The following is a 42156-nucleotide window of genomic DNA, read 5'->3' on the forward strand; positions in this document are numbered from 1 at the left end:
AAGCACTCTAGAGATAAGACTTTAAAGAGACCACTGCGGAGTGGTAGTTCAGTTGGTTAGAATACCGGCCTGTCACGCCGGGGGTCGCGGGTTCGAGTCCCGTCCACTCCGCCACTTATTCAAAGACCTCGCTCTATGCGAGGTTTTTTTGAATCTAGCGTATACTAGATTCAGTACAATTTTAGGGGTGTAGCTCCAATTGGCAGAGCAGCGGATTCCAAATCCGCGTGTTGGGAGTTCGAATCTCTCCACCCCTGCCATCTCTCAAAGCCTCGATCGAAAGATCGGGGCTTTTTGCGTTTCCAGAGGCGAGATTACTTCGTTGCGAGAGACGAGAATCGAGGGGCGGGGTTCGAGGACGCTTACGCTTCGAGGAGCGAGTAGTTTGTGGGTGGAAAGAGTTTACCGTTCACATGCACTCTTATGACTGTCTCAGCTAGTCATTAGATATGAAAAAGCCCAGCATTAGACCAATGCTGGGCTTTTTACGCTGTATGTACCTGTAGTAAGTGCAGTAGGAGTATTGAACTAGCAACTATCCACTGTACCACTCGCTCCCCGCAGGGCGATAGCCCGTACTCGAACCTCGTACCTTAGAATAGCTTCTCGCAACGCAGTGATCTCGCCTCTACTCCCCGTATGCTTTGAGAACTTCTTCGGCTAAAACCGTTATGCCTTTTTGTAGTTTTTCGTCGTCTTGGACGTAGTTCATGCGTAGGCATTGGTGGCTGTGTTGCCATTGTGATTCTTGGCCGATAAAGAAGTATTCGCCTGGGACGATTAACACGCCGCGTGCTTTCAGGCGTTTGTACAGCTCCATGGTGGTGATCGGTAGTTGATCAAACCATAGCCAGAGGAAGATCGCGCCTTCGGGTTTGTGGATCTTGAAACGGGGATCTTTAATCGCTTGTTGGAGAAGATCTATCGCGCGTTTGGATTTTTGCTGATAAAACGGCTTAATGATCTTAGTGCTAAGATCGAGCAAATCGCCCTTATCAATCATATGCTTGACGATCGCTGGCCCAACACTACCAGGTGATAGACTGATGATGCCATTCATATTCGTCAGTGCTTGTGTGATGGCCTCACTGGCGATAATGATGCCGCAGCGTACACCTGGCAGACCAAGTTTAGATAGACTCATACATAAGATATTGTTGTCGTTCCAAAATGGCTGTACATCCTCAAAGATGATATTGGGGAAGGGCACACCATAGGCATTATCGATAATCAGCGGGATATTGTTGTCGCGTGCCAGTTGGTCAAGGTGGATTATCTCCTCTTCCGTTAGCACGTTACCGGTTGGATTGGTTGGTCGCGACGCACAGATAGCGGCCACACTGTCATCAACCTTTAATTGTTTAAAGTCGACATGGTATTTGAACAGACCATTATCCAATAGCTCGATCTCAGGCTTGTAAGACACAAAGATATCTTGATCGATCCCCGCATCACCATAGCCGATATACTCTGGCGCTAAAGGCAGCAAGATCTTTTTGTGCGAGCCATCCGGCTGCGTGCCAGCCAAAAGGTTAAACAGATAGAAAAAGCCACTCTGACTGCCGTTGGTGAGACTGATATTCTTGTCTGAGATATCCCAGCCATAGGTATCACGCAATAGCTTTGCCAAAGCTTGAATAAAACTATCTTTGCCTTGAGGGCCATCGTAATTGGCCATTGAGGCGACGAGATCACCGCTGTCGAGTAGCTCTTGGCAGCTGGCATGAAAGTAATCGAGCATGGCAGGTATTTGGGCTGGGTTACCGCCACCGAGCATAATTGCCCCTGGTGTGCGCAGACCATCATTAAGGTCATCCATTAGCTGTGTAATACCTGAATACTGATTAAACTTTTCACCAAACTTCGAGAACTGCATTGACCGCTACCTGCCGGTTGATTGAACAACAAGAGATTGAAAATAACTCAATGAGCGGTGGAGTAAAAGTGTTTATCCAAAATAAAAGCCAGCTAAGACCAGCTGGCTTTTAAATCGATTTATCGACAGCTAGTGGCCAGTGTACACAACGAGCACTCTGTCCTCTTCATACTGACGCTCAAAGGCATAATATTCACCCTGGTGACGAGTGATATGCGTGCCTTGAGCGACAGCGGGATGGCGCTTACGGAACTCACCAAGGGTTTGCCAGTGCTTGAGTAGGGTGGCTCTGTCATCCTCGATTTGATCCCATGGCATTGGTGAGCGGGTACCCTGATGTGAATCTGAGCCGGTTGGGCCAAAATCACGCGCGATTTCATCACCGTAATAGATTTGTACTGCGCCAGGGGCAAGCATCAGTGCATTAGCCGCTTTGTGCTGATCGGCGAAACTCTTGCTGCGTGAGGCCCAGAATAGCGCCGTATCGTGTGACGATAGGTAGCTCAGAACATTGAATTCTTCATCGCTATTGATAGCCTTGGCGTAGCGCTGATAGGAAGGATCGAGCTTGGCAAAGCAGTCGAGTGCTTTTGGCGCCACATCGGTTTGGAACTCGAAGTTGATGATCGAGTCGAAGCCGTTATCAAAGTAATCGCTTTTGATCACCGTATGGCCCCATACCTCGCCCGTCATCCAAAATGGCAAGTCGTCTAGGGCTTTGTCTGGGTTGTTGCGTTTCCACTCGACTAGTGCCTCACTACTGGCGTCTTTGAGTGCCTGCCACGCCTCCATCTCAACATGTTTTGCGGTATCGATTCTAAATCCATCGATGCCGTACTCACGCACCCAATCGGATAACCAGGTAATAAGATGTGCTCTTGGGGTTTTTAGATCATCGGTGGCCTTAGTGTCTTTATTTGCATAAAAGTTAGGCAGGCCAGTTTTAACTTGCGATTCTGTTTTTAGGTCGGGTAAGAAGTTGAGTGACATGGTTCGGTCGTTATATCCCGGAGCGTCGTAGTTGCCGATGTCTGTGCGCAACCAATCCGTTCCCCACCATTTATCCCATGCCTTAGCATCATTGTACTTGATGTAGTCATTAAAGCTGTGCCAACTCTGTCCTGGCCCTGGTTGCCAGTCAGTCCAGTTGTCCCCAAGTATATTTTTCGCCTCTTGGTCATCAAGGTAGAGCTGGCCAAAACCAAATTCCTGCATGTCCGCAAGCGTGGCGTAGCCGGTGTGATTCATCACCACGTCCCAGATCACGCGGATCCCCTTTGAGTGAGCAGTATCAATAAACTCTCTCAATTCGTCTTCTGTGCCCATATTGGCATCGAGCTTGGTCCAGTCTTGGTGGTAATAGCCGTGGTAGCCATAGTGCTTAAAGTCACCATTGTTCCCACCGCCGACCCAGCCATGAATCTGCTCAAGTGGCGAGGTTATCCAGAGTGCATTCACCCCGAGTGATTCGATATAGTCGAGCTTAGCAGTCAGTCCTGCTAGGTCACCACCATGGAAGGTGCCAATTTCCTGCTCCCCATCCTGGGTGCGGCCATAACTGTGGTCATTATCAGGATTACCATTGTAGAAGCGGTCGGTCATTACAAAGTAGACGTTGGCATTATCCCAGCTAAATGGAGCATCTTGATAGGTTTTCGCTTCTTCCAGCAACAATATACCTTGGCTCGTTGGCGCGGCCTGCATGGTCACTTGTCCTTGGCTTACGGTAGCCTCTTGTCCGGTCAGTGCATCCCTGACTAGAGTACCATCGGCGAAGGTTTGGCTGACCTCTATGGTAGTCGGTTGGTCACTAGCAACTGGGCAGGTCGCCATTAGGTTGGTTTGCTGTTTGGGCTTAACCTTGATGGTCAGCTGATTGGTTTGTGGATTGAGAGCAAATTGATAGGTGTTGGCCTTAAAGATGCGCAGTGGCAGCTCAGAGTTTGAGGCGCAGTTATCCACCGCCATTGGGGTATTGAATTTAGCTCGGCTTAGCTCCGTGAGAGCATAGCTACTGCCACAGCTCGCTTCCATGGTGCTGATGGCGAGATTGTACTGTCCCTTGTCAAAGTATTGCTCAGCGACCCATGTGCCATCTGAGCCTTGCTCAAAGGCGACCTGCTGATCAGCAACCGTAAGATAAAGCGTATCTTCAGAAGTCTGGCTGCATGCACTCAGTAGGGCGAACGAGCAAGCAATTATGGTTTTTCTCATTGTTTCTCTCCCTGTATAAACAGTTGGGTTATATCAACAATGAGCGGCTACAAACTGAGCTTTAAGACAAAAAAAGGGAAGCCGCCGCTTCCCTTTTTACTATTCTGAGTTTCGGATCTACTTCTGTAGTACCGATATATCAGCAATCTGTAGGAATAGGTTACGTAGGTTGTTAAGCAGCGTGAGACGGTTTTTCTTCAGCGCTTCATCGTCTGCCATTACCATCACGTTATCAAAGAACGCATCAACAGGCTCACGCAGGTCAGCTAGTTTGCTTAGGGCTTCTTGGTAGTTGCCGGTTGCAAATGCAGGTTCTAGCGCTTCAGTCATGACCTCAACGTTCTCTGCTAGCGTCTTCTCCGCATCCTCTTGCAATAGTGCAAGGTCGATGTCAGCTGCAAGCTCGCCGTCGAATTTCGCTAGGATGTTACCTACGCGCTTGTTTGCAGCCGCTAGAGCTTCAGCAGCCTCTAGCTCACGGAAGTGAGAGACGGCTTTTACGCGCTGGTCAAAGTCTGCCGGTTTGGTTGGGCGACGAGCCAGTACCGCTTGAATGATGTCGACGCTAAAGCCGGCATCTTGATACCAAGCGCGGAAACGACCCAGCATAAACTCAATCACATCCTCTTCCACGTTAGCGTTGGTTAGCTTGTCACCAAACAGAGACTTCGCCTTGGCAATAAGCGCCGTTAGGTCGAGGTTGTAGCCGTTTTCAACGATGATGCGCAGTACACCCAGAGAAGCACGACGCAGTGCAAATGGGTCAGAGCCCTTAGGTGCTTGGCCAATACCAAAGATACCCACGATGGTATCGAGCTTGTCGGCCATGGCTACCGCTGATGAGATACCTGTGCTTGGTAGGTCATCACCTGCAAAACGAGGCATGTATTGCTCGTAAAGCGCCAATGCCACTTGCTCGTCTTCGCCATCGTGCGTAGCGTAGTGCATGCCCATCACGCCTTGGGTATCGGTAAATTCGAATACCATCGAGGTCATTAGGTCACACTTGGCAAGTAGGCCTGCGCGCTTTGATTTCTCAACGTCAGCGTCGATTTGCTCGGCGATGTAGCCAGCCAGTTCAGTGATACGATCCGTCTTGTCTTTGATGGTGCCAAGCTGCTTTTGGAAGATCGCTTGCTCAAGCTCAGGTAGACGGTCGATAAGCGGGCGCTTACGGTCAGTGTTAAAGAAGAACTCAGCATCCGCTAGACGCGGGCGTACAACCTTCTCGTTGCCTTCAATAACATGGCGAGGCTCTTTCGACTCGATGTTAGAAACAAAGATGAAGTTTGGTAGTAGCTTCTTGTTCTCGTCGCCATTCTCATAAGAATAAACAGGGAAGTACTTCTGGTCACCCTTCATGGTGTAAACCAGAGCTTCAGAAGGAACTTTTAGGAACTCTTCTTCAAACTTCGCCGTCAGAACAACCGGCCATTCCACCAAAGACGTCACTTCTTCAACTAGGTCGTCTTCTAGGTCAGCTACGCCGCCAACCGCTGCAGCTGCTTTTTGAGAGTCTGCTAGGATGATAGCTTTACGCGCTTCGTAATCCGCCATCACTTTACCGCGCTCTTCTAGGATCGCTGGGTATTGCTCGGCTGAATCAATCGTGAACTCTTGCTCACCCATAAAGCGGTGACCACGGATAGTGCGGCTTGATGCAACACCTAGGATCTCTCCCTCGATAAGGTCAGCACCCATAAGCATGGTCAGAGTTTTTACTGGACGAATAAATTGCGTCGTCTTGTTACCCCAGCGCATTGGCTTAGCGATCGGCAGGTTAGCCAGTGCTTTAGCGGCAAGGTCTACCACGATGTCAGACGTCGCTTGACCCTTCACTTCTTGTTTGAACAGCAGCCACTCGCCCTTGTCTGTCACCAGGCGTTCAGCTTGCTCTACAGTAATACCGTTACCACGCGCCCAACCTTGTGCTGCTTTAGTCGCGTTACCGTCAGCATCGAATGCTACAGAAACCGCAGGACCACGCTTTTCAACCACTTTGTCAGCTTGGCCTTCAGCAAGACCAGCCACTTTAAGGGCTAGACGGCGAGGAGCTGCGTACCATTTCACACCCTCGTGTGCTAGGTCTGCGCCTTTTAGCTCAGCTTCGAAGTTTGCTGCGAACGCTTCTGCTAGAGTACGAAGCTGCGTTGGTGGTAGCTCTTCAGTACCTAGTTCAATTAGAAATTCTTTTGCCATGATTACTTTTCCTCGTCCTTTTTCAGCGCTTCTTTTTTCAGCATTGGGAAGCCTAGAGCTTCACGTGATGCGTAGTAGGCTTCTGCAACCGCTTTGGTTAGGTTGCGGATACGAAGGATGTAACGCTGGCGCTCGGTTACCGAGATCGCTTTGCGCGCATCAAGAATGTTGAATGCGTGCGCTGCTTTTAGGATGCGCTCGTAAGCTGGAAGAGGAAGAGGTTTTTCTAGCTCTAGTAGCTCTTTGGTTTCCTTTTCACACTGATCGAAGTAAGTGAATAGGAAATCGACGTCTGCGTGCTCAAAGTTGTACGTTGATTGCTCAACCTCATTTTGGTGGAAGATATCACCGTAAGTCACCTTGCTGCCATCTGGGGCGATGTTCCACACAAGATCGTAAACAGAGTCAACTTCTTGAATGTACATAGCCAGACGCTCGATACCGTAAGTGATCTCGCCTGTTACTGGTTTACACTCAAGGCCACCCACTTGCTGGAAGTAAGTAAACTGAGTCACTTCCATGCCGTTTAGCCATACTTCCCAACCAAGACCCCATGCGCCCAGCGTTGGGTTTTCCCAGTTGTCTTCAACGAAGCGAATATCGTGCACTAGCGGGTCGATACCAAGTACTTCTAGAGAGCCAAGGTACAACTCTTGAATGTTGTCTGGAGACGGTTTTAGAGCTACCTGGAACTGATAGTAGTGCTGCAGACGGTTCGGGTTTTCACCGTAGCGACCATCGGTCGGACGACGAGAAGGTTGAACGTATGCCGTAGACATTGGCTCTGGGCCAAGTGCACGTAGACATGTCATTGGGTGAGAGGTGCCAGCACCTACTTCCATATCTAGCGGTTGAACAATGGTACAACCATTTTGTGCCCAGTAATCCTGCAGCGCGAGGATCATTCCCTGGAAGGTTTTGATATCGAATTTTTGCATAGTCAGGTTCGCGCGATTGTTGTAAAAGTATAAAAATAACCTCCGATTATACCCAGATAATCCTTGTGCGAGTAGGGCTAATCTTGACTATTTCATCGCCAGTGGCAGTGGATAAGAAAAAAAGATGGCGAAAGCGATAAGGTTTTTCCTAAAAGGGAATTTTACGCTTGTGATTTTGCTAAGAGGTGATTAAAATTCGTGCCATCTTTGGGGAGTAGCTTACCGCGCTCAGACGTCTGTCTAAACCGGTTCGTTCGTCAACATAATTGGTGCAAAATCACCATGGCGTTCGAGACTCATCATCCACCGATGAGTTTAGCAAGACCTTAGATAAATCATCATGAACCGGGGTGGGGCGTGAGGTTTGTCTATGGTTGTTATTTACCCTGCCCCTGTGAGCATTTCGTGAGCGTTCTAGCTATTTCAATTACCTCGGTTGCCCTTGCTGAAATTGGCGACAAAACCCAACTGTTATCGCTGCTTCTGGCGAGCCGTTACCGTAAACCTGTGCCGATCATTGCGGCGATTTTCTTAGCCACCATTGCCAATCATGCCCTAGCCGCTTGGCTGGGTGTAGTCGTGGCGGACTATTTGTCACCTGAGCTTCTCAAATGGGTGGTGGCAGCCAGTTTTCTTGCCATGGCAGGTTGGATTTTGATCCCAGATAAGCTTGATGATGATGAAACTATCTCAAACCGCGGTCCCTTTGTTGCCTCGTTTGTGGCGTTTTTTATCGCTGAGATTGGTGACAAGACTCAGATTGCGACCTCCATTCTCGGTGCGCAGTACTCAGACGCCCTGACTTGGGTCGTGCTCGGTACCACGATAGGTATGCTGCTCGCCAACGTGCCGGTGGTACTGATTGGCAAATTGTCGGCTGACAAACTGCCGCTTGACCTGATCCGTAAGATCACCGCACTGCTGTTTTTGGGCTTGGCCGTCGCTGCCGCCTTTTTCTAAACACTATTAGGCGTAGCTCCTGTTTATCGGTGTAAAAGGCGTGATGGTCGACATATTAGTTTCATCCATCTCATGCTAACTTTTAATCAGTGACAGACAGCCGGAGGGCAGGAGCATGCTTACTCGTTATATGGGGATGACCCCAAAAAGTCAGAGTTATCTCTTCACATTTGGGCTAGCGATTACCCTGTTAGGGATGGTCTTGACGGATATGTGGCTACCTATGGTCGCAGGCGCATTCATCCTGACTGCTTTGACCGTGGAATCATGGATTCGCGTGGCGCACATTATCCCGATGCATAAGGAGATGCGGTCGATGCAAAAGCAGCTTAATGCGCTGCAGTCACAAGTGAGAGGGATAGAGTTTGACGACTGAGTCGACAAAGGTTGGGGCTGCCTAGGGCAGCCTCATTTATTCTAGGCCCTTTTTAATCAGGTACTGATATGGCAGTTGTTCCGTTTGAGCGGCGATCAACTGGTGGTCCATAAAGCGACAAAAGCTTGGGATGTCGCGCGTGGTTGAAGGGTCATCCGCGCTCACCAGCAGTACCTCTCCATCTTGCATATTTCGAATTGTCTTCCTGACCATCATCACGGGCTCTGGGCAGCGCAAACCTTGCGCCTCTAGGGTTTGATTGGCCTTGTTGGGATCGAAAGTCATCTGTGTATTACACCTCTTCTGGCTTAAGCGCCCATCATACTCGCGATCAAAAAAGATTCAATATCACCTTGGCAAACCCAAGATTATAGCTTAACTTAAGTTAACAAGTTGATAACAAATGGAGCCTTGTTATGCTGTCGACGATGGAGCGATTATCCGTTTATTCGGTATTGTGTGTGATTTCAATCTGCAGCCTTTTGCTGCAAATGGATCAAAATGTGTCTTTGCTCCCGGTGAGCGCGTTTTTTGGCTCAGTTGCTGGTATATGGCTAGAGGCACAAGGGATGGATGCGAGCCAAGATAAGGCCAAAGATAACTGAACCACAGTACCGTAAATACGCTGATTTGTTTTGAAGTCAATAATCTCCGTTAATCTCCAGTTTTCTTGGGCTTCCCCGCTGAAAGGCGGGATTTTTTTTGCCTGAATACAGGTAAACTGTATCGATTTATTGGGTGGATGAGGAAGAGTAATGGAGCTCGAAGAAGTATATCGACGCGACCTGAACTTGCTGGTGGCGCTGCGGGTCTTGATTGAAGAGAGCAGTGTAAGCAAAGCCGCGACCCGGCTGAATATGAGCCAATCAGCGATGAGCCGAGTATTAGGGCGTTTGAGGGAGTTGCTCGATGATCCACTGTTTACGCGTCAAGGACAGCGATTAATCCCGACCCAAAAGGCACTCGAGCTTGATGCTTGCCTTGGCGAACCACTCGAGTCGCTGCGTCAGTTGCTCTCACCAAGTGATTTTTACCCGCGCGATTGCGATCAGACGTTTACCATTGCTACCACCGATTACGCGATGCAGACCATCTTGCCGTTTGCCTTGCCACGTATCTATCAAGAAGCCCCTTTGGTGTCGTTCAACTTTCTGCCTCTGCAGCATGACCGCCTGGTGGATCAGCTCACTTATGAGGGGGCTGATCTGGCCATCTGTCGTCCGACAGGACCGGTGGAGCCACTGCAAAGTGAGATCTTGGGCAAGGTCGGGGTATTGTGCTTACTGAGTAAGCAGCACCCTCTGGCGAATAAAGACATGACGCTTGCGGAGTACCTTGAATGCCCACACGCCATGATAGCCATCAGTGATGGGGTTAAGGCCTTGATCGACCAAGCGCACGTGGGGATGTCTCCACCGAAGATGGTGCTGCGTGCTTATCATCTAGAAGCAGCGCTAGCGATCGTCGATACTATGCCACTGATCATTACTGTACCGGCCGATTTGGCTTATTTGGTAGCCGAGCGCTATGACTTGGTGGTGAAGCCGCTGCCGTTTGCTTTCACGCCATTCGACTACTCGATGATCTGGCATCCTCGCTGCGAGCACTCACCAGCACAAAAATGGCTGCGTGATACCGTCAAGGAGGAGTGTGGCCGTTTGATTGCTAAACGTATTGAGGATATCGGCCTCAAATGAGAGAGGCGGGAGTCGAGAAGCGAGGAAATTATCGCGCGCGATGTGTGTTCGCACTTTTTTGAGGTTCGAGGTGCGGGGACGGGCGTTGCCCTGCGAGGAGCGAGGAGTTCCGAGCGTGTTGTGAGGCTGTCGTCTGCCGGAAGGTAAGATAGTGGGAAGAAGAAACTCATAGCGAACTATAAAGTCCTCGTCACTCGGAACGAAGTGAAACCCGCTCCTCGCACCTTTTTCTAAGGTTCGAGGTGCGGGGACGGGCTTTGCCCTACGAGGAGCGAGGAGTTCAGAGTGTGTTGTGAGGCTGTCGTCTGCCGGAAGGCAAGATAATGGGAGCAAGAAACCCATAGCGAACTATAAACCCCTCGTTACTCGGAACGCAGTGTAACCCGCCCCTCGCCCCTTAAAAAAAAGCCGAGCATTGTTGCTCGGCTTCGTTTTCAGTAAAAATCCCAGCTTATAGCTTGATCACAACGCGGCCCGTTACTTGGCCGTTGGTGATGTCTTCGGCGTATTTTGGTGCTTGCTCTAGTTCGACTTCGGTACAGGCTTGCTCGAAGAAGCTCTCAGGTAGTAGTTCAACCAGCTTTTCCCATGCCGCAATGCGTTTGTCGGTTGGGCACATGACTGAATCGACACCTTGTAGGCGCACGTTACGCAGGATAAATGGCATCACAGTGGTTGGCAGATCAAAACCGCCAGCAAGACCACAGGCGGCTACTGTGCTGTTGTAGTCCATTTGTGCTAGTACTTTGGCTAGTACCTTGCTACCAACAGTATCAACGGCGCCTGCCCAAATCTGCTTTTCTAGCGGGCGCGCTGGCTCTTCAAACTCGCTACGATCGATCACGCGCGCAGCGCCAAGTTTTTCTAGTAGTGGACCGTTTTGCTCAAGGCGACCAGTGACGGCTGCGACTTTGTAGCCTAGCTGGGCTAGCAGGGTTACCGCCACAGAGCCAACACCGCCACTTGCACCGGTCACAAGCACTTCACCGTCTTCTGGCTTCACACCACCATCAAGTAGCGCTTGTACACACAGCATGGCGGTAAAGCCTGCGGTACCCACCATCATGGCTTTTTTGCTGTCGAGACCGGTTGGTAGTGGAACCAGCCAATCGGCTTTTAGGCGTGCGCGCTGCGCCATGCCACCCCAATGGTTCTCACCGACACCCCAACCTGTAAGCACGACTTTATCACCGGCTGCGTAGCGGTTGTCGTCAGAGCTCACGACTGTACCGGCAAGGTCTATGCCAGGCACCATAGGGAAATTACGAATGATTTTTCCTTTGCCCGTGATAGCCAAACCATCTTTGTAGTTCAGCGATGAGTAATCGACATCGATCAGCACCTCACCCTCTGGCAGCTGACTCTCGTCGATTTGCTGGATAGAGGCGATAGTACGTTTTTCTTCTTGATTCAGGAGTAGGGCATTAAACATTGAGGTTCTCCAATTAAATTCGCTCAGGAAACGAGGTGAGTATAGTCACATCTCATCTATGAATAAAATGAAACCTTTACATTAAGTCTATGCGTATTAGTCATGATGGTGGCTAATATCAGGGTCAATAAAAAAGCCAGTCGATAGACTGGCTTTTGAGTTTAGGACAAAAAGAACTGATAGGATGGGTTATCGGTCTCATCTTTACACTGATAACCTAACTCTCTGAGGTGAGCAGAGAAACGCGACAGATCCGCCTCTTCCAGCTCAAAGCCACACAGCACCCGCCCATAGTCGGCGCCATGATTGCGGTAGTTAAATAGGCTGATGTTCCAGTGCGTGCCAAGGGTGCTGAGGAACTTAAGTAGCGCCCCCGGGTACTCTGGGAACTCAAAGCTGTATAAGCGCTCTTTTAGCGGCTTGGAAGGCTTGCCGCCTATCATGTAACGAATGTGCAGTTTAGCCATCTCGTCATCGGATAAGTCAACCACGGGGTAGCCGCCTTCTCGCAGGTCATGAATAATGCTCTCGAGCTCCTCTTGACCACCCTGCAGACGTACACCGACAAAGATATTGGCCAGATCGTCTTGGTTATAGCGGTAGTTAAACTCGGTCACCGCTCGGCCACCAATCAAGTTACAAAACTCGAAGAAGGCACCCTGACGCTCAGGGATGGTCACCGCGAGTAGGCCTTCGCGCTTCTCACCAAGCTCGCAGCGCTCTGATACGTAGCGCAGGCCGTGGAAATTGGTGTTTGCCCCAGACAGCACCGTACCGAGGTTTTTACCACGCAGCTGATGTTGCTCAGCGAATTTTTTCAGTCCTGCCAGTGCCAGCGCACCAGAAGGCTCGGCGATCGCGCGCGTGTCTTCGAAAATATCCTTCACGGCTGCGCAGATTTCATCGCTTGAGACCGCCACGTGGCCGTCGATGTATTCCTGACACAGGCGGAAGGTCTCTTCACCAATACGTTTAACCGCGACACCGTCAGCAAACATACTGACTTGATCGAGCACTACCGGCTCTCCGGCATCCAGTGCGGCTTTTAGGCATGAGGAGTCCTCAGGCTCAACCGCAATCACCTTGATCTCCGGCATCAGCTGTTTCACCAGTACTGCGACACCAGCGGCAAGACCGCCGCCACCGACAGGAACGAAGATATAATCCAGATGACCGTTTTGCTGCAGCATCTCCATACCAATCGTGCCCTGCCCTGCGATCACCAGTGGGTGATCAAACGGTGGCACAAAGGTATAGCCATGCAGCTCTGAGAGTCGCTCTGCTTCGGCCTTGGCTTCATCAAAGTTGCTGCCATGCAGTACCACCTCGCCACCAAAACTGCGTACCGCATCGACCTTGATGTCAGGCGTAGTTTTAGGCATGACAATGATGGTCTTTATACCGAGCTTGGTGCCTGATAGCGCCATGCCTTGGGCATGGTTGCCAGCAGATGCGGCGATCACGCCCGCACCTTTTTGCGCCTCAGACAAGCTCGCGACCATATTGTAGGCCCCGCGCAACTTAAACGAGTGCACTGGCTGGCGGTCTTCACGCTTGAGCTGCACCTGGTTATGGATCCGTGCAGCCAAGCGTGGCATGTCTTGCAGCGGCGTTACTGTCGCCACTTCATAGACAGGGGCTCTGAGGATCTGGCGCAGATAATCTGCGCCAGTAAACTGAGTGAGGGTCATTGGCTAGCCCTCTAGTTTAGAGCGATCTCGCACGGCACCTTTATCGGCACTGGTCGCCATGCTTGCGTAGGCTTTTAGAGCCAGTGATACCGTGCGCTCGCGATCGGCTGGTTGCCAGCCAAGCTGATCTTGTGTTGCTCGGCGCTCAGTCAGCTCTTGCTCAGCCACTTCGAGTGAGATGGTGCGATTAGGGATATCGATAGCGATAATGTCACCATCTTTCACCAAACCAATGGTGCCGCCATTTGCTGCCTCAGGTGAGGCGTGGCCAATTGATAGTCCAGACGTACCGCCAGAGAAGCGTCCATCGGTCAGCAGTGCACACTCTTTACCTAGTCCCATCGATTTTAGGTAGGTGGTTGGGTAGAGCATCTCTTGCATGCCAGGACCGCCTTTTGGACCCTCGTAGCGGATCACCACCACATCACCGGCTTTCACCTTGCCACCGAGAATGCCATCCACCGCATCCTCTTGGCTCTCAAATACCACTGCCGGGCCAGTAAACTTGAGAATGCTCTCATCAACACCAGCGGTTTTGACGATACAGCCATCAAGGGCAATATTACCTTTAAGCACCGCCAGACCACCGTCTTGGCTGTAGGCGTTTTCTTTGGTGCGGATACAGCCGTTCTCACGATCATCATCCAGGCTATCCCAGCGACAGTCTTGCGAGAAGGCTTCAGTGGTGCGAATGCCAGCAGGACCTGCGCGGTAGAACGACTTCACCTCTTCGGATTGAGTCAGCATGATGTCGTATTGCGCCAGCTGCTCTTCCCAAGTCAGGCCGAGCACGGTTTTCGATTGATTGTTCAGTAGGCCCGCGCGGTCCAGTTCACCCAAGATACCCACGACGCCGCCAGCGCGGTGGACATCTTCCATATGGTATTTCTGGGTTGAGGGCGCGACCTTACATAAGTTCGGCACGCGGCGAGACATCTGGTCGATATCCTGCATATCGAAGTTAACGCCACCCTCTTGCGCCGCCGCAAGTAGGTGCAGCACGGTATTGGTTGAACCGCCCATGGCGATATCGAGAGCCATCGCGTTCTCAAACGCCTCTTTGGTTGCGATATTGCGCGGCAGTGCGGTCACATCACCTTGCTCGTAGTAGCGCTTAGTCAGCTCAACGATACGCTTACCCGCGTTAACAAACAGCTCTTTACGATCAGCGTGGGTTGCTAGCATTGAGCCGTTACCTGGCTGAGATAAGCCCAGTGCTTCAGTGAGGCAGTTCATCGAGTTGGCGGTGAACATGCCTGAGCATGAGCCACAAGTCGGACACGCTGAGCGCTCAATCTGCTCGCTCTGCTCATCCGAGACCGTTGGGTCGGCACCCTGCATCATGGCATCAACCAGGTCGAGCTTGATGATCTGATCCGACAGCTTGGTCTTGCCCGCTTCCATCGGGCCGCCAGAGACAAAGATCACCGGAATATTCAGGCGCATTGACGCCATTAGCATTCCCGGGGTGATCTTGTCGCAGTTTGAGATACACACCATCGCATCGGCGCAGTGGGCATTGACCATGTACTCGACCGAGTCGGCGATCAGTTCACGCGAAGGCAGCGAGTAGAGCATGCCGCCGTGACCCATGGCGATGCCATCATCGACGGCAATGGTGTTAAATTCTTTGGCGATGCCGCCAGCGGCTTCAATCTCTTGCGCTACTAGTTGACCAAGGTCTTTTAGGTGAACGTGGCCAGGAACGAATTGTGTGAAGGAGTTGACCACGGCAATGATCGGCTTGCCAAAGTCTTCATCTTTAACCCCAGTCGCGCGCCACAGTGCTCGTGCCCCTGCCATGTTGCGGCCGTGGGTGGTGGTGGCTGATCTATATTTAGGCATGTCCTTATCCCTCTCTTATGCTTCTGGGTATACGTAATCAAGCCAGCCCCACTTGTCTTCAGTGGTGCCGTTGAATAGACCAAAGTAGGCCTCTTGCAGCTCTTTGGTGATTGGGCCGCGTTTGCCGCAACCGACTTCAATCTTATCGATGGTGGATACTGGAACCACCTCGGCGGCAGTACCGGTCATAAATACTTCATCGGCTAGGTATAGAGCTTCACGTGCAATATTAGCCTCGCGCACCTCATAGCCACGGTCACGAGCAATGGTCATGATTGAGTCGCGAGTAATGCCTGGCAAGATAGCACTGGTAGCTGGTGGTGTGGTGATCACGCCATCTTTAATCACAAAGATATTCTCACCAGCGCCCTCAGAAAGGTAGCCATCAACACTTAGAGCGATGCCTTCGTCGTAGCCATGACGACGCGCTTCACCGCCAACTAGAAGCGATGACAGGTAGTTACCACCAGCCTTAGCTGCAGTTGGGATAGTGTTTGGCGCGGCGCGGTTCCAGCTTGAGATCATCGCATCGACACCCTTTTCTAGTGCTTCTTCGCCTAGGTATGATCCCCAAGGGAAGGCAGCGATGATCAGGTCCATCTCGGTATCCACAGGTGGACACACCCCTAGACCTACATTGCCGACAAATCCCAGTGGACGGATATAAGCGCTCTCGAGCTTGTTTTGGCGCAAGGTTTCACGCGTTGCTTCCATGATCTCCTCGATAGTATACGGGATCGGGAAGCGGTAGATTTTAGCTGAATCTTTAAGGCGCTGTGCGTGTTCGCGATGGCGGAAGACAATCGGTCCCTTTGGTGTGTTGTAGCAGCGCACACCCTCAAAGACCGAGGTACCGTAGTGCATTGCGTGAGTCAAAACGTGAACATTGGCTTCTGCCCACGGAACCATTTCGCCATTAAACCAGATGTAATCAGCTGTTTTTGTCGCCATTGTTGCCTTCCTTATGCATTAACTCGTTGTTGTAGGTTGTTGTTCGGCAGTTCGTTATTATTGATTTTGATAACGTCGACGCTGATGACATCCCACAGTTTTTCAATTTGGTTGGTTAGAAATGAGATTGGTCGATCGCTATCGACGATAATCTCAACACTTGCAATCTTACTATCGTGGTTCTGGGTACCCGCAACCTGCTTAACCACAAAGCCACGGTGGCGCACGATGCGAAGAACACGCTCAAGCAGTACCGGTTTGTCGTCTGCCTTAATATCTAATAAATATCTTTCCATTAGGTGTTCTCCAACATATCGCTATTTGATGCGCCCGGTGGAACCAAGGGCCACACATTCTCTTCTTCGTCAATCAACACATGCAGCAGGTAAGGGGTCTTGCTCTCTAGCATCTCTTTGAGCGCCGGCTCTACCTCTTGTTTGCAGGTGATGGTTTTACCCGGAATATCGAAGGCCTTCGCTAGCATGACAAAATCTGGGTTGTCATCAAGGATGGTTTCGCTGTGGCGACCATCAAAGAAAAGCGATTGCCACTGACGAACCATGCCTAGGCGCTGGTTGTTGATCAGCACCATCTTGACTGGAATTTGGCGACGCTTTAGCGTGCCAAGCTCTTGTACGTTCATCATAAACGAGCCATCACCTGAGATAAGGATCGACTGATCATCTGGCCTTGCAACCGCCGCGCCCATCGCCGCAGGCAGACCAAAGCCCATGGTGCCAAGCCCTGCTGAGGTGATGAAGTTTTGTGGCTCACGCGGCTGAATGTGCTGCGCAGCCCACATTTGGTGCTGACCGACATCGGTCGAGACCATCGAGGTATCTGGCATCATATCGGACAATTGCTTTAGTAATAGCGGCGCGTAGATCGGCTCACCAGGGTGGTCATAGCGCCATTTGAAGCCGCTGCGCAGACTTTCGGTGTGATGCAGCCATGGGGCAATGTCGTGCTCAAGGTGTAACTGAGGCAAGATCTCGCGGATATCACCACGCAGCGCCGCATGGGCATGGCGTAGCTTATTGATTTCTGCTGCATCGATATCGATGTGGATCACGTGCGCGTTGGGCGCAAAGGTGTCGAGCTTGCCAGTCACGCGGTCATCAAAGCGCGCGCCGACGACAATTAGTAGGTCACACTCTTGCACCACCAGGTTGGCAGCTTTGGTGCCGTGCATACCCAGCATGCCCAGATAGTGAGGGTCGTGGCGCTCGATGGTGCCAAGCCCTTTGAGGGTACTCACCGATGGCATCGGGTTTTGCTCAAGGAACTGACGCACCGTGTCGGTTGCGTGCGCAAGCTGCACACCACCGCCAACGTACAGTACTGGGCGCTTGGCTTCGCGAATCAGGGCGTTGGCCAGGCGGTAGGTTTCTGGTGCTGGAACAGGGAACGGAAGGTGTTCGAACTCTGGGAGGATTTCGATAGGTGCTTCGGCAAGTTGCACATCTTTTGCGATATCAACAATTACAGGACCTGGTCTGCCGGTTTTGGCTACCTCGAACGCCTCTGAAAGTGTTGGCGCAAGGTCTTCAATGTCGGTCACTAGATAGCTGTGCTTGGTACAAGCGAGCGACATGCCGATCACATCCATCTCTTGGAAGGCGTCAGTACCGATGTGTGAGCTGGCGACTTGCCCTGTGATCGCGACCATCGGGATTGAGTCCAAAAACGCATCAGCAAGGCCGGTGACCAGGTTGGTCGCACCAGGACCTGAGGTGGCCATGCACACAGCGACATCTTGGCTGGCTCGTGCCATGCCGATGGCCGCCATTGCAGCGCCTTGCTCGTGGCGACACAAGATGTGTTCAACACCACCATCATACAAGGCATCGTAGATTGGCATGATGGCTCCACCTGGGTAACCAAACACAGTCTTGATACCTTGCTGTTTTAATGCGGATACAACTAACTCTGCTCCAGTCATTGTGATCCTCCGTTTATCGCTTCATTGCGATGAGCTTCTTGCATGCACATCATGTGCGCTCCCATTGTTCCATGTCACTCAAATAATTGAGTTTTTACGTCTTCATAGTGTAAAAAACCCCCGGACTTTTCAGTGCGGGGGTTTTTTTTAATCTGTGGCTATCTCTCGTCCACTCGACCCCGCGCGGTATCCATAATGACCACGATAATCAGGGCTAGCAGAGTGTTAACGGCGAAGATAGTTTTCATTACTTAATTTTGCTTAAGATTTTACGTCTGTACCTAGTGGTAACATACAAAACTGTTAAATGACAAGCAAAACCTCATTCTTTTTTCACATTCATTAACCAACTCCACATGCTATATAACAGAGTAATCATTTTAAACATATCCGATTTGTAGATAAAAAATCTAATTACTTGGGGATTTGTAATGAGTTTAGCCATTATTTACAGCCGAGCCAGTGTGGGAGTTGAGGCGCCATTGGTGACCGTTGAGGTGCACATCAGCAATGGGATGCCAGGATTTTCTCTGGTGGGGTTAGCCGAAACCACCGTCAAGGAGGCCAAAGATCGGGTGCGCAGCGCGATCATTAACTCCAACTTTACCTTTCCAGCCAAACGTATCACGGTCAACTTGGCACCCGCCGATCTGCCCAAAGAGGGCGGTCGGTTTGACCTGCCGATCGCACTAGGAATTTTGGCCGCATCCGAGCAGATCCCGATGAGTCTATTAGCGGAGCGGGAGTTTCTCGGTGAGCTAGCGCTGTCAGGCGAGTTACGCGCGATCAAAGGGGTGCTGCCTGCCGCACTGGCCGCAAGGCAGCTTAAACGTAGCTTGATTGTGCCGCATTTTAATGGCGATCAAGCGGCCTTGGTCGATAAGCATCAACACTACTCAGCACAAAGCCTGATTGAGGTCTGTGCTGAGCTTTGCGGACAGCAGAGCCTAGGATTACATCAAACCGCCAATGCCAAGCCATGCGAAAGCCATTCTCGAGACTTACGCGATATCATAGGTCAGCAGCAGGGAAAAAGAGCGCTAGAGATCGCAGCAGCGGGTGGTCACAACCTGCTTTTTCTCGGTCCTCCGGGCACAGGCAAGACCATGCTGGCCTCCCGGCTGTGCGATCTGTTGCCTGACATGAGTGTTCAAGAGGCGATGGCGACGGCCTCGATTGCCTCACTGACACAGCAAGAAATCAATCAGTACAACTGGCGCAAACGGCCATTTCGCGCACCTCATCACTCAAGCTCGATGGCGGCGCTTGTGGGGGGAGGGAGTATTCCTCGTCCTGGTGAGATTTCGCTGGCGCACAATGGACTTTTGTTCCTCGATGAAATGCCCGAGTTTGAGCGTAAAGTTCTGGACTCGCTGCGTGAGCCACTTGAGTCAGGTGAGATCGTTATCTCGCGTGCACAGGGGAAAACACGTTTCCCGGCGCGTTTTCAACTGATTGGTGCACTGAATCCAAGCCCGACGGGCTACTATGAGGGCAATCAAGCGAGGGCCAACCCACAGGTGATCCTGCGTTATTTGAATCGGCTCTCGGGCCCCTTGCTCGACCGATTTGATATGTCGCTTGAGATCCCCTCGCTGCCTAAAGGCATGTTGGCAGAGGGTGGGGAGCGAGGTGAGGCGACCGAGGTGGTTAGAGAACGGGTGAGTGAGGCTCGCCAATCGATGTATCGACGCGGTGGTAAAATTAACGCTTTGCTTGGTTCGCGTGAGATTGAGCATCACTGCCCCCTTGCGCGAGCGGATGCACAGTTTTTAGAGGCGGCGCTGCATCGCCTTGGTTTGTCTATTCGCGCCTATCATCGGATTATAAAAGTAGCACGAACCATCGCTGACCTTGCAGGCGAGGCCGAGATTACTCGCCCTCACTTGGCTGAAGCACTGGGTTATCGCGCCATGGACAGGCTACTGAAACAGTTGATTGAGCAAACAACTTAATTCAAGCGCAAGATATCAGACCATTAAAACAGAGGCTTACATCCAAGTGACGGATTTGTATAATTGAGCGGCATTTATTTCATCCGTCTTTGTCGAAGGTCGTTTTTCTCATGCTTGCCCACCTACTTCTGGTCCTCAATATCACTCTAGTGGTGATCAACAGTGCAGTTTGTTCGGTGCTGATCTGTATTATCGCCATCTTTAAGCTGCTGCTACCAACGGCGTCATTAAAGGCAAAGGGGACGGCGCTGGCGAATCGTGTGATGTGGCTATGGGCGAGCGTCAATGCGGCTATCCTCTCGTTATCGAATCGAGTTGAGTGGGATGTCGAGAGCGTTGAAGGATTGCATAAGGATGGTTGGTATCTGATGATCAGTAATCATCTGAGCTGGACTGATATCGTGGTGCTGTGTTGCGTATTTAAAGATCAGATCCCGATGCCCAAATTTTTCCTCAAGCAACAACTCCTCTATGTACCCTTCATTGGTATGGCGTGCTGGGCGTTGGACATGCCATTTATGCGTCGTTATTCGCGCGACTATCTGCTGCGTCATCCAGAAAAACGCGGTGAAGATTTAGCCACTACGCGCCGCTCGTGTGCCAAGTTCCAGCACACACCGACCACAGTGGTTAACTATGTTGAGGGGACGCGCTTTACCCAGGAGAAGCAGCGCTCTAGCCGTGGAGACTATCAGTACCTGCTGGCACCAAAGTCAGGTGGTATTGCCTACACGCTAGCGGCGATGGGGGAGCAGTTTGATAATATTATCGATGTGACGATCGCCTACCCCAAAAACCCTAACCAACCCTTTAAAGAGATGCTGATGGGTAAGATGCGCAAGATTGTCGTGCGGGTTGATGTGTTGCCCCTTGATGAGCAGGTGACGGGGGATTACTTCAATGATAAGCCATACAAGCGCCAGTTCCATCATTGGCTATCACAGCGTTGGGCGCGCAAGGATAAGTTGCTTGCAGAGATCCACCAAGCTGAGCACAAACAATAAAAAAGAGGGGGAGCCAATGCTCCCCCTCTTTTTTTATTTCTTTGATTACTTAGTCACTAGGTAGTTGACTAGCTCAATGTACTCATCAATCGATGATACGCTGCCTGATTCGACCATGTAGATGTTGCTGACGATCACTGCTGGCACGCCGCGTAGGCCGCTGTCTCTAAATTGCTTATCAAAGCGACGCGTCATTGAATCAACCGCAAAACCATTAAAGGTGGCGTCGAACTTTTTGCCATCAATACCCTCGTCAACGAAGATCTGACGCAGCTCGTCATCGTCACGTGGTGGCTGGTTGAGGTTATGGATGCGGTTGAACATCACCGGTGCCATCTGTTTTTCCACCTTAAGCGCTAGCATGGTAGCGTAAGCCTTGCTCATTGACGGGCCCATTGGACCGCCCATAAACGACACGTGGTTCTTGTTCAGTTTGACTCCCTCAGGAAGCTCAGATTTTAGCTGAGTGACCACCGGCTCAAACTGATAACAGTGTGGGCAGTAGAATGAGAAGAACTCGTTGACGACTGGCTTCGATGATTTCTCAAGTTCTAACACCGTGTAGTGGGTTCCTTCCTTGAAATTAGCGGCGTTTGCCGAGATGCTGACTAAAATTGTGGCAAACAGTGCCATTAGTTTTTTCATTATTTTCTCCATTTTTACCACTGAGGCATCAGAGACAATGGGGTTTCGTCTAATGCCGCGAGTTGCTCTTTAAAGGCTAATACTTGGTTTTCCCAATACTTTGGCTCATTGAACCATGGGAAGGCAAGCGGGAATGCCGGGTCGTGCCATCGCTTTGCAAGCCAAGCCATATAATGCACCATTCGTAGACCGCGCAATGGCTCAATTAGTTTCAGCTCCGCTTGATTAAAATCGTTAAATTCCTGATAGGCTTCCAGAATTGTATCCAGTTGCACTAACTTATCCGCTCGCTCACCGTTTAGCAACATCCACAAGTCCTGCACTGCGGGACCATTTCGGCAGTCATCGAGATCAACAAACATCGGCCCATCGCGCCAGAGAATATTGCCTGGGTGGCAGTCGCCATGCAGGCGGATCTGCGGCTCGATAGTATGCCACTGCTCGCTGACCGATTTGATTAAGATATCAAGATCATTGAAGAAAGCGTTCTCTAGATGGGATGGAATGAAGCTGCTGTTTTGCAGTAGTTCACGTGGTTGGTTGAGGTATTCATCAAGCCCTAGTGTTGGGCGGTGGCGAAACTGGGTACGACTGCCGACCTTGTGAATACGACCTAAATAACGCCCCACACCCTCTAGTTGGTCAAAGTTATCCACCTCAAATTGACGCCCGCCGACACTTGGGAAGACGGCGAAGAGATAGCCCTGATACTCGTGGAGGGTCTGGCCGTTCAGTTTTAATGGTGCCGCGACAGGGATTTCCGACTCGACGAGTTCATGAGTGAATTGATGCTCTTCTTCAATTTGTGCTCGGCTCCAACGCTGGGGGCGATAGAACTTCACCACGTAGCGCTGGCGCTCCTCGTCGGTAAACTGATAGACGCGGTTCTCGTAGCTATTGAGCGCCAGTAGCCCAGATTCGGCGCGAATGCCGGCACTTTCCAGTGCGTACCACATAAAATCTGGCGTAAGGGCATCAAAGTTAAATGATTGTTCAGACATAGTAAGAATAGAAAAGGCGCATTGCTGAGCCCTTTTCCTCAAGGTTGCAACTAGAGTTGGTTGATAAAACGACTCTCTACTTGGACGGTAAAGCTGCCACTGTCGGTTAGTATAAACTGAATCTTCGAGACCGCAGAGGATAATGTGTCAGGGTCAACACCGAGGGTCATCGGCACACTGAGCACCTCACCCGGAGCAACCTCAACGGATTGACGTCCGTACCAGGTGACACCTTGCAGACCAGAAACATCCAGTTGATATGTCTGTGGCTGCTGCGTTTTATTAATTATCTTAAGGGTATAGGTGTTCTCAACCTCCCCAGCATTATTGATTCGATACAGTTGGGTTCGATCGCGTAACACACTCAGTCCAGCGGGCTCCACGCGCGCTATCTGAGTAAAGAACAACCCCGTCATAACCAACAACACCACTCCATAGCCAATCAGTTTCGGCCGCAGCACCTTGGTTTGGTTCCCCTCAAGGCGATGTTCGGTGGTGTAGCTGATCAAGCCTTTGGGGTAATTCATTCGCTCCATGGTGCGGTCACAGGCGTCGATGCAGGCCCCGCAGTTGATGCATTCGTATTGCAGGCCGTCACGAATATCGATGCCGGTTGGGCACACCTGCACGCATAAGTCGCAGTCGATACAATCCCCAAGACCCAACTGATTTGGATCGGCTTTGCGCGAGCGAGGCCCGCGGGTTTCGCCGCGTTGCGTATCATAGCCAACGATAAAGGTATCCTTGTCGAACATCGCAGACTGGAAGCGTGCATAAGGGCACATGTGCAGGCAGACGATGGAGCGCATCCACCCGGCATTACCATAAGTGCACAAGGTAAAAAATATCACCCAGAAGGTGGGCCAAAAGGCAGCGTTAGCGGTGAAAAACTCGATGACTAACTGGCGAATAGGGACAAAGTAGCCGACAAAAGTCAGTCCAGTGAGCAGGGCAATCACCAACCATGCGCCGTGTTTGAGTGTTTTTCTTATCAGCAGGTTGCGTGTTAGGGGATTGCTATCTTGCTTACGCCGCTTGTTGACGTTGCCCTCGAGTTTTTCTTCAAACCAGATATACATGAAGGTCCACACGGTTTGCGGGCACAGATATCCGCACCAGACTCGGCCAAGAAAGGTGGTAATAAAAAACAAACCAAACGCGGCGAGCATAAATAATAGAGCCAACAACAACAGATCTTGTGGGTAGAGGGTCGTGCCGAAAAAGTGGAACTGCTGGTGAGCGATATCGAGCAGGATAGCCTGACGCTCACCGTAAGGGATCCAGGGAATAGCGGCAAAGAGTACCAGTAAGAACCACGCACCATAGCGCCTTAATCGCTGGAACTGACCCTTGCTCTCTCGCACATAAATGCGATTACTGGGATTGAATCGGTCTCGGTTGCCTTTGCGGCTTGGCGACGTCACGTCTTTTATCTTGATCTTATCCTGACTCATGGGGCTTCCTTACGACGAGTCGTCTCGGTTGGATATGACGGTAAGCAGCGATTATACCGCGCCCATTGGCAAAATGTAGCTAGTGGTATCACTTTTATAACTTTTTATTAACCACGCAATAAGGGGCGAGGTGCGGGGACGGGCTTTGCCCTACGAGGTGCGAGGAGTGAAGTGCAATGTGGAAGTTCTCGCCTCTGCCCTTGGGCATAGCAGGGGCGGGGTTCGGGGTTCAGGCTAAAGCCCTCCGAGGTGCGAGTGGCTCAACGCGCGTTGGGAGCTCCTCGAACCTCGGAACGAAGTGTAACTCGCGCCTCGAAACTCGGTGTTCTCGCCTCTGCCATTCGGTGTAGAAAAATGAAAAGGCGACCGATTGGGTCGCCTTGGGTGGGTTATTCGATGACGCCGCGCGCTTTTAGGATAGCGGTTTTGAAATCATCTTCTTGGTCTTTTTTCAGGCCTGGGATCATCTCGTCTTTGCCGCTGTTGCGCATCTTGAGGTGATAGATCAGCACATCATCGGTCAGATCTTCTAGTTTGCCATCATAGCCGGCCTCTTGGGCAAGCTTGGCAATAAATTGCATTAGGTTGAGTTCTTGGTCTTTTAGCCATTCTGGCTGCATTAGCTCGATGAGCTCTTCAATACGATGACACTGCATCACTTTCTCCGCTGTACTTTCATTATATGAGTAGTTATCTGTTTAAAGTACCAGATATTGACGGATAAGCTCAAGAGCTTAAGGGGCGAGGTTCGGGTTTCGGGCTAAAGCCCTCCGAGGTGCGAGTGGCTCAATACGCGTTGGTAGCTCCTCGAACCTCGGAACGAAGTGTAACTCGCGCCTCGAAACTCGGTGTTCTCGCCTCTGCCCTTGGGCATAGAAGGTGCGAGGTTCGGGTTTCGGGCTAAAGCCCTCCGAGGTGCGAGTGGCTTAATACGCGTTGGGGGCTCCTCGAACCTCGGAACGAAGTGTAACTCGCGCCTCGAACCTCGGTGTTTTCGCCTCTGCCCTTGGGCATAGAAGGTGCGAGGTTCGGGTTTCGGGCTAAAGCCTTCCGAGGTGCGAGTGGCTCAACACGCGTTGGGGGCTCCTCGAACCTCGGAACGAAGTGTAACCCGCACCTCGAAACTCGATGTTCTCGCCTCTCGAAACGAAGTGATCTCGTCTCTCGCCTCTGCTTTCAAAGAATAAAAAAGCGCAGACCACGCTGCGCTTTTCGTTATGCGGCTTTCACTTGTTTAGCTGAGGTTGGCGCTAGGCGCGCTTGTTGCTCGACTAAGCTCATTGATGGAGCCGTTTTTTTTGCCACTGGAGCAGAAGTAAATCCGCTACGGCGGCGAGCCGCACTGCGATATGAGTGCGAAGACCTGACGGTAGTTGGGCGCATTCGTTTACCTAACTGTCAGGCATATCCATTGCCGAAGTAATGGCCTTACTGATCTTGAGTACTGCCTTGCGCGAATGGGCAAAGTTTGCTCTATGGCTCACGCCTATCCAATCCACCAGTAAGGGTTAATGACACACAGGTGTCTTTTTAATAGTAACACTGCTGCAATAAACGATCGATAATTAATCAAACACGGTGCGGAAATGTGTCCATTGCTTAGTTTCGTTGACAGGGAAATGGTGTATAAATGAAACAGTGGCAAGCGCATACAGTGGTTGTGGCAATTTAGGCTCAAGGAGGTAGCAATGTCTTTTCTCAAGAGAACCTTAGCAAGTTTTGGTATTGGATCTGCCAAGGTCGATACGATATTGCAGCAAAATGTTTTGTATCCGGGGCAACCTGTGGCGCTGAAAATCTATGTTTATGGGGGGCGCAGCGAGCAGGAGATTGACAATATCGATGTCAATTTGTGTTGTCAGTACATGGTCGAGGAGCCAATCCAGCGTACCGGTGAAGGCGGTGATCCGTTGCGCACTCACCGCGTCAAGCGACCTTATGTCTTGGGTCATTGGCAGTTGCCCTATGCATTTACTATTCACCCAGGCGAGACGCGCGAATTTGATGTCAGCATTGATGTGCCATGGAACACCCCGATCACGGTTGGTGATTCCAAGGTGTGGCTGGAAACAGGGCTAGATATCTCGCACGCGATTGATCCTACTGACAAAGACATCTTAACCGTTCGACCCGATCCACTGACCGAAGGCGTGTTTGCAGCCCTAGAAGCACAGGGCATGAGAATACGCCAAGTGGAGTGTGAAGAGACCAAAGGATTTTCGCTGCCATTCGTTCAAGAGTTTGAGTTTGTCCCGACTACCGGTCCTTATCATGGCCGCTGGCGTGAGTTAGAAATAGTGGCTCACCGCAGCCATGATGAGCTCGAGCTGTGGCTTGAGGTGGATCGCAATAAAACCGGCGTGCAAGGCATGATGGCGAGTCTGCTCGGCGGCGGTAAGCTTCAGCGACATATGGTGCTCTCGAGTCAACTGACCTCAGAGCAAGCTGGTCAGCAAGTGATCGAGTATCTAGAGGCGCACTGCTAATTTAAGCTTACACTTGTACGCTTAATCTGCGATACTGACCACAGAGATGATAGACACTCGGTGGTCAGATGATGCAAAACAAACAACAATACACTGCGCGTGAGGAGTTACTCAATGCGTTAACCCATGGGCTTGGCATTGTGCTGGGGATTGTGGGTTTGGTATTGCTCCTGGATAAAGCCCTCGCGCAGCAAGCTGATGGTATGACTATCGCCAGCATGGCCATCTATGGGGCAAGCGTCATTTTACTGTTTCTTGCCTCAACCCTTTATCATGCTATTCCTTCACCACGCGCTAAGCGCCTGCTTAAGACCTTCGATCATTGTGCAATCTATTTGCTGATTGCCGGTAGTTACACCCCATTTATGCTGGTAAGCCTACGCACTCCACTGGCGATAGGGTTAATGGCGGTGATATGGCTGATTGCCTTGGTGGGGATTATCTTGAAGGTCGCCTTTATCTATCGCTTTAAACGCCTATCTCTAATGACGTATCTGGCGATGGGTTGGCTGTCATTGGTGGTGATCTATCAACTGGCACTGCGCCTGGATGTCGCCGGCCTTTCTCTGCTTGCTGCGGGTGGCATCACCTACTCACTGGGGGTGATCTTCTATGTGGCCAAGCGTATTCCGTTTAATCATGCGATTTGGCACGGTTTTGTCTTGGCGGGCTGTGCTTGCCACTTTCTTGCCATCTATTGGTTTGTCGTGCCGGTTTAGGGGGCTGGTGTTTTAAGGGGATTAGCGGCGCCAAAACGCGGGGAAGAACAACACCATCAAGGTAATTATCTCAAGGCGCCCCAAGAGCATTCCTAAGCTTAGTATCCATTTGGCGCCATCGGGTAGCGGCGCAAAATTGCCCGTCGGACCAATCACGCTGCCCATGCCTGGCCCAACATTCGCCACGGACGTGATTGCGCCTGAGATGCTGGTGACTGGGTCAAGTCCCATGGCACTGAGCATGCCTGCTATCACGATGACAGTGATAAAGAACATCAGGCCAAAGGCGACTATCGAACGCACAATATCGTCGTTGACCGGGCGCTGGTTGTAGCGCTGCACAAACACGCCGGATGGGTGGATAAGCTTCATCATCTGTTTGGTCAGCAGGGTGCGTGCGATTTGAAAGCGAAAGATCTTGATCCCTCCAGACGTTGAGCCAGAGCAGGCACCGGCCATCATCAGAAAGGCAAACAGGGTCGTCGGTAGTGCGCCCCAGGCGGTGAAGTCCTCTAGCCCAAAGCCGGTTGTGGTGACCACAGAGACGATATTAAACATCGCCACCCGCACGGCGTCAGCAATCGTATAGCCATCACGAATCACTAACCAAGCACTGATGATCGCGCTCGTCAGCAGAAACAGGTAGCTAAATCCTCTGACTTGCTCATCACGCGTCAGTAGTGAGAGCTGCTTCTTCTTCAGTGCCATCACAAAAAGTAAGAAGGGCAGCCCCCCTAGGAACATAAATAGCGTCGCGACCCAGTGTGCACTGTGTGAGAAGCGATTCATAGAACTGTCTGAGGTGGAGTAGCCACCGGTAGATAGGGTGGTAAACGCATGATTGGTCGCGTCGAGGACGCTCATCCCGGTAAGGGTGTAAGCCACCAAGCAGGCAAGGGTGAGAAGTACATACACCGCAACAATGTTCTTCGCGACGGTCTTGGCCTTTGGGCTGCTCTTATCCGACCAATCGGACGACTCGGTTTGGAATAAGCGCATCCCACCCACGTTGAGCATCGGCAGGATGGCGACGGCCATGACAATAAAGCCGATCCCGCCGAGCCATTGCAGCGTTGAGCGCCACAGCAAGATGCTTGGTGCCATCTCATCGAGACCACTCAGCACCGTTGAGCCGGTGGTGGTGATCCCTGACATGGTCTCAAAATAGGCATCGGTAAAGCTGATATGGTTGATTAAGACAAATGGCAGTGCTGCAAAGGCGCTGGCGATGGTCCACACCAGGCTTGTGATCAAAAACATATCGCGCACCCCGAGTCGAAAAGGGCGCGTTCTGCCAACAGTTAGGCACACCAGTGCGACTAAGTGGGTGATCAGTACCGACTGACCAAACTCAAGAAAGCCACTGGTGCCGGATTCGCTACGGGCAAAAAAGGCCAAGAGCGTCGGTAGGTACATAAACAGGGCGAGTTTGGATAACACGAGCCCTATAACAAACAGTACCGGACGGACATTGACCATAGCTTTGCCTTCTAGAGGAAGAATGGGCTGGGTTGGAACAGCGCCTCAACATCGGGCACATATTTCTTATCAACCAAGAACATCACCACGTGATCGTCTTGTTCGATAACGGTGCGGTCGTGCGCGATCAGCACCTCTTCACCACGCACAATAGCGCCGATAGTGGTGCCTGGCGGTAAGCGAATATCACCTATCGCGCGACCCACGACTTTCGAGGTGGTCTCATCCCCGTGGGCAATCGCTTCAATGGCCTCAGCCGCGCCACGCCGTAGCGAGGAGACGTTGACGATATCAGCGCGGCGGACGTGGGTCAGCAGCTCTGAAATAGTCGCCTGCTGGGGCGATATCGCCACATCAATCACACCGCCTTGTACAAGGTCGACGTATGCACCGCGCTGGATCAAGACCATGGCCTTTTTCGCACCCATCCGCTTGGCCAGCATCGCCGACATGATATTGGTTTCATCTTCATTGGTCAGGGCGATAAACACATCGACCTGATCGATATTTTCTTCGTTGAGTAGCTCTTGGTCCGCAGCATCACCACAGAAAACGATGGTGTTCTCGAGATCCTCAGATAGGCGCTCGGCGCGTTGGTAGTTGCGCTCAATCAGTTTCACGCTGTAGCTCTGCTCCAAGCGCTTGGCGAGTGCTGCACCGATGTTACCACCCCCAACGATCATCAGGCGACGATACGGTTTTTCAAGCCGCTGCAGTTCACTCATCACCGAACGGATATGGTTACTGGCGGCAACAAAGAACACCTCATCATCGGCCTCGATGATGGTGGTGCCTTGTGGGCGAATGGGACGCCCCTGACGGAAGATGGCGGCAACTCGAGTGTCGATGTGTGGCATATGCTCGCGCAGGGCAGAGAGGGCATTACCCACTAGTGGGCCGCCATAATAGGCTTTCACCGCCACAATGCTGACCTTTTCTTCAGCAAAGCTCACCACCTGAAGTGCGCCAGGGTATTGGATCAAGCGCTCGATGTAGCTGGTGACGAGTTCTTCTGGGGCGATTAGGTGATCAACAGGAACCGCGCCCGATTGAAACAGCGCCTCTTTTTCGTTGAGGTACTCACGAGAGCGTATCCGAGCAATACGGTTTGGGGTGTTAAATAGAGTAAACGCAACCTGACAAGCCGCCATATTGGTTTCATCGGTATTGGTGACCGCAACCAGCATATCCGCATCTTGCGCGCCGGCTTCACGCAGCACATCGGGGTGACTTGCATGACCGTTAACCACACGCAGGTCGTACTTGTCCTGAAGCTCGCGCAGACGGTCACTGTCTTTATCGACGATGGTGATATCGTTGTTTTCACCCACCAGATTCTCAGCCAGCGTGCCACCCACCTGGCCTGCACCAAGAATAATGATCTTCATTTTTTGCTCTCTTAAAATGCAGCCACCCATAACGGGTGGCTTGTCATCCTTGTGTGTTTACTGACTAGACGTGTTTTTTCAACACGGCGTAGTAGAAGCCATCCATATCTTCCTCGCCTGGGAGGATTTGTCGACCCGGCTCGGCTGGGTCACTATCGATCAGGTCGACATTGTCGGTGCGAGCCAAGAAGGCTTTGACCTGCTCAACATTTTCTTGCGGTGTGATTGAGCATGTTGCGTAGACCAGTGTGCCACCCGGTTTCAATTGTTGCCACATTGCGTCGAGAATTTCACTCTGGAGTGCAGCCAGTGCCGCAATATCATCGCCACGACGCAGCCACTTAATGTCTGGGTGACGACGGATGACGCCCAGTGCTGAACATGGGGCATCGAGTAGGATGCGATCAAACTGTTCGCCTTGCCACCACTCGTTTGGCTCTCGTGCGTCACCACAAATCACCTCAGCCTTTAGATTCAGGCGTTTGAGGTTATCGTGCACACGCTTAAGGCGTTGATCATCACAGTCAATCGCTACCACTTGAGCATCCTGAGTACGCTCTAGGATATGCGCGGTTTTGCCACCGGGCGCTGCGCAGCAATCTAAGATCAGCTCACCATCTTGCGGCTTGAGGTAGTCAACGGACAATTGCGCCGCCGCATCTTGCACTGAGACCCAGCCTTTCTCAAACCCAGGCAATTTATACACGTCACAAGGTGAGGCCAATTTTATGGCATCCTCAGCTTGGCTGTGCACGCTGCTATCAATGTTTTCATTTTTGAGCAGCTCAAGGTACTCATCACGGCTGTGGTGCTGGTGGTTTACGCGCAGCCACATCGGCGCCTTACTGTTGTTGGCCTCGATGATGCTCTCCCACTGCTGTGGGTAGCTCTCTTGCAGCAGCTTAAGTAGCCAGCCTGGATGGCCATACTTACCCGCGTTATGGCTAACCGCCTGGGCATCGAGTTGCTCTTGGTTGCGCTGGTAGTTGCGCAGCACCGCATTGATTAACCCACGCAGGCGAGGGCCCTTGAGTGTTTTGGTTGCCTCAACGGTTTCACCGACGGCCGCATGAGCTGGGATGCGCATAAAGCTCAGCTGGTAAATACCGACCAAAATCAGGTGATGGAAGACGCGCTGTTTGCCCTTAAGCGGCTTATCCATCAGCTCACCTGCGATCGACTCAAGGCGCGGTAAATAGCGCAGAGCGCCATAGCAGATTTCCTGTAGCAGGGCGTGATCGCGTGGCTTGATGGTTTGTTGGGCCGCAGGGAGTGCGGAAGAGAGAGAGTGGCCTTTGTCGACCACGTTAAATAGGACGTTGGCGGCTGCCGCACGAACATTCATAGTGAATACCTTATGCTAAGGGAGGGCATCTCTGCCCTCAAAATGTACTCTGACCCTATAGGGTCGTTTGGGCTAGATAAGCTGTGAGCCCACTTCGAACCAACTGGCACGAGAGTTAAGGATATCTTGTACCGACATGGCTTTTTTACCCGGCACCTGTAGCTGTTCAAGCACCAAAACACCATTACCCGTAGCGACATAGATGCCGGTTTTATCCGCTTGCAGGATAGTTCCCGCTGGCTTGTCCGACGTCTGGTCGGCAACTCGGCTCTGCCATACCTTGATGCTATTGTCTGCTGCGCTAAAGTGGCTCATCGGCCATGGGTTAAACGCACGTACGCAGCGCTCAATATGCTCAGCATCTTGGCTCCAGTCGATGCGCGCCTCTTCTTTGCTCAGCTTCTTAGCGTAGTTGGCTAGGGTATCGTCTTGCTTTTCAGCGATTGCGCTGCCGTTGGCGATCTCAGCCAGGCAGTCAACCAACGCCTCAGGACCAAGCTCAGCCAGCTTTTCGTACATGCTCGCACTGGTATCTGTTGGCTCAATCGGCAGAGTGGCAATCTTCAGCATATCACCGGTATCTAGGCCAATGTCCATCTGCATGATGGTTACGCCCGTCTCTTTATCGCCTGCCCAGATAGAGCGCTGGATTGGCGCGGCGCCACGCCAGCGAGGTAGGATAGAGCCGTGCACATTGATACAGCCCAATTTAGGCGTATCCAATACCGCTTGTGGTAGCAATAGACCGTAGGCGACCACGACCATGATATCGGCATCAAGCTCAACCAGCTGCTGCTTGGCTTCTTCGGACTTAAAATTCTCCGGTTGGTAAACCGGAATGTCGTGCTCTAGCGCAATGGTTTTGACCGGGCTTGCTGTGAGCTTTTTACCGCGTCCAGCAGGGCGGTCGGGTTGGGTGTACACCGCGATGACTTCATGCTCTGAAGACAATAACGCCGCCAAGTGACGGGCGGCGAAATCGGGAGTACCAGCAAAGACAATTCGTAATGGCTTGCTCAAGGTTGGCTCCTTTGTTGTTAGGCTCTAGCTTGCTTTTCGTTGAAGCGCTTGATCTTGGCAAGCTTGTCTTGGATACGCTTACGCTTGAGTGGCGATAGGTAATCGACAAACAGTTTGCCTTTTAGGTGGTCAAGTTCGTGCTGAACGCAGATCGCCAGTAGTTCATCTGCATCAAAGGTGATCTCCTCACCGTCACGGTTGAGCGCTTTTACGCTCACTTCAGCAGCGCGAGGCACTAGAGCACGCGCGCCAGGTACCGATAGACAACCTTCTTCAATGCCGTCTTCACCGCGCTTTTCAGTGATCTCAGGGTTGATTAGAACCATAGGCTCTTCGCGTGATTCAGAGATATCAATCACAACGATGCGCTGGTGGATGTCCACCTGGGTTGCAGCTAGGCCAATGCCTTCTTCTGCGTACATGGTCTCTAGCATATCGTCAACGATTTGCTGGATTTCAGGCGTCACGGCTTCAACGGGCTTTGCCACGGTACGAAGACGTTCGTCTGGGAAACTTAATACATTTAAAACAGCCATAAACACTCAAATATTGAACTGTGCCGAAAGAGCACGATGTTGATGGGACAATTCTAGACATTTTATAACCGAAATGACAGCATCAGGGCGTGCAATTTCAGGATCGTTATCGGTAAACAGAGCCAAGGAATAACGTCATGAAGCGAATAAAACTAGCCTCATCTATCTATGCTTTGGTCACACTGCTTTGCTTGGGCGTAAGTTTTGGGGTGTCTGCCATCCCTCGTGTTATTGAGTTGAGCCCCAAAATGAGGGTCGCGACGCCAAACATCCCCAAGCCCACGCAAATGACGGATGATTTGCAGGTACGGATGCTTGAGTGGCCACACTGGCAGAAGGCAAGCCGAGTGATTAGCGGTGAGGGGAACCGACATTACCTCGGAAGTACGGCGCGCCTCTATGTTGAGGGTGAACATCCAGGTGCTTCTTGGGGACTATATCGTCAAGTGCTGACTTTGGATGGTAGGTCTAAGGTCATCGTTGTCCAAAAAGTGGCTCGTGGTCGCTCGCAACTGGCAGAGCAGGGTATGACGCGAATCGCGCTGTTGGATCAGTCCGAGGAACTGCGTGGAGGCGAGATAGCGCTAATAGAGAGCCAGACTGATCGGCTGCCATCGTTTAGCGTGCAATCAGGGCCAAGGCAGGTAAAGCCAGCGATTGTGGCGTTTGTCTCTGGGCGTAAGTTTGTCGCCAAGGGAGCATGGTTAGTGCTGAACAAAGGCACCGAAGATGGATTGCAGCCCGGTAGCACGTTTGATCTGTTTACTGCCCAAGAGCGAGAGCAAAAGGCTCTCTCCAACCTTCCCACCTCAGACCAACGCGTCGGTCAACTGGTTGTGACCTACTCTCATCAAAGTCATAGCCTGGCCACCATCATTGAGGCCAACGAGCCGATTGATAGCCAAACCTTACTATTGCCTGCCACTGTTCGTCATTCGCAGATCAAATCCGGTGTGGATGACGATGACTGAGCGACAATTGATGGCTTGGCTAAGCCTGGCCTTTATTCCCAGACTCACCGGACAAGCTTTTGTGCGCTTGCTAGCCAAAGCTCCAGCTGAACATTGGCTGGATTTGCCTACTAAAGAGTTAATTGAGGCGGGCTTTAGTCAAGCGCAGGCAAGCTATCTTAAGCAAGAGTCTGAGTCGCGAGTCACCCCCATGCTTGAGTGGCAGCAAGGGAAGGGTAAAGCAATAATTACCCCGCTTGATCCTAGCTACCCGGCGCTTCTTGCTGAGGTGTCCGTCCCACCTCGGGTGCTGTTTGTCGAGGGGCAAGCAGACAGTTTGCACAGTACTCAATTGGCGATGGTTGGTAGTCGCCATGCCACGATTGATGGCCTCAATGATGCCAAGCGCTTTGCCGCTGAGTTGTCGCGTTCGGGAATCACCATCACCAGTGGTCTAGCTCTGGGGATTGATGGCAGTGCTCACCACGGTGCACTTGAGGCCAAAGGCGTCACGATTGCGGTGCTTGGCTCTGGGCACAACCGCCTCTATCCAGCCAAGCATCGCTCACTTGCCGAAAAGATCATTGAGTGTGGCGCTCTGGTGTCAGAATTTCCACCCGACACACCGCCTAAACGAGTTAACTTCCCCCGGCGTAACCGGATTATAAGCGGTTTGGCCACTGGTGTGCTGGTGGTTGAGGCTGCCGAAAGGAGCGGCTCTCTGATCACGGCGCGCTATGCCGCCGAGCAGGGGCGTGAAGTGTTTACTTTGCCTGGGTCGATTCATACCCCAACTTATCGCGGCAATCATCAATTGATTAAAAATGGCGCCTGCTTGGTGCAGACGGTTGATGATATCCTGGTTGAAATTGACACCTTGGTGCGTTGGAGCCAGCAAGCTCAGTCTCAACTTTGCTTCGAATCAGCGCATCAAATCAGCGCAAACGGTGATGAGCCGTTGCCATTTCCCCAACTGTTCGCTAACGTAGGACTGGAGCCGACGCCTATTGATATATTGGCGACTCGGACCCATATAAATATACAAGAAGCAATGAATCAAATTCTTGAGCTTGAATTACTCGGTGCGGTTAGGGCTGTTCCGGGTGGCTACGTTCGTTTAGGGGGAGGCAAACTATGATGATGGACATTTTGATGTACCTGTTCGAAACCTATGTCCATAGTGATGCAGAGTTACAAGTCGACCAGGACGAACTGGAAGATGAGCTACTCAGAGCGGGTTTCCAGGAAAAAGACATCTACAAGGCGCTGCATTGGCTTGAAGAGCTAGCAGCCCTGCAGCAGAGTGATGACCATGCGGCGATTGCTGCTGGCGGTATGACCTCAACTCGCATCTACACCAGCAAGGAAACGGATCGACTCAATGTTGAGTGCCGTGGCTTTTTGATGTTCCTTGAGCAGGTGGGCGTTTTGAAAGCCGACATTCGCGAGATGGTGATCGACCGCATCATGGGGCTTGAAACCAATGAATTTGAGCTCGAAGATCTGAAGTGGATTGTATTGATGGTGCTGTTTAATGTGCCAGGCAATGAGAATGCATACACCCTAATGGAAGAGCTGTTGTACTCAAAAGAACAAGGTGTTCTGCACTAAGTCGCGTTATGAGTAGTAAGATCGACAATCAACTGTTTTCCGCCCACGAGCATGCGCTTGACCAACAAGTCTGCCCGGTTTGCCAAGAGCAAGGGCGCACAGGTGAGCTTGAGATGCGTCATGGTAAGCACGGCGCCTTTCTTGGCTGTAATCAATACCCAAGTTGTGAATACATTCGCCCGCTGCAACAAAATGATGGCCATATCATCAAGCACCTTGGCGTGGCGTGTCCTGAGTGTCAGCATGAGCTTGTCTTGCGCCAGGGACGTTATGGCATGTTTATCGGCTGCAGCCACTTCCCTGAATGTCATCATATTGAGTCGCTCAATGTGCAAGAAGAACAAGCACCGGCTAGCATTACCTGCCCTGAGTGTCTCAAAGGCCACTTGGTCGAACGTAAAACTCGCCACGGCAAAACCTTTTATGCCTGCGACTCCTATCCCAAATGCCGCTTTGCAGTGAACCTGCCACCTATTGCCGGACAATGTAGCGCTTGTGGCTTTAATCTATTGGTTGAGAAGAAACGAGCGTCGGGCAAGGTACTTCTGTGCGCCGATAAAAAGTGCCAACACCAACAAGAGCTTTAGAAAAAGGGGCGAGGTGCGGGGACGGGCAGAGCCCTACGGGGAGCGAGGGGTTTAGTGCTCGCGGTGCATAAGTCGCTCTACTACACTAGATATAACCTGTTTTGAATACTAAAAAGGAGCCACAAGGCTCCTTTTTTGCGTCTAAATATTGGATTAGAAGGCCCTACACTAGGAACGAAACACTCGCTGAAGACTGCTCGCTCCTCGGAACGAAGTGTAACCCGCTCCTCGCTCCTTTAAGATAGACGATTTTTTTCCGCAAACTCGTGAACTGCAGGGTAAGCTTGGCTATCCAGTTCATCCGCGAGAGTAATCAATTGCTGCGTCAGTGCGGCTTTACTGTCTGCGCAGACGTTGATGTGTCCCATCTTGCGTCCCGGGCGCTTGTCTTTGCCATACCAGTGGATGTGGCAGCCTTCGATTGCTAACAAGCTATCTGGCAGTGTGTCTTCACCCAAGATGTTGATCATTGAGGTTTGGCGGATCAGCTTGGTGCTGCCAAGCGGCATACCGCAAACCGCGCGCAAGTGGTTTTCAAACTGACACGTGATCGCACCTTGTTGCGTCCAGTGGCCAGAGTTGTGTACGCGCGGCGCAATCTCATTGACCAGCAGCTGACCGTTAACATCGAAGAATTCGAGCGCCAGTACGCCGACATAGTCGAGGCTGTTCGCTACGGCGGTGAACATCTCTTTTGCCTGTGATTGCAGAGCTTGGTCTTCAATCGCGGTAGAGAGTGAGAGTACACCGTTGGTATGAACGTTTTCAGCCAGCGGGTAGACCTCAACCTGACCGTCTTTGCCACGCGCACCAACCAGAGAAACCTCGCGGTTAAATGGAACAAACTCTTCCGCTACGATAGCTTGAGTTGCGGTCGCAGCAATACACTCTGCCATCTCGTTCCAGATCGCATCGACATCATCTCGCGACTTTAAGCGCCATTGGCCCTTGCCATCGTAACCACCGAGCGCGCTTTTTAGCACCATCGGGATACCCACAGTCTCAATCGCTTGCTCGAAGTCTTCGCGGCTGTTGATCACCGCGTACTTGGCATTCTTTACCCCAGCGTTGTCGAGTAGGGCTTTTTCGATGCGGCGATCGCCGCCCGCTTTAATCGCATCTGTGGTTGGGAGGAACTTGCCGCTGCGCTCACAGATATCCAGCACGTCGTGTGGAATATGCTCAAATTCGGCCGTGATCACGTCCGCTTGCTCAATCGCATTCTCCAAGCCGTGGCCAACTACGGCTTGAGTCAATGGGTGAACAATGTTCTCACTGCCCACATCGAATGCTGTGATTTGGATGTTTAGCGGTGCACCCGCTAGCGACATCATGCGTGCTAGCTGACCGGCACCTAAAACAAGCACCTGCATGGATTAGTCCTCAGCTGGGTTTGGGTTAGCAAGAACCGTTTCGGTTTGTTCATTGCGGAAAGCTTCGACCTTCGCCATGACTTCTTCATCGTGGGTACCGATGATTTGCGCGGCAAGAATACCAGCATTGGCAGCGCCTGCTTCACCAATTGCCAAAGTACCGACTGCGATACCTTTTGGCATTTGCACGATAGACAGCAGTGAGTCCATGCCTTTTAGTGCACGTGATTGTACCGGTACACCCAGAACTGGCACGCTAGTGAACGCGGCTGCCATACCCGGCAGGTGCGCAGCGCCGCCAGCACCGGCGATGATCACTTTGATACCACGCTCTTTAGCGCTGTTTGCGTAGTCAGCAAGTAGCTGAGGAGTACGGTGAGCTGAAACCACTTTTGTTTCGTAAGGCACGCCAAACTGATCCAGCATGTCTGCTGCTAGTTTCATTGTTGGCCAGTCAGATTTTGAACCCATAATGATGCCGACTTTCATCTCTTGCTCCTAAATAATCACAATTTGAGGTGGTAAAGTAGAATTTGAGCGCATTATACGAGTATTTGTGTTGCAAGCAAACGTTTGCGCGCGATGGCAAAAAAGAATAGTGTTTGCACTATTAGTTAAGTCATAGCAAAGTCTCAGTTCAATACCATTTTCAATTATGCCGGGAGTGACAGCGTGGACAATTTTGCAGCGGCGATTGATGCCCTAACTCAAGGAAAAGTGATAGCCTATCCGACCGAAGGTGTGTTTGGGGTAGGGTGCGATCCTGATAATCCACAGGCGATACAGAGCCTGCTTGCCATTAAGCAGCGCCCGGTTGAAAAAGGCCTGATCCTGATAGCGGCTAGCTACAAACAGATTAAGGACTATATTGATGAAACTCAGCTCAGTGAAGCACAGCTGGCGGCTATCCGCGCGACTTGGCCAGGCCCTGTGACATGGGTTGTTCCGGCGAGCGATAAAGTCTCGTCTTGGGTGTCCGGTCAGTTTGATTCAGTCGCGGTTCGCGTGACTGACCATCCGTTAGTCCAACAGCTGTGTCAGCAGTTTGGCAAGCCGATCACCTCAACCAGCGCCAACCTAACCGGCCAGCCTCCGTGTAAAACTCATCAAGAGGTGGTGGAGCAACTGGGTAATCAGCCGGTGACGATTGTTGAAGGTGAGACCGGTGGGCGAGCCAACCCAACGGAAATCCGTGATGCCAAAACAGGTCAGGTGTTTCGTCAGGGTTAATTAAAATAAAAGGAATACAGTGTCAGTGATCGACAAACATGCAGTAAAAAACTACCTCCTTGGGCTTCAAGATGAGATCTGCCAACAGCTTGAGCAGGTGGATGGCGGTGCTCGATTCGTTGAGGATGCGTGGTCACGAGAGCAAGACGACAAGCTAGGCGGTGGTGGCCGCAGTCGAGTGATGAAAGCCGGTGACGTTTTCGAGCAAGGTGGCGTCAACTTCTCTCATGTCACAGGCGCGAAAATGCCAGCCTCAGCAACGGCGCATCGTCCAGAGCTTGCCGGGAGACGTTTTGAAGCCATGGGCGTCTCTTTGGTTATGCATCCCAATAACCCCTTTGTGCCGACCTCGCACGCGAATGTGCGTTTCTTCATTGCCGAAAAAGACGGTGAAGCGCCAATCTGGTGGTTCGGTGGTGGTTTCGATTTGACGCCCTTCTATCCATTTGAGGCCGATTGTATCGAATGGCACCAAACCGCCAGCGATCTTTGTGCCCCTTTCGGTGAGGAGGTGTACTCAGAGCATAAGGCTTGGTGTGATAAGTACTTCTATCTACCCCATCGCAACGAGACCCGAGGGGTAGGCGGACTATTTTTTGACGACCTCAATCAGTGGGAGTTTGAGCGTTGTTTCGATTACATCAAAGCGGTGGGTGATGGCTATTGTCGCGCTTATCTGCCGATCGTCGAGCGACGTAAGAACACACCATTTACCCAGCAGCAGCGTGAGTTCCAACTCTATCGCCGTGGCCGCTATGTTGAGTTTAACCTAGTGTATGACCGCGGCACGCTATTTGGCCTGCAAAGCGGTGGGCGAACCGAGTCGATCTTGATGTCGATGCCACCGTTGGTACGCTGGGAGTACGGCTATCAGGCTGAGCGTGGTTCAGCCGAGAGACAATTGACCGATCAATTCCTCAAGCCACGAGATTGGCTAGAGCAAGAAAAATAAGGAAAGCAAACAATGAATTCGCCAGTGGACCGTTACTTGGTGTTCGGTAATCCGATCAAGCAGAGTAAGTCACCTTTTATTCATACCCTGTTCGCGAGACAGACCAATCAGGTGATGGAGTACTCCATGGCAGAGCCAGAGGTAGGGCAATTTACCCAGGCCGCTCGTGATTTCTTCGCCCAAGGCGGCAAAGGATGTAATGTCACCATGCCGTTTAAACTTGATGCGTTCGAGTTTGCTGACCGTCTGACGGAGCGCGCGCAACTTGCTGGAGCCGTTAATACGCTTAAAAAGCTGGATGATGGGCAGATCATCGGTGATACCACCGATGGTGCCGGGCTGGTTCAAGACTTGCTCAATGCACAGGTGGAGCTCACGGGGGCGCGAATTCTGATGATTGGTGCCGGTGGTGCTTGTCGCGGGGTGTTGCAGCCATTGTTGGAGCAAAAGCCCAAAGAGCTGCTGATCACCAATCGTACTTACAGTAAAGCGTGTGAGCTTGCCGAGCTGTTTGCGCCATTTGGACCGATTCGTGCGGTACAAGCGGATGAGTTAACCAGTGAATTTGATGTGGTAATCAACTCTACGGCATCCAGCATGACCGGGGACCTGCCTGGAGTGCCTGATTGCATCTTTTCATCGATTACCACGGCCTATGATATGACCTACAAACCTCAGCAAACCAGTTTTAATCGCTGGGCAAAAGAGTCAGGGGCAGCCAAGACCTTGGATGGGCTTGGGATGTTGGTTGGTCAGGCGGCGGAGAGCTTTATGGTTTGGCGTGGTTTGATGCCGGGTACCAAGCAAGTGTTGCGTGAGCTGCGAAAGAACTTTGAGGGGCAATAATGAACCAGTCGATCTTATTTCCAGATATGCAGACTTGGGACTCAGTGTCGCAGCGGGTTATCTTCCCTGCTCAGCAAGGTGGTGCGTTGATCGAGTGCGTTATTAGCCTAGTGCAACTCGAGAAAATGGTATCACGCTCGCTTGAAGGTGAAGCAGAGGTACTAAAAGCGTTTGCCGAGTTGCGTTTTGATCTTGAAGAGTGGGCTGAGCAGCAAATAGAAGACGAAGAGTTCAATAGCCAAGGTCAGATTGAGCTTAGCTAACCAAGTGCGGCTGAGTCTATCGTTAGGGTCTCCTCTATATGAAAGAGGAGGATGCAATAGGGATGCTTAGCCGCACCGTATAGCGCTAAAGCGACATTAATAAGACTTAGACTGGAGCGACGTGCTCTAGGTAATCGTTCTTGTTCTCGACATAATTGTTCGCCGAGCGCTTGAGAAAGGCTAACTCCTCTTTACTCAGTGGGCGAGCCTGTTTGACTGGGCTGCCTATATAGAGATAGCCAGACTCTAGTCTTTTGCCTGGTGGAACAAGAGAGCCCGCACCGATCATCACTTGTGATTCGACCACAGCACCATCAAGCACGATCGCCCCCATACCAACTAGCACCTCATCGTGGATCTCACAGCCATGTAGCATGACTTTATGTCCAATCGTGACATCACTGCCAATGATAAGCGGGTAACCATTCGGGTTTTCTGCGTTCTTATGGGTAACATGAAGTACCGAGCCATCTTGAATATTGGTGCGCTTACCGATATGGATATGATTCACATCTCCTCTTGCGGCGACCAGAGGCCAAATACTCGAATCGTCGTCTAAGACAATATCGCCGACCAAAACCGATGTTTCATCTATATAGACACCCTTGCCAATCTGAGGGGCAATACCTTTATAGCTTCTTAAACTGGTCATATTTACACTCAATCTCCAATAATTCGTCGTTTCATACGGTGAATACTAGCTAAAATAGCCCTTTTCGAATGAAAAATCACCAAACGCAAGAAAAATACAAAAAAACTGGAAAAAGCGCTTGCCAATGTGACGCAGCTCTCTATAATGCCACCCCACTGACACGGCAACGGTCGCAAGACAACAGCTCAGCTCAGTAAGTGCAAGGCTTTAAGCGAATCGCTTGAAAAAAGATTTAAAGAAAGTGGTTGACACGATAACTTAAATCGCTAAAATGCACGTCCGCTTTGAGAGAAAGCTCACAAAGCGAAGCTCTTTAAAAATATAAACCTATCAATCTGTGTGGGCACTCGTTGATGATAATCCAATTCGATACTTCGGTATCAAATTAGGTTTCAATGAACTGAGTGACCAATCGGTAGTAATACCGGCACAGTCAATTCACATATCGTTAGATATGAATTCAGTATTCATTGAGCCGACAAAATCTTAAATTGAAGAGTTTGATCATGGCTCAGATTGAACGCTGGCGGCAGGCCTAA

Annotated in this window: 40 protein-coding genes and 2 tRNA genes; 18 read left to right on the forward strand and 24 right to left on the reverse strand. The window is 51.3% G+C overall.

What is annotated here, in order from left to right; all coding sequences use genetic code 11:
• Positions 1 to 37 precede the first annotated feature (37 nt).
• Both ACSTTG_RS23295 and ACSTTG_RS23300 read left to right on the forward strand, forming a co-directional pair.
• A tRNA-Asp gene (locus ACSTTG_RS23295) sits at positions 38 to 114 on the forward strand.
• Positions 115 to 183: 69 nt separating this feature from the next.
• A tRNA-Trp gene (locus ACSTTG_RS23300) sits at positions 184 to 260 on the forward strand.
• A gap of 368 nt (positions 261 to 628) precedes the next feature.
• Here the strand turns inward: ACSTTG_RS23300 and ACSTTG_RS23305 are convergent.
• The 4 genes from ACSTTG_RS23305 to glyQ form a co-directional block, all read right to left on the reverse strand.
• Positions 629 to 1876 (reverse strand): valine--pyruvate transaminase, encoded by a 1248-nt coding sequence (locus tag ACSTTG_RS23305; protein WP_438476515.1) that lies wholly within the window; start codon positions 1874 to 1876, stop codon positions 629 to 631.
• A 129-nt stretch (positions 1877 to 2005) separates the two neighbouring features.
• Positions 2006 to 4090 (reverse strand): alpha-amylase, encoded by a 2085-nt coding sequence (locus ACSTTG_RS23310; protein WP_438476516.1) that lies wholly within the window; start codon positions 4088 to 4090, stop codon positions 2006 to 2008.
• A 117-nt stretch (positions 4091 to 4207) separates the two neighbouring features.
• Positions 4208 to 6289 (reverse strand): glycine--tRNA ligase subunit beta, encoded by a 2082-nt coding sequence (gene glyS, locus ACSTTG_RS23315; protein WP_438476517.1) that lies wholly within the window; start codon positions 6287 to 6289, stop codon positions 4208 to 4210.
• A 2-nt stretch (positions 6290 to 6291) separates the two neighbouring features.
• Positions 6292 to 7227 carry a glycine--tRNA ligase subunit alpha gene (gene glyQ / locus ACSTTG_RS23320; protein WP_438461213.1) on the reverse strand — a complete coding sequence of 312 codons (936 nt, stop codon included), beginning with the start codon at positions 7225 to 7227 and terminating at the stop codon, positions 6292 to 6294.
• A 405-nt stretch (positions 7228 to 7632) separates the two neighbouring features.
• On the opposite strand from glyQ, the gene ACSTTG_RS23325 reads away from it, so the two are divergent.
• Together ACSTTG_RS23325 and ACSTTG_RS23330 are read left to right on the forward strand one after the other, a co-directional pair.
• Entirely contained in the window at positions 7633 to 8187 is a 555-nt protein-coding gene (locus ACSTTG_RS23325) for a TMEM165/GDT1 family protein (RefSeq protein ID WP_438461212.1), read from the forward strand.
• 115 nt (positions 8188 to 8302) lie between these two features.
• Positions 8303 to 8563: a hypothetical protein gene (locus ACSTTG_RS23330; protein WP_438461211.1), complete on the forward strand. Its 261-nt coding sequence runs from the start codon at positions 8303 to 8305 to the stop codon at positions 8561 to 8563.
• A gap of 36 nt (positions 8564 to 8599) precedes the next feature.
• Here ACSTTG_RS23330 and tusA read toward each other — a convergent pair whose 3' ends face one another.
• The gene (tusA, locus tag ACSTTG_RS23335) at positions 8600 to 8848 is read right to left on the reverse strand and encodes a sulfurtransferase TusA (protein ID WP_438461210.1); all 249 of its coding nucleotides are present in this window, start codon (positions 8846 to 8848) and stop codon (positions 8600 to 8602) included.
• A gap of 131 nt (positions 8849 to 8979) precedes the next feature.
• Between tusA and ACSTTG_RS23340 the strand changes: the two genes are divergently transcribed.
• Positions 8980 to 9168 carry a hypothetical protein gene (locus ACSTTG_RS23340; protein ID WP_438476519.1) on the forward strand — a complete coding sequence of 63 codons (189 nt, stop codon included), beginning with the start codon at positions 8980 to 8982 and terminating at the stop codon, positions 9166 to 9168.
• Positions 9169 to 9318: 150 nt separating this feature from the next.
• Positions 9319 to 10260 (forward strand): LysR family transcriptional regulator, encoded by a 942-nt coding sequence (locus ACSTTG_RS23345; protein ID WP_438476520.1) that lies wholly within the window; start codon positions 9319 to 9321, stop codon positions 10258 to 10260.
• A 451-nt stretch (positions 10261 to 10711) separates the two neighbouring features.
• Here ACSTTG_RS23345 and acuI read toward each other — a convergent pair whose 3' ends face one another.
• The 6 genes from acuI to ilvG form a co-directional block, all read right to left on the reverse strand.
• A complete protein-coding gene (gene acuI / locus ACSTTG_RS23350; RefSeq protein ID WP_438461207.1) occupies positions 10712 to 11692 on the reverse strand; it encodes an acrylyl-CoA reductase (NADPH) in 981 nt (326 codons plus the stop codon).
• Positions 11693 to 11853: 161 nt separating this feature from the next.
• Positions 11854 to 13383, reverse strand: coding sequence for a threonine ammonia-lyase, biosynthetic (ilvA, locus tag ACSTTG_RS23355; protein ID WP_438476521.1), 1530 nt, complete (start codon positions 13381 to 13383; stop codon positions 11854 to 11856).
• A gap of 3 nt (positions 13384 to 13386) precedes the next feature.
• Positions 13387 to 15228 carry a dihydroxy-acid dehydratase gene (gene ilvD / locus ACSTTG_RS23360; protein ID WP_438476522.1) on the reverse strand — a complete coding sequence of 614 codons (1842 nt, stop codon included), beginning with the start codon at positions 15226 to 15228 and terminating at the stop codon, positions 13387 to 13389.
• A gap of 15 nt (positions 15229 to 15243) precedes the next feature.
• Positions 15244 to 16179 (reverse strand): branched-chain-amino-acid transaminase, encoded by a 936-nt coding sequence (gene ilvE / locus ACSTTG_RS23365; protein ID WP_438461204.1) that lies wholly within the window; start codon positions 16177 to 16179, stop codon positions 15244 to 15246.
• A gap of 11 nt (positions 16180 to 16190) precedes the next feature.
• Positions 16191 to 16475, reverse strand: coding sequence for an acetolactate synthase 2 small subunit (gene ilvM, locus ACSTTG_RS23370; RefSeq protein ID WP_438461203.1), 285 nt, complete (start codon positions 16473 to 16475; stop codon positions 16191 to 16193).
• Entirely contained in the window at positions 16475 to 18121 is a 1647-nt protein-coding gene (ilvG, locus tag ACSTTG_RS23375) for an acetolactate synthase 2 catalytic subunit (RefSeq protein ID WP_438461202.1), read from the reverse strand. Before ilvG ends, ilvM begins: the two co-directional genes overlap by 1 nt.
• A gap of 431 nt (positions 18122 to 18552) precedes the next feature.
• Here ilvG and ACSTTG_RS23380 point away from each other — a divergent pair, with 431 nt between their 5' ends.
• Both ACSTTG_RS23380 and yihG read left to right on the forward strand, forming a co-directional pair.
• On the forward strand, positions 18553 to 20076 hold the full coding sequence (locus ACSTTG_RS23380) for a YifB family Mg chelatase-like AAA ATPase (RefSeq protein ID WP_438476523.1): 1524 nt from the start codon (positions 18553 to 18555) through the stop codon (positions 20074 to 20076).
• 110 nt (positions 20077 to 20186) lie between these two features.
• Positions 20187 to 21080, forward strand: coding sequence for a 1-acylglycerol-3-phosphate O-acyltransferase, YihG family (gene yihG, locus ACSTTG_RS23385; RefSeq protein ID WP_438476524.1), 894 nt, complete (start codon positions 20187 to 20189; stop codon positions 21078 to 21080).
• Positions 21081 to 21125: 45 nt separating this feature from the next.
• On the opposite strand, the gene ACSTTG_RS23390 is transcribed toward yihG, so the two are convergent.
• The 5 genes from ACSTTG_RS23390 to ACSTTG_RS23410 form a co-directional block, all read right to left on the reverse strand.
• Positions 21126 to 21725 (reverse strand): thiol:disulfide interchange protein DsbA/DsbL, encoded by a 600-nt coding sequence (locus ACSTTG_RS23390; RefSeq protein WP_438461199.1) that lies wholly within the window; start codon positions 21723 to 21725, stop codon positions 21126 to 21128.
• A gap of 14 nt (positions 21726 to 21739) precedes the next feature.
• Entirely contained in the window at positions 21740 to 22726 is a 987-nt protein-coding gene (locus ACSTTG_RS23395; RefSeq protein WP_438461198.1) for a serine/threonine protein kinase, read from the reverse strand.
• 50 nt (positions 22727 to 22776) lie between these two features.
• A complete protein-coding gene (gene ccoG, locus ACSTTG_RS23400) occupies positions 22777 to 24180 on the reverse strand; it encodes a cytochrome c oxidase accessory protein CcoG (RefSeq protein WP_438476526.1) in 1404 nt (467 codons plus the stop codon).
• A 389-nt stretch (positions 24181 to 24569) separates the two neighbouring features.
• Positions 24570 to 24836: a YihD family protein gene (locus ACSTTG_RS23405; RefSeq protein WP_438476528.1), complete on the reverse strand. Its 267-nt coding sequence runs from the start codon at positions 24834 to 24836 to the stop codon at positions 24570 to 24572.
• 559 nt (positions 24837 to 25395) lie between these two features.
• The gene (locus tag ACSTTG_RS23410) at positions 25396 to 25563 is read right to left on the reverse strand and encodes a hypothetical protein (protein WP_438461195.1); all 168 of its coding nucleotides are present in this window, start codon (positions 25561 to 25563) and stop codon (positions 25396 to 25398) included.
• A 305-nt stretch (positions 25564 to 25868) separates the two neighbouring features.
• Here ACSTTG_RS23410 and ACSTTG_RS23415 point away from each other — a divergent pair, with 305 nt between their 5' ends.
• Together ACSTTG_RS23415 and trhA are read left to right on the forward strand one after the other, a co-directional pair.
• Positions 25869 to 26666: a sporulation protein gene (locus ACSTTG_RS23415; protein WP_438476530.1), complete on the forward strand. Its 798-nt coding sequence runs from the start codon at positions 25869 to 25871 to the stop codon at positions 26664 to 26666.
• 71 nt (positions 26667 to 26737) lie between these two features.
• Positions 26738 to 27385, forward strand: a complete 648-nt coding sequence (trhA, locus tag ACSTTG_RS23420) for a PAQR family membrane homeostasis protein TrhA (protein WP_438461217.1) — start codon at positions 26738 to 26740, stop codon at positions 27383 to 27385.
• A 21-nt stretch (positions 27386 to 27406) separates the two neighbouring features.
• Here trhA and ACSTTG_RS23425 read toward each other — a convergent pair whose 3' ends face one another.
• From ACSTTG_RS23425 to def, 5 genes are all read right to left on the reverse strand, one after another.
• Positions 27407 to 28864 carry a TrkH family potassium uptake protein gene (locus tag ACSTTG_RS23425; protein ID WP_438476531.1) on the reverse strand — a complete coding sequence of 486 codons (1458 nt, stop codon included), beginning with the start codon at positions 28862 to 28864 and terminating at the stop codon, positions 27407 to 27409.
• An 11-nt stretch (positions 28865 to 28875) separates the two neighbouring features.
• Complete coding sequence (gene trkA, locus ACSTTG_RS23430) at positions 28876 to 30252, reverse strand: Trk system potassium transporter TrkA (protein ID WP_438461192.1); 1377 nt, start codon at positions 30250 to 30252, stop codon at positions 28876 to 28878.
• 64 nt (positions 30253 to 30316) lie between these two features.
• Positions 30317 to 31597 (reverse strand): 16S rRNA (cytosine(967)-C(5))-methyltransferase RsmB, encoded by a 1281-nt coding sequence (gene rsmB, locus ACSTTG_RS23435; RefSeq protein ID WP_438476532.1) that lies wholly within the window; start codon positions 31595 to 31597, stop codon positions 30317 to 30319.
• A gap of 72 nt (positions 31598 to 31669) precedes the next feature.
• On the reverse strand, positions 31670 to 32617 hold the full coding sequence (gene fmt / locus ACSTTG_RS23440; RefSeq protein WP_438476534.1) for a methionyl-tRNA formyltransferase: 948 nt from the start codon (positions 32615 to 32617) through the stop codon (positions 31670 to 31672).
• 17 nt (positions 32618 to 32634) lie between these two features.
• The gene (def, locus tag ACSTTG_RS23445; RefSeq protein WP_438476535.1) at positions 32635 to 33153 is read right to left on the reverse strand and encodes a peptide deformylase; all 519 of its coding nucleotides are present in this window, start codon (positions 33151 to 33153) and stop codon (positions 32635 to 32637) included.
• Between the two features lie 137 nt (positions 33154 to 33290).
• Here def and ACSTTG_RS23450 point away from each other — a divergent pair, with 137 nt between their 5' ends.
• Genes ACSTTG_RS23450 through ACSTTG_RS23465 form a run of 4 tightly spaced genes read left to right on the forward strand, consistent with a single transcriptional unit; the run spans position 33291 to position 36301 of the window.
• Positions 33291 to 34124, forward strand: coding sequence for a hypothetical protein (locus tag ACSTTG_RS23450; protein ID WP_438461188.1), 834 nt, complete (start codon positions 33291 to 33293; stop codon positions 34122 to 34124).
• A complete protein-coding gene (gene dprA / locus ACSTTG_RS23455) occupies positions 34117 to 35241 on the forward strand; it encodes a DNA-processing protein DprA (RefSeq protein ID WP_438461187.1) in 1125 nt (374 codons plus the stop codon). The genes ACSTTG_RS23450 and dprA overlap by 8 nt, the downstream gene beginning before the upstream one ends.
• Positions 35238 to 35714 carry a DUF494 family protein gene (locus ACSTTG_RS23460; protein WP_438461186.1) on the forward strand — a complete coding sequence of 159 codons (477 nt, stop codon included), beginning with the start codon at positions 35238 to 35240 and terminating at the stop codon, positions 35712 to 35714. The genes dprA and ACSTTG_RS23460 overlap by 4 nt, the downstream gene beginning before the upstream one ends.
• Positions 35715 to 35722: 8 nt before the next feature.
• On the forward strand, positions 35723 to 36301 hold the full coding sequence (locus ACSTTG_RS23465; protein WP_438461185.1) for a DNA topoisomerase family protein: 579 nt from the start codon (positions 35723 to 35725) through the stop codon (positions 36299 to 36301).
• A gap of 236 nt (positions 36302 to 36537) precedes the next feature.
• Here the strand turns inward: ACSTTG_RS23465 and ACSTTG_RS23470 are convergent, their stop codons facing one another.
• Both ACSTTG_RS23470 and purE read right to left on the reverse strand, forming a co-directional pair.
• Positions 36538 to 37674, reverse strand: a complete 1137-nt coding sequence (locus ACSTTG_RS23470; protein WP_438461184.1) for a 5-(carboxyamino)imidazole ribonucleotide synthase — start codon at positions 37672 to 37674, stop codon at positions 36538 to 36540.
• Positions 37675 to 37677: 3 nt separating this feature from the next.
• The gene (purE, locus tag ACSTTG_RS23475) at positions 37678 to 38163 is read right to left on the reverse strand and encodes a 5-(carboxyamino)imidazole ribonucleotide mutase (RefSeq protein WP_438461183.1); all 486 of its coding nucleotides are present in this window, start codon (positions 38161 to 38163) and stop codon (positions 37678 to 37680) included.
• A gap of 183 nt (positions 38164 to 38346) precedes the next feature.
• Between purE and tsaC the strand changes: the two genes are divergently transcribed.
• Genes tsaC through ACSTTG_RS23495 form a run of 4 tightly spaced genes read left to right on the forward strand, consistent with a single transcriptional unit; the run spans position 38347 to position 40965 of the window.
• Positions 38347 to 38904 carry an L-threonylcarbamoyladenylate synthase type 1 TsaC gene (tsaC, locus tag ACSTTG_RS23480; protein WP_438476536.1) on the forward strand — a complete coding sequence of 186 codons (558 nt, stop codon included), beginning with the start codon at positions 38347 to 38349 and terminating at the stop codon, positions 38902 to 38904.
• Positions 38905 to 38923: 19 nt separating this feature from the next.
• Positions 38924 to 39856 (forward strand): oxygen-dependent coproporphyrinogen oxidase, encoded by a 933-nt coding sequence (hemF, locus tag ACSTTG_RS23485; protein ID WP_438476537.1) that lies wholly within the window; start codon positions 38924 to 38926, stop codon positions 39854 to 39856.
• A 12-nt stretch (positions 39857 to 39868) separates the two neighbouring features.
• On the forward strand, positions 39869 to 40702 hold the full coding sequence (gene aroE, locus ACSTTG_RS23490) for a shikimate dehydrogenase (protein WP_438476538.1): 834 nt from the start codon (positions 39869 to 39871) through the stop codon (positions 40700 to 40702).
• Positions 40702 to 40965 (forward strand): DUF1488 family protein, encoded by a 264-nt coding sequence (locus ACSTTG_RS23495; RefSeq protein WP_438476539.1) that lies wholly within the window; start codon positions 40702 to 40704, stop codon positions 40963 to 40965. Before aroE ends, ACSTTG_RS23495 begins: the two co-directional genes overlap by 1 nt.
• Positions 40966 to 41071: 106 nt before the next feature.
• On the opposite strand, the gene ACSTTG_RS23500 is transcribed toward ACSTTG_RS23495, so the two are convergent.
• Positions 41072 to 41617, reverse strand: a complete 546-nt coding sequence (locus ACSTTG_RS23500) for a gamma carbonic anhydrase family protein (protein ID WP_438476540.1) — start codon at positions 41615 to 41617, stop codon at positions 41072 to 41074.
• Between the last annotated feature and the right edge of the window lie 539 nt (positions 41618 to 42156).

Origin of the sequence: Vibrio glycogenivorans (genome assembly GCF_051660965.1) — a bacterium.
Taxonomy (GTDB): domain Bacteria; phylum Pseudomonadota; class Gammaproteobacteria; order Enterobacterales; family Vibrionaceae; genus Vibrio.

Bases quoted from the DNA above. Each gene is read 5' to 3' on its own strand.
- ACSTTG_RS23425 (WP_438476531.1), bottom strand. From the start codon at position 28,864: ATGGTCAATGTCCGTCCGGTACTGTTTGTTATAGGGCTCGTGTTATCC.
- ACSTTG_RS23415 (WP_438476530.1), top strand. From the start codon at position 25,869: ATGTCTTTTCTCAAGAGAACCTTAGCAAGTTTTGGTATTGGATCTGCC.
- glyQ (WP_438461213.1), bottom strand. From the start codon at position 7,227: ATGCAAAAATTCGATATCAAAACCTTCCAGGGAATGATCCTCGCGCTG.
- ACSTTG_RS23390 (WP_438461199.1), bottom strand. From the start codon at position 21,725: ATGAAAAAACTAATGGCACTGTTTGCCACAATTTTAGTCAGCATCTCG.
- purE (WP_438461183.1), bottom strand. From the start codon at position 38,163: ATGAAAGTCGGCATCATTATGGGTTCAAAATCTGACTGGCCAACAATG.
- ACSTTG_RS23345 (WP_438476520.1), top strand. From the start codon at position 9,319: ATGGAGCTCGAAGAAGTATATCGACGCGACCTGAACTTGCTGGTGGCG.
- aroE (WP_438476538.1), top strand. From the start codon at position 39,869: ATGAATTCGCCAGTGGACCGTTACTTGGTGTTCGGTAATCCGATCAAG.
- ilvE (WP_438461204.1), bottom strand. From the start codon at position 16,179: ATGGCGACAAAAACAGCTGATTACATCTGGTTTAATGGCGAAATGGTT.
- ilvM (WP_438461203.1), bottom strand. From the start codon at position 16,475: ATGGAAAGATATTTATTAGATATTAAGGCAGACGACAAACCGGTACTG.
- def (WP_438476535.1), bottom strand. From the start codon at position 33,153: ATGGCTGTTTTAAATGTATTAAGTTTCCCAGACGAACGTCTTCGTACC.
- yihG (WP_438476524.1), top strand. From the start codon at position 20,187: ATGCTTGCCCACCTACTTCTGGTCCTCAATATCACTCTAGTGGTGATC.
- ilvG (WP_438461202.1), bottom strand. From the start codon at position 18,121: ATGACTGGAGCAGAGTTAGTTGTATCCGCATTAAAACAGCAAGGTATC.
- ACSTTG_RS23495 (WP_438476539.1), top strand. From the start codon at position 40,702: ATGAACCAGTCGATCTTATTTCCAGATATGCAGACTTGGGACTCAGTG.
- tusA (WP_438461210.1), bottom strand. From the start codon at position 8,848: ATGACTTTCGATCCCAACAAGGCCAATCAAACCCTAGAGGCGCAAGGT.
- acuI (WP_438461207.1), bottom strand. From the start codon at position 11,692: ATGTTTAATGCCCTACTCCTGAATCAAGAAGAAAAACGTACTATCGCC.
- ACSTTG_RS23410 (WP_438461195.1), bottom strand. From the start codon at position 25,563: ATGCGCCCAACTACCGTCAGGTCTTCGCACTCATATCGCAGTGCGGCT.
- ACSTTG_RS23310 (WP_438476516.1), bottom strand. From the start codon at position 4,090: ATGAGAAAAACCATAATTGCTTGCTCGTTCGCCCTACTGAGTGCATGC.
- ilvA (WP_438476521.1), bottom strand. From the start codon at position 13,383: ATGACCCTCACTCAGTTTACTGGCGCAGATTATCTGCGCCAGATCCTC.
- ACSTTG_RS23470 (WP_438461184.1), bottom strand. From the start codon at position 37,674: ATGCAGGTGCTTGTTTTAGGTGCCGGTCAGCTAGCACGCATGATGTCG.
- ACSTTG_RS23305 (WP_438476515.1), bottom strand. From the start codon at position 1,876: ATGCAGTTCTCGAAGTTTGGTGAAAAGTTTAATCAGTATTCAGGTATT.
- ACSTTG_RS23340 (WP_438476519.1), top strand. From the start codon at position 8,980: ATGCTGTCGACGATGGAGCGATTATCCGTTTATTCGGTATTGTGTGTG.
- ACSTTG_RS23500 (WP_438476540.1), bottom strand. From the start codon at position 41,617: ATGACCAGTTTAAGAAGCTATAAAGGTATTGCCCCTCAGATTGGCAAG.
- ACSTTG_RS23405 (WP_438476528.1), bottom strand. From the start codon at position 24,836: ATGCAGTGTCATCGTATTGAAGAGCTCATCGAGCTAATGCAGCCAGAA.
- ccoG (WP_438476526.1), bottom strand. From the start codon at position 24,180: ATGAGTCAGGATAAGATCAAGATAAAAGACGTGACGTCGCCAAGCCGC.
- ACSTTG_RS23380 (WP_438476523.1), top strand. From the start codon at position 18,553: ATGAGTTTAGCCATTATTTACAGCCGAGCCAGTGTGGGAGTTGAGGCG.
- ACSTTG_RS23395 (WP_438461198.1), bottom strand. From the start codon at position 22,726: ATGTCTGAACAATCATTTAACTTTGATGCCCTTACGCCAGATTTTATG.
- rsmB (WP_438476532.1), bottom strand. From the start codon at position 31,597: ATGAATGTTCGTGCGGCAGCCGCCAACGTCCTATTTAACGTGGTCGAC.
- ilvD (WP_438476522.1), bottom strand. From the start codon at position 15,228: ATGCCTAAATATAGATCAGCCACCACCACCCACGGCCGCAACATGGCA.
- trhA (WP_438461217.1), top strand. From the start codon at position 26,738: ATGCAAAACAAACAACAATACACTGCGCGTGAGGAGTTACTCAATGCG.
- trkA (WP_438461192.1), bottom strand. From the start codon at position 30,252: ATGAAGATCATTATTCTTGGTGCAGGCCAGGTGGGTGGCACGCTGGCT.
- ACSTTG_RS23460 (WP_438461186.1), top strand. From the start codon at position 35,238: ATGATGATGGACATTTTGATGTACCTGTTCGAAACCTATGTCCATAGT.
- glyS (WP_438476517.1), bottom strand. From the start codon at position 6,289: ATGGCAAAAGAATTTCTAATTGAACTAGGTACTGAAGAGCTACCACCA.
- ACSTTG_RS23330 (WP_438461211.1), top strand. From the start codon at position 8,303: ATGCTTACTCGTTATATGGGGATGACCCCAAAAAGTCAGAGTTATCTC.
- dprA (WP_438461187.1), top strand. From the start codon at position 34,117: ATGACTGAGCGACAATTGATGGCTTGGCTAAGCCTGGCCTTTATTCCC.
- ACSTTG_RS23465 (WP_438461185.1), top strand. From the start codon at position 35,723: ATGAGTAGTAAGATCGACAATCAACTGTTTTCCGCCCACGAGCATGCG.
- ACSTTG_RS23450 (WP_438461188.1), top strand. From the start codon at position 33,291: ATGAAGCGAATAAAACTAGCCTCATCTATCTATGCTTTGGTCACACTG.